At 60.5% G+C, this 56,188-nt stretch carries 52 protein-coding genes (2 of these 52 only partly in view); 19 read left to right on the plus strand and 33 right to left on the minus strand.

Annotated elements, in window-relative coordinates:
- The 11 genes from ACIOVD_RS04090 to ACIOVD_RS04140 form a co-directional block, all read right to left on the minus strand.
- A protein-coding gene (locus tag ACIOVD_RS04090; protein ID WP_401126388.1) for a GlpM family protein crosses the window boundary here: on the minus strand, positions 1-266 show its 5' portion. Its footprint begins 64 nt before the window's first position; only the first 266 of its 330 coding nucleotides appear in the window; the start codon lies at positions 264-266; its stop codon lies off the left edge, out of view.
- A gap of 25 nt (positions 267-291) precedes the next feature.
- On the minus strand, positions 292-1,620 hold the full coding sequence (locus ACIOVD_RS04095) for a sigma-54 dependent transcriptional regulator (protein WP_159997741.1): 1,329 nt from the start codon (positions 1,618-1,620) through the stop codon (positions 292-294).
- The gene (locus ACIOVD_RS04100; protein ID WP_159997739.1) at positions 1,617-3,518 is read right to left on the minus strand and encodes an ATP-binding protein; all 1,902 of its coding nucleotides are present in this window, start codon (positions 3,516-3,518) and stop codon (positions 1,617-1,619) included. The genes ACIOVD_RS04095 and ACIOVD_RS04100 overlap by 4 nt, the downstream gene beginning before the upstream one ends.
- 161 nt (positions 3,519-3,679) lie before the next feature.
- On the minus strand, positions 3,680-4,414 hold the full coding sequence (locus ACIOVD_RS04105) for an amino acid ABC transporter ATP-binding protein (protein WP_007943546.1): 735 nt from the start codon (positions 4,412-4,414) through the stop codon (positions 3,680-3,682).
- Entirely contained in the window at positions 4,411-5,082 is a 672-nt protein-coding gene (locus tag ACIOVD_RS04110; protein WP_159997737.1) for an amino acid ABC transporter permease, read from the minus strand. The genes ACIOVD_RS04105 and ACIOVD_RS04110 overlap by 4 nt, the downstream gene beginning before the upstream one ends.
- On the minus strand, positions 5,082-5,828 hold the full coding sequence (locus tag ACIOVD_RS04115; RefSeq protein WP_095165942.1) for an amino acid ABC transporter permease: 747 nt from the start codon (positions 5,826-5,828) through the stop codon (positions 5,082-5,084). The genes ACIOVD_RS04110 and ACIOVD_RS04115 overlap by 1 nt, the downstream gene beginning before the upstream one ends.
- A 193-nt stretch (positions 5,829-6,021) precedes the next feature.
- The gene (locus ACIOVD_RS04120) at positions 6,022-6,936 is read right to left on the minus strand and encodes a glutamate/aspartate ABC transporter substrate-binding protein (protein ID WP_095165940.1); all 915 of its coding nucleotides are present in this window, start codon (positions 6,934-6,936) and stop codon (positions 6,022-6,024) included.
- A 341-nt stretch (positions 6,937-7,277) separates the two neighbouring features.
- Positions 7,278-8,816 (minus strand): glycerol-3-phosphate dehydrogenase, encoded by a 1,539-nt coding sequence (gene glpD, locus ACIOVD_RS04125; RefSeq protein ID WP_401126289.1) that lies wholly within the window; start codon positions 8,814-8,816, stop codon positions 7,278-7,280.
- 242 nt (positions 8,817-9,058) lie between these two features.
- Positions 9,059-9,814 (minus strand): DeoR family transcriptional regulator, encoded by a 756-nt coding sequence (locus ACIOVD_RS04130; protein ID WP_401126291.1) that lies wholly within the window; start codon positions 9,812-9,814, stop codon positions 9,059-9,061.
- A gap of 95 nt (positions 9,815-9,909) precedes the next feature.
- Positions 9,910-11,415: a glycerol kinase GlpK gene (glpK, locus tag ACIOVD_RS04135; protein WP_095165935.1), complete on the minus strand. Its 1,506-nt coding sequence runs from the start codon at positions 11,413-11,415 to the stop codon at positions 9,910-9,912.
- A gap of 77 nt (positions 11,416-11,492) precedes the next feature.
- The gene (locus ACIOVD_RS04140) at positions 11,493-12,344 is read right to left on the minus strand and encodes an MIP/aquaporin family protein (RefSeq protein ID WP_401126390.1); all 852 of its coding nucleotides are present in this window, start codon (positions 12,342-12,344) and stop codon (positions 11,493-11,495) included.
- A gap of 370 nt (positions 12,345-12,714) precedes the next feature.
- Between ACIOVD_RS04140 and ybaK the strand changes: the two genes are divergently transcribed.
- Both ybaK and ACIOVD_RS04150 read left to right on the plus strand, forming a co-directional pair.
- Complete coding sequence (ybaK, locus tag ACIOVD_RS04145; RefSeq protein WP_095165932.1) at positions 12,715-13,185, plus strand: Cys-tRNA(Pro) deacylase; 471 nt, start codon at positions 12,715-12,717, stop codon at positions 13,183-13,185.
- A 98-nt stretch (positions 13,186-13,283) separates the two neighbouring features.
- Positions 13,284-14,066 (plus strand): PhzF family phenazine biosynthesis protein, encoded by a 783-nt coding sequence (locus tag ACIOVD_RS04150; protein WP_401126294.1) that lies wholly within the window; start codon positions 13,284-13,286, stop codon positions 14,064-14,066.
- Between the two features lie 40 nt (positions 14,067-14,106).
- Here ACIOVD_RS04150 and ACIOVD_RS04155 read toward each other — a convergent pair whose 3' ends face one another.
- Both ACIOVD_RS04155 and argF read right to left on the minus strand, forming a co-directional pair.
- The gene (locus ACIOVD_RS04155; RefSeq protein WP_095165928.1) at positions 14,107-15,216 is read right to left on the minus strand and encodes an ABC transporter ATP-binding protein; all 1,110 of its coding nucleotides are present in this window, start codon (positions 15,214-15,216) and stop codon (positions 14,107-14,109) included.
- Positions 15,213-16,133 (minus strand): ornithine carbamoyltransferase, encoded by a 921-nt coding sequence (gene argF, locus ACIOVD_RS04160; RefSeq protein ID WP_095165926.1) that lies wholly within the window; start codon positions 16,131-16,133, stop codon positions 15,213-15,215. Before argF ends, ACIOVD_RS04155 begins: the two co-directional genes overlap by 4 nt.
- Before the next feature lie 452 nt (positions 16,134-16,585).
- Here argF and ACIOVD_RS04165 point away from each other — a divergent pair, with 452 nt between their 5' ends.
- A complete protein-coding gene (locus ACIOVD_RS04165) occupies positions 16,586-18,694 on the plus strand; it encodes a molybdopterin oxidoreductase family protein (protein WP_401126296.1) in 2,109 nt (702 codons plus the stop codon).
- A gap of 98 nt (positions 18,695-18,792) precedes the next feature.
- The gene (gene grxD, locus ACIOVD_RS04170) at positions 18,793-19,134 is read left to right on the plus strand and encodes a Grx4 family monothiol glutaredoxin (RefSeq protein ID WP_095165923.1); all 342 of its coding nucleotides are present in this window, start codon (positions 18,793-18,795) and stop codon (positions 19,132-19,134) included.
- Between the two features lie 102 nt (positions 19,135-19,236).
- Here the strand turns inward: grxD and bfr are convergent, their stop codons facing one another.
- Positions 19,237-19,707 (minus strand): bacterioferritin, encoded by a 471-nt coding sequence (gene bfr, locus ACIOVD_RS04175; protein ID WP_095165921.1) that lies wholly within the window; start codon positions 19,705-19,707, stop codon positions 19,237-19,239.
- 199 nt (positions 19,708-19,906) lie between these two features.
- Entirely contained in the window at positions 19,907-20,125 is a 219-nt protein-coding gene (locus tag ACIOVD_RS04180; protein WP_095165919.1) for a bacterioferritin-associated ferredoxin, read from the minus strand.
- A gap of 254 nt (positions 20,126-20,379) precedes the next feature.
- Here ACIOVD_RS04180 and ACIOVD_RS04185 point away from each other — a divergent pair, with 254 nt between their 5' ends.
- Positions 20,380-20,982 carry a peroxiredoxin gene (locus ACIOVD_RS04185; RefSeq protein WP_007922432.1) on the plus strand — a complete coding sequence of 201 codons (603 nt, stop codon included), beginning with the start codon at positions 20,380-20,382 and terminating at the stop codon, positions 20,980-20,982.
- Between the two features lie 75 nt (positions 20,983-21,057).
- On the opposite strand, the gene rnt is transcribed toward ACIOVD_RS04185, so the two are convergent.
- Both rnt and pyrC read right to left on the minus strand, forming a co-directional pair.
- Positions 21,058-21,732 carry a ribonuclease T gene (rnt, locus tag ACIOVD_RS04190; protein WP_095165917.1) on the minus strand — a complete coding sequence of 225 codons (675 nt, stop codon included), beginning with the start codon at positions 21,730-21,732 and terminating at the stop codon, positions 21,058-21,060.
- A complete protein-coding gene (pyrC, locus tag ACIOVD_RS04195; RefSeq protein ID WP_095165915.1) occupies positions 21,729-22,775 on the minus strand; it encodes a dihydroorotase in 1,047 nt (348 codons plus the stop codon). The genes rnt and pyrC overlap by 4 nt, the downstream gene beginning before the upstream one ends.
- Positions 22,776-22,931: 156 nt before the next feature.
- On the opposite strand from pyrC, the gene ACIOVD_RS04200 reads away from it, so the two are divergent.
- Together ACIOVD_RS04200 and ACIOVD_RS04205 are read left to right on the plus strand one after the other, a co-directional pair.
- On the plus strand, positions 22,932-23,840 hold the full coding sequence (locus tag ACIOVD_RS04200; protein ID WP_401126299.1) for an OmpA family protein: 909 nt from the start codon (positions 22,932-22,934) through the stop codon (positions 23,838-23,840).
- Positions 23,841-23,969: 129 nt separating this feature from the next.
- Positions 23,970-25,187: an argininosuccinate synthase gene (locus tag ACIOVD_RS04205; protein WP_029295244.1), complete on the plus strand. Its 1,218-nt coding sequence runs from the start codon at positions 23,970-23,972 to the stop codon at positions 25,185-25,187.
- An 88-nt stretch (positions 25,188-25,275) separates the two neighbouring features.
- On the opposite strand, the gene ACIOVD_RS04210 is transcribed toward ACIOVD_RS04205, so the two are convergent.
- On the minus strand, positions 25,276-26,100 hold the full coding sequence (locus ACIOVD_RS04210) for a hypothetical protein (RefSeq protein ID WP_401126301.1): 825 nt from the start codon (positions 26,098-26,100) through the stop codon (positions 25,276-25,278).
- Between the two features lie 538 nt (positions 26,101-26,638).
- Here ACIOVD_RS04210 and ACIOVD_RS04215 point away from each other — a divergent pair.
- On the plus strand, positions 26,639-27,265 hold the full coding sequence (locus ACIOVD_RS04215) for a response regulator transcription factor (protein ID WP_095165911.1): 627 nt from the start codon (positions 26,639-26,641) through the stop codon (positions 27,263-27,265).
- A 106-nt stretch (positions 27,266-27,371) separates the two neighbouring features.
- Here the strand turns inward: ACIOVD_RS04215 and ACIOVD_RS04220 are convergent, their stop codons facing one another.
- The 8 genes from ACIOVD_RS04220 to metG all read right to left on the minus strand — a co-directional run bounded on the left by ACIOVD_RS04220 (position 27,372) and on the right by metG (position 34,414).
- On the minus strand, positions 27,372-27,551 hold the full coding sequence (locus ACIOVD_RS04220) for a PA3496 family putative envelope integrity protein (RefSeq protein ID WP_095165910.1): 180 nt from the start codon (positions 27,549-27,551) through the stop codon (positions 27,372-27,374).
- 107 nt (positions 27,552-27,658) lie between these two features.
- The gene (gene nth, locus ACIOVD_RS04225) at positions 27,659-28,297 is read right to left on the minus strand and encodes an endonuclease III (RefSeq protein ID WP_095165908.1); all 639 of its coding nucleotides are present in this window, start codon (positions 28,295-28,297) and stop codon (positions 27,659-27,661) included.
- Between the two features lie 25 nt (positions 28,298-28,322).
- Positions 28,323-28,874: an Rnf-Nqr domain containing protein gene (locus tag ACIOVD_RS04230; protein WP_401126304.1), complete on the minus strand. Its 552-nt coding sequence runs from the start codon at positions 28,872-28,874 to the stop codon at positions 28,323-28,325.
- Positions 28,871-29,476 carry an RnfABCDGE type electron transport complex subunit G gene (locus tag ACIOVD_RS04235; protein WP_401126306.1) on the minus strand — a complete coding sequence of 202 codons (606 nt, stop codon included), beginning with the start codon at positions 29,474-29,476 and terminating at the stop codon, positions 28,871-28,873. The genes ACIOVD_RS04230 and ACIOVD_RS04235 overlap by 4 nt, the downstream gene beginning before the upstream one ends.
- Positions 29,473-30,459 carry an RnfABCDGE type electron transport complex subunit D gene (locus ACIOVD_RS04240; protein ID WP_095165902.1) on the minus strand — a complete coding sequence of 329 codons (987 nt, stop codon included), beginning with the start codon at positions 30,457-30,459 and terminating at the stop codon, positions 29,473-29,475. The genes ACIOVD_RS04235 and ACIOVD_RS04240 overlap by 4 nt, the downstream gene beginning before the upstream one ends.
- Positions 30,446-31,660 carry an electron transport complex subunit RsxB gene (rsxB, locus tag ACIOVD_RS04245; protein WP_401126308.1) on the minus strand — a complete coding sequence of 405 codons (1,215 nt, stop codon included), beginning with the start codon at positions 31,658-31,660 and terminating at the stop codon, positions 30,446-30,448. Before rsxB ends, ACIOVD_RS04240 begins: the two co-directional genes overlap by 14 nt.
- Positions 31,657-32,244, minus strand: a complete 588-nt coding sequence (locus ACIOVD_RS04250) for an Rnf-Nqr domain containing protein (RefSeq protein ID WP_401126310.1) — start codon at positions 32,242-32,244, stop codon at positions 31,657-31,659. Before ACIOVD_RS04250 ends, rsxB begins: the two co-directional genes overlap by 4 nt.
- Positions 32,245-32,362: 118 nt before the next feature.
- Positions 32,363-34,414 carry a methionine--tRNA ligase gene (gene metG, locus ACIOVD_RS04255; RefSeq protein ID WP_095165897.1) on the minus strand — a complete coding sequence of 684 codons (2,052 nt, stop codon included), beginning with the start codon at positions 34,412-34,414 and terminating at the stop codon, positions 32,363-32,365.
- Between the two features lie 167 nt (positions 34,415-34,581).
- On the opposite strand from metG, the gene apbC reads away from it, so the two are divergent.
- Complete coding sequence (apbC, locus tag ACIOVD_RS04260; protein ID WP_095165895.1) at positions 34,582-35,676, plus strand: iron-sulfur cluster carrier protein ApbC; 1,095 nt, start codon at positions 34,582-34,584, stop codon at positions 35,674-35,676.
- 121 nt (positions 35,677-35,797) lie between these two features.
- Here the strand turns inward: apbC and ACIOVD_RS04265 are convergent, their stop codons facing one another.
- Complete coding sequence (locus tag ACIOVD_RS04265) at positions 35,798-36,556, minus strand: SDR family oxidoreductase (RefSeq protein WP_095165893.1); 759 nt, start codon at positions 36,554-36,556, stop codon at positions 35,798-35,800.
- A gap of 165 nt (positions 36,557-36,721) precedes the next feature.
- On the opposite strand from ACIOVD_RS04265, the gene ACIOVD_RS04270 reads away from it, so the two are divergent.
- The 4 genes from ACIOVD_RS04270 (at position 36,722) to groL (ending at position 40,232) form a co-directional block, all read left to right on the plus strand.
- A complete protein-coding gene (locus ACIOVD_RS04270) occupies positions 36,722-37,453 on the plus strand; it encodes a HugZ family protein (protein WP_095165891.1) in 732 nt (243 codons plus the stop codon).
- A gap of 66 nt (positions 37,454-37,519) precedes the next feature.
- Positions 37,520-37,996, plus strand: a complete 477-nt coding sequence (locus tag ACIOVD_RS04275; RefSeq protein WP_095165889.1) for an FxsA family protein — start codon at positions 37,520-37,522, stop codon at positions 37,994-37,996.
- A 246-nt stretch (positions 37,997-38,242) separates the two neighbouring features.
- Positions 38,243-38,536 (plus strand): co-chaperone GroES, encoded by a 294-nt coding sequence (locus ACIOVD_RS04280; protein WP_019827816.1) that lies wholly within the window; start codon positions 38,243-38,245, stop codon positions 38,534-38,536.
- A gap of 52 nt (positions 38,537-38,588) precedes the next feature.
- Positions 38,589-40,232, plus strand: a complete 1,644-nt coding sequence (gene groL, locus ACIOVD_RS04285) for a chaperonin GroEL (protein WP_095165887.1) — start codon at positions 38,589-38,591, stop codon at positions 40,230-40,232.
- Between the two features lie 80 nt (positions 40,233-40,312).
- Here the strand turns inward: groL and ACIOVD_RS04290 are convergent, their stop codons facing one another.
- Positions 40,313-41,056, minus strand: a complete 744-nt coding sequence (locus ACIOVD_RS04290; protein ID WP_401126314.1) for a phosphatase PAP2 family protein — start codon at positions 41,054-41,056, stop codon at positions 40,313-40,315.
- A gap of 209 nt (positions 41,057-41,265) precedes the next feature.
- On the opposite strand from ACIOVD_RS04290, the gene colR reads away from it, so the two are divergent.
- The 5 genes from colR to ACIOVD_RS04315 all read left to right on the plus strand — a co-directional run bounded on the left by colR (position 41,266) and on the right by ACIOVD_RS04315 (position 45,018).
- Positions 41,266-41,949: a two-component system response regulator ColR gene (gene colR / locus ACIOVD_RS04295; RefSeq protein WP_027619748.1), complete on the plus strand. Its 684-nt coding sequence runs from the start codon at positions 41,266-41,268 to the stop codon at positions 41,947-41,949.
- Positions 41,939-43,219: a HAMP domain-containing sensor histidine kinase gene (locus tag ACIOVD_RS04300; protein WP_320332924.1), complete on the plus strand. Its 1,281-nt coding sequence runs from the start codon at positions 41,939-41,941 to the stop codon at positions 43,217-43,219. Before colR ends, ACIOVD_RS04300 begins: the two co-directional genes overlap by 11 nt.
- Positions 43,220-43,401: 182 nt before the next feature.
- A complete protein-coding gene (locus ACIOVD_RS04305; protein ID WP_095166136.1) occupies positions 43,402-44,070 on the plus strand; it encodes a class I SAM-dependent methyltransferase in 669 nt (222 codons plus the stop codon).
- Between the two features lie 4 nt (positions 44,071-44,074).
- On the plus strand, positions 44,075-44,788 hold the full coding sequence (locus ACIOVD_RS04310; RefSeq protein ID WP_159997705.1) for a lipopolysaccharide kinase InaA family protein: 714 nt from the start codon (positions 44,075-44,077) through the stop codon (positions 44,786-44,788).
- A gap of 2 nt (positions 44,789-44,790) precedes the next feature.
- Complete coding sequence (locus ACIOVD_RS04315; protein ID WP_095165880.1) at positions 44,791-45,018, plus strand: hypothetical protein; 228 nt, start codon at positions 44,791-44,793, stop codon at positions 45,016-45,018.
- Positions 45,019-45,085: 67 nt separating this feature from the next.
- Here the strand turns inward: ACIOVD_RS04315 and ACIOVD_RS04320 are convergent, their stop codons facing one another.
- From ACIOVD_RS04320 to ACIOVD_RS04340, 5 genes are all read right to left on the minus strand, one after another.
- Positions 45,086-48,124, minus strand: a complete 3,039-nt coding sequence (locus ACIOVD_RS04320) for a multidrug efflux RND transporter permease subunit (protein ID WP_095165878.1) — start codon at positions 48,122-48,124, stop codon at positions 45,086-45,088.
- A 13-nt stretch (positions 48,125-48,137) separates the two neighbouring features.
- A complete protein-coding gene (locus ACIOVD_RS04325) occupies positions 48,138-49,289 on the minus strand; it encodes an efflux RND transporter periplasmic adaptor subunit (RefSeq protein WP_401126318.1) in 1,152 nt (383 codons plus the stop codon).
- A 102-nt stretch (positions 49,290-49,391) separates the two neighbouring features.
- Positions 49,392-50,489 carry a DUF1513 domain-containing protein gene (locus ACIOVD_RS04330; RefSeq protein WP_095165875.1) on the minus strand — a complete coding sequence of 366 codons (1,098 nt, stop codon included), beginning with the start codon at positions 50,487-50,489 and terminating at the stop codon, positions 49,392-49,394.
- Positions 50,490-50,503: 14 nt separating this feature from the next.
- Entirely contained in the window at positions 50,504-51,568 is a 1,065-nt protein-coding gene (locus ACIOVD_RS04335; RefSeq protein WP_095165873.1) for an imelysin family protein, read from the minus strand.
- Positions 51,569-51,613: 45 nt separating this feature from the next.
- Positions 51,614-53,041: a di-heme oxidoredictase family protein gene (locus ACIOVD_RS04340; protein ID WP_401126321.1), complete on the minus strand. Its 1,428-nt coding sequence runs from the start codon at positions 53,039-53,041 to the stop codon at positions 51,614-51,616.
- A 191-nt stretch (positions 53,042-53,232) separates the two neighbouring features.
- On the opposite strand from ACIOVD_RS04340, the gene ACIOVD_RS04345 reads away from it, so the two are divergent.
- Positions 53,233-56,188 carry the 5' portion of a dermonecrotic toxin domain-containing protein gene (locus ACIOVD_RS04345; protein WP_401126323.1) on the plus strand. It continues 1,355 nt past the right edge of the window, so the window shows 2,956 of its 4,311 coding nt (coding positions 1-2,956); its start codon is at positions 53,233-53,235; the stop codon falls past the right edge of the window.

The raw sequence follows: 56,188 nt of genomic DNA on the forward strand, positions 1-56,188 counted from the left end.
GCCACGGCCAGCGATGCCTCGAGGCGCATGCGATCGACCATCACATACAGGGTCGCCAGGTACACGAAGTACGGAATGATCGACCACATGCCAAACACGATGGTGGTCTTCAGGTCGTCCAGCGAGCGGCCCTTGCCGACGATGTAGTGGGCGATCAGGGCGAAGGTCGGAAACAGCGGCACCAGGCCGGCGATGTAGTAGTTTTTGGTCTTGGCCAGGGCGGCGATTATCACCACCACCGCCGCGCCAAGGGCCGCTTTCAACAATAGATCCACGACTGTTCTCGCTGGGTTAGTGGCTGAGGCCGTACTTCTTGACCTTGTCGAACAGCGTGGTCTTGGCCATGCCCAATTCCAGGCTGGCCTGGGTCAGGTTGCCGCCGCTGCGTTGCAAGGCATCGCTCAGCAGGTTGCGCTCGAAGGCTTCCACCGCCTCGGAAAACCCCAGGCCCTGGGCTGCGCCAGTGGCGCCGGACTTCTTGAACGCCGGCAGGCCGAGGGCAAAGCGTTCGGCGACGTTGCGCAGTTCGCGCACGTTGCCCGGCCAGTCGTGGCTCATCAGGTGCGACAGGGTCTGGTTGTCCAGGTCCGGGACAGCGCGGTCGAAGCGCAGCGATGATTGCTGCAGGAAGTGCTCGAACAGTTGCAGGATGTCCTCGCGGCGTTCGCGCAGCGGCGGCAGCTCCAGGGTCACCACGTTGAGGCGGTAATACAGGTCGCTGCGGAACTGGCCGGCGCGGCCCAGTTCGTCGAGGTCGGACTTGGTGGCGGCAATCACCCGGCAATCGACCGCCACGCTCTGGTTCGAACCCAGGCGCTCCAGGGTGCGTTCCTGCAATACCCGCAGCAGTTTGATCTGCAGGGGCAACGGCATGCTTTCCACTTCGTCGAGGAACAAGGTGCCGCCGTTGGCATGTTCGATCTTGCCGATCCGCCGTTTGCCGGCGCCGGTAAAGGCGTTCGCCTCATGCCCGAAGATTTCGCTTTCAAACAGGTTTTCCGGCAGGCCACCGCAGTTCAGTGCGACAAAAGGCTGGGCCTGGCGGCGACTGAAGTCGTGCAGGCAACGGGCAACCAACTCCTTGCCGGTGCCGGTCTCGCCTTCGATCAGCACGTTGGCCGACGTGTCGGCGACGTTGGCGATCAGTTCGCGCAGGTGCTGCATGGCGGGCGAGCGCCCAATGATCCGGCCTTCCAGTGAGTCGCGTTCAGCCAGTTGCCGGCGCAAGGAGCTGACTTCGCGGGCCAGGCTGCGTTGCTCCAGGGCACGTCGGGCAACGTCCACCAGGCGCTCGGGGGAGAAGGGTTTCTCCATGAAGTCGTAGGCGCCTTTTTGCATGGCGTCGACAGCCATCGAAATGTCGCCGTGCCCGGTGATCAGCACCACCGGCAAGCTGCGATCGCGAGCCTTGAGCCGACCCAGCAGCTCCATGCCATCGATGCCCGGCAGGCGGATGTCGCTGATGACGATCCCGGCAAAGTTGTCGCCCACCTGCGCCAGGGCTTCTTCAGCGCTGCCAACGCCAGTGCAGGGGATGTCTTCCAGGGCCAAGGCCTGCTGGCAACCGAGCAGGACATGGGGATCGTCTTCGACGATCAGCACACTAAGATCGTTGTTCATATCGGCTCGACGGGCAGGGGGCTTACCAAGGGTAAGCTGAGGACAAATGCGGTACCACCGCTGGCCGGGTGTTCGACACCCAGGCTGCCGCCGGTCGCGGCGGCCAGGCTTGCCGACAGGGTCAGGCCGAGGCCCAGGCCCTGTTCACCAGGCTTGGTGGTAAAGAAGGGTTCGAACAGATGCTTGCGCGCCTCGGCGTCAATGCCGTGGCCGTTGTCGCGTACGTGCAGCCGGTACTTGCCGTCCACTGCCTCACCCTCGAGCCACAATTGGGGCGCAGCTTGCGCCTGCATGGCATCCAGGGCATTGCCGATCAGGTTGACCAGGATCTGCTCCAGGCGGGTCTGGTCGATCGACACTTGTTCGTCAGTGAACGCGCGGTGCAACTGCAGGCCGCTGTGTTCCAGGCGCGCGCCCAGCAGTTGCAGGGCCGCATCGACCGCTTTGCCCAGGCTGGCCTGGCCCTTGTCGTCGCCGCGCCGGGCAAAGGAGCGCAGGCTGGCCGTGATGCGACCCATGCGATCGATCAGTTCATTGATGGTTTTCAGGTTGGCACTGGCGGTGTCCAGTTGGCCACGTTCGAGAAACCGTACGGTGTTGCCGGACAGGGTGCGCAACGCCGCCAGGGGCTGGTTCAGTTCATGGGCAATGCTGGTGGACATTTGGCCGATGGCCGCCAGTTTACCGGCCTGTACCAATTCATCCTGGGCATGGCGCAGGGTTTCCTCGGCCAGGCGTCGTTCGCGAATCTGGCCCTTGAGGCGTTCGTTGCTGGCTCGCAGGTCAGTGGTGCGTTCGGTTATCCGTCGCTCCAGTTGATTGTTGGCTTCCTGCAGGGCTTCCCGGGCCGCGAGGCGGGTGGCGATGACCTTGCGGCGCTCGTTCCAGGCGATCAGCAGGAACGCCACCAGGGCGAAGGCCACTGCGACCAGGATGCCCTGGTTGATCGCCTCGCGCCGCAGGTCCTGGAGCGGTGTCAGCAGGGTGAAATTCCACGGTGTGTCGCTCAGGGGGCGGGTCTGCGACAGGTAGCTGATGGCCTCGTCGTCGGAGACCACTTCGGCGTTGGCCGGGAAGGTCAGTTTCTCCACGCCTTCGGCCAGGCGTTCGCGGGCCAGCGGCTCCAGCTCATTGAGCGGGAACCAGTAGTATTGCAGGCTGCGGGCCAGGCGCTCCTTGGTGTCGTCGCTCAGTGGACGCACGGCCTTGAGCCGTCGCGCCGGGTCGCTGGAGAGAATGATGATGCCGTTCTCATCGCTGACGAAGGCTTCCAGGCGGGCGCGCTGCCAGCGTTCTTCCAGGGCTTCCAGGCGCACCTTGACCACCGCGACGCCGATGATCTTGCCTTGCTCTTCGAGGCCGTGGGCCAGGTAGTAGCCGGGTTCGCCGTTGGTGCTGCCGATCCCGTAGAAGCGCCCGGGCTGGCCGCGTACTGCGTTCTGGAAATAGGCACGGAAGGACAGGTCTTCGCCCAGGTAACTGTCGACGTCGCGCCAGTTGCTGGTGGCCAGGACTCGGCCGGTGGTGTCCATCACGTAGATGGCCCGACTGCGGCTGCGCCGGTTCAGGCCTTCAAGGTAATTATTGACCGCTTGCCGGTGTTCCGGCGACGGTTCGGCCAGCAACTGCGAAACACTCGATTCGAGTTCCAGCAGGCTAGGCAGGTAGGTGTATTTGCTGATCTCGCTTTCCACCGCACGGGCGTGCAGTTCCAGCTGGCGTTGGCCGTTTTCGCCGAGGCTGCGAATGCCGTAGTGCTCACTGATCCAGAAGCCGAGCAGCCCCAGTGCGAGCATCAGCAGGATGATCAGCGGCGGCAGGAACAGGTGGCGGATCAGACGAGGTTTCACGGCGAGTGATGGCGGTGCGGCGCGATAAAGAGTGGGGTCGCATTTCATCACAGATGCCTTGGGTCAACCACAACACAAATCTACAAATCCGCGCAGTCCCTGTGTAGGAGCGAGCCTGCTCGCGATGGAGTGTCAGTCAACAGTGATGTAGCTGACCCACCATCGCGAGCAAGCTCGCTCCTACACGGGGGCGAGGAGCGGTGTGCTGCTTAGTGCTGCAGGATCTTGTTCAGGAAGTGCTGTGTACGTTCGGCGCGAGCGCTGATGTCGCCGAAGAACTCTTCCTTAGGGCAGTCTTCGATGATCTTGCCGGCGTCCATGAAGATCACCCGGTCCGCTACTTTGCGGGCGAAGCCCATTTCGTGGGTCACGCACATCATGGTCATGCCTTCGTGGGCCAGTTGCACCATGACGTCCAGCACTTCGTTAACCATTTCCGGGTCCAGCGCCGAGGTCGGTTCGTCGAACAGCATGACGATCGGGTCCATGGCCAGTGCGCGGGCGATCGCCACACGCTGCTGCTGACCACCGGAGAGCTGGCCCGGATGCTTGTGGGCGTGGGCCGAGAGGCCGACGCGCTCGAGCAGTTGCAGGCCTTTCTTGGTGGCTTCTTCCTTGCTGCGGCCCAACACCTTGATCTGCGCGATGGTCAGGTTTTCGGTGATGGTCAGGTGCGGGAACAGTTCGAAGTGCTGGAACACCATGCCAACGCGCGAGCGCAGTTTCGGCAGGTTGGTCTTGGGGTCGGCAATCGAAGTGCCGTCGACCACGATGTCGCCTTTCTGGAACGGTTCCAGGGCATTGACGCACTTGATCAGGGTCGACTTGCCGGAGCCGGACGGCCCGCACACCACGATCACCTCACCTTTCTTGACGTCGGTGCTGCAATCAGTCAGCACCTGGAAGTCCCCATACCACTTGTTGATATTCTTGATAGAGATCATACGGCGAACCTTTTTTGCAGACGCTTGACCAGCTGCGAGGCGGCAAAGCTGATGATGAAGTACACGAGACCGGCGAATACCAGGAACTCATTGGAACGGCCAATGATGTCGCCACTGGCCCGCGAAGCGTTGAGGAAGTCCACCAGGCCGACGGCGTAGACCAGCGAGGTGTCCTGGAACAGGATGATGCTCTGTTGCAGCAACAGCGGTGTCATCTTGCGGAATGCCTGGGGCAGGATGATCAAACGCATCATCTGGCCATAGGTCATGCCCAGGGCCTGGGCGGCGCCCATCTGGCCCTTGGGAATCGACTGCACACCGGCACGGACGATTTCGCAGAAGTACGCCGCTTCGAACATCATGAAGGCCACGATGCAGGAGGCAAACGCGCCGATCGGGGTGTCTTCGCCGGTGATCCAGCGCAGCACGAACGGCACCGCCAGGTAGAACCAGGTGATCACCAGCAGCAGCGGGATCGAACGGAAGTAGTTGACGTAGGCACCGGCAAGGTTCGACAGCAACTTGTTGTGGGACAAGCGCATCAATGCCAGGATGGTACCGAGGATGATCCCGCCGACGACGCCCAGCGCCATCAATTGCAGGGTCATCACCATGCCGTTCCACAGGCCCGGCAGGGACGGGATGATGCCCGAGAAGTCGAATTCCATCATTTACCCCCTACGGAAATCAGGCCCGGCACTGCAACTTTCTTCTCGACCACGCGCATCAGCAACATCAGGCTCATGTTCAGGGTGAAGTAGATCAGGGTCGCCAGGGTGAAGGCTTCGAACAGGTTGGCGGAGAACTCGGCGGTCTGCTTGGTCTGCGCGAGCAGTTCCATCAGGCCGATCAGCGAGGCCACGGACGAGTTCTTGAAGACGTTGAGGAATTCCGAGGTGAGCGGTGGAATGATGATGCGATAGGCCTGGGGCAGCAGCACGTTCCAGTAGATCTGCGGCAGCTTGAAGCCCATGGCGCGAGCAGCCGATTCCTGGCCGCGGGGCAGCGCCTGGATACCGGTGCGCACTTGTTCGCAGACCCGGGCGGCGGTGAACAGGCCCAGGCACACGACAACGCTCAGGTAGGCCGAGGTGGTCGGGTTGAGGTCCTGTTTGTACCAGTCCTGCAGGTCTTGTGGCAGCAGGTCGGGCACCAGGAAGTACCAGATGAACAGCTGAACCAGCAGCGGCACGTTACGGAACAGTTCTACGTAGCAGGTCGCGATGCCTGACACGATGCGGTTCGGTACGGTGCGCATTACGCCCAGTACCGAGCCCAGCAGCAATGCAATGATCCAGGCCACGATGGCGATAGCGATGGTCCAGCCCAGCCCGGAAATGAACCAGTCGAGATAGGTCTCGCTGCCCACGCCGGTGGACTTGAAGAACACGCCCCAATCCCAGTTGTAATTCATTAGGGTCTCCCCTCGGATTCAATCGATGTTCAAGCACCTGCCTGGGGGAACTCCGTTCCCACCCGACGTTGACGGTCGGGCACACGCGGTCGGCTCGACAACCACCGGTTCGAGTGTTTCCAAAAATGCCAGCAGGTAGTGACAACCTCCCGAAAGGGCATTGGCCCTCTCAGGAGGTAAGACTAGTCAGAAATCAGGATTTCTTGTCGTCAGCCGCTTTGTCGGTCGGATTGGCGATCAGCGCCTTGAGCTCGTCGCTCATCGGGAAGTTCAGGTTCAGGCCTTTAGGCGGGATTGGCGCCTGGAACCAGGTGTCGTAGATCTTGTTGATCTTGCCCGAAGCGTAGGTGGCCTTGATGGCATCATCGACCGCTTTCTTGAACGGCTCGTCGCCTTTGCGCACCATGCAGCCATAGATTTCATAGGACTGTGGCGTGCCAGTCACTTCCCAGTCGGAAGCTTTCTTGGCCTTGGCCGCTTCACCGGCCAGCAGGGCGTCGTCCATCATGAAGGCAACGGCGCGGCCCGATTCCAGCATCTGGAAGGATTCGCCGTGGTCCTTGGCGGAGATCACGTTCATGCCCATCTGCTTGTCGGCGTTCATCGACTTGAGGATGCGCTCGGACGTGGTGCCAGCGGTGGTCACGACGTTCTTGCCTTTAAGATCGTCGAAATCCTTGTACTTGGAGTCCTTCTTGGACAGCAGGCGCGTACCGATTTCGAAGATGCCGACCGAGAAGTCAACTTGTTGCTGACGCTCGACGTTGTTGGTGGTGGAACCGCACTCGAGGTCAACGGTGCCGTTCTGCACCAGCGGAATACGGGTTTGCGAGGTGACCAGGTTGTATTTGACTTGCAGGTTCGGCAGGTCCAGGTCTTTTTTCAGGGCTTCGACGACTTGCATCTGGATGTCGTGGGAGTAGCCGACTGGTTTGCCAGAAGCGTCTGCAATGTAGGAAAACGGAATGGAAGCGTCGCGATGGCCCAGGGTGATGGTGCCGGACTCTTTGATCTTCTTCAGGGTGCCGGTGAGCTCGGCGGCGAAAACTGGCGTGCTGATCAGAGCGGCAGCGATGGCTGCGCCCAGGATATGGGGAACGATACGCATCAAATTTTCCTCGACATTGTTTTTTTTATGGAGCCAGTTCTTCGGCTCTCTAGTACTGCTGAACGCCTGGGGAGCTCCTGAAGTGTTGGCATCTCAGGCGTTCGTCCAAGAGTGTAGAGCATGAGTCGTGCCAGGCCAGGGTTAAATGCCTAAATTGTTGATTTATAAGGTTATTAAATATTTGTGGCGAAACTAATCCCTACGCCTGATCCGGTTAACCGAATTGACTGCCGGGTCGCGTTCGGAAAACCGAATGAATTTTTCGCGGCTTCAACGCAATGTAGAAAATAAAAAGCCCCTGGATCGCGGAATCCAGGGGCTTTTTATGTATTGGCTGTCGATCAGGCCGCTTCGATCTTGCTGCGGTTGACTTCGAGCTTGTGCAGGTACTGCTGCACGTTTGCCTGTTCGTCGGCCGTGGTGAACAGGCCCAGCTTGGTGCGCCGCCAGAGAATATCGTGGGCGGTGGTGGCCCATTCCTGCTGGCACAGGTAATCGACTTCACGGCTGTAGAGCCCGCCACCCAGGTGCTCGCCCATGTCGTTCAAGCCCTGTACGCCTTCGAGCATGCGCCAGGTGCGGCTGCCGTAAGTGGTGGCCCAGCGGCGGGCGATTTCCGTGGGGACCCAGTCGAACTTGTCGCGAATCAAGGCGCTCAGGGCCTGCGGGGTGCTCATGTCTTCGCCGCCAGGCAGGGTTGCCTGGGCGGTCCAGTTCGGTTTCATCTGCTTGAAGTAGGGCGCCAACTGGGCCATGGCCGACTCGGCGAGCTTGCGGTAGGTGGTCAGCTTGCCGCCGAACACCGACAGCAGGGGCGCCTCTTCACCGTTGCCGGACAGGGCCAGGGTGTAGTCGCGGGTCACGGCCGATGGGTTGTCGGATTCGTCGTTGCACAACGGGCGCACACCGGAATAGGTGTGCAGGATGTCGTCACGGCTGACCTGTTGCTTGAAGTGCGCATTGACTACCTGGATCAGGTAATCGGTTTCGCCCTCGGTGATCGCCACTTTGGCCGGGTCGCCGGTGTACTCGCGGTCCGTGGTGCCAATCAGGGTGAAGTGATTGAGGTACGGAATGGTGAACACGATGCGCTGATCTTCGTTTTGCAGGATGTGCGCGTGCTCACCTTCGTACAGCTTGGGCACGATCAGGTGGCTGCCCTGGATCAGGCGAATACCGTAGGGCGATTCCATCTTCAGGTCATCGCGAATGAACTTGGCAACCCAGGGGCCGGCAGCGTTCACCAGCGCCTTGGCGCGGATCGAGAACAGGCTGCCATCGGCGCGCTCCAGGTGCAGGTGCCACAGACCCTTGCTGCGTCGGGCGCTGACGCAGCGGGTCTGGGTGTGCACGTGGGCGCCGTTCTCACGGGCGGCCATGGCATTGAGTACCACCAGGCGGGCGTCGTCGACCCAGCAGTCGGAGTACTCGAAGCCCTTGCTGATTTCGCTTTTCAAGGCGCTGTCGGCACCGAACTTCAGGCTTCTGGAACCGGCGAGCTTTTCCCGTTTGCCCAGGTTGTCGTAGAGGAACAGGCCGGCGCGAATCATCCAGGCCGGGCGCAGGTGCGGGCGGTGCGGCAGGACAAAGCGCATCTGCTTGACGATATGCGGGGCCTTGGCCAGCAGCACTTCGCGTTCGGCCAGGGCTTCGCGCACCAGGCGGAACTCATAGTGTTCCAGATAGCGCAGGCCGCCGTGGATCAGCTTGCTGCTGGCGGACGAGGTGTGGCTGGCCAGGTCGTCCTTTTCGCAAAGGAACACCGAAAGCCCGCGGCCGGCAGCATCCGCCGCAATCCCGACGCCATTGATCCCGCCACCAATCACGGCGACGTCATAGATCTCGGCAAGTGGGGGTGTCGGCAAGGTGGAAGTGGGCATCGGCAGGCCTCGGGCATTTTTGGCTTTATGTATTGGAATACGAACATTAATGTTCATTTGCGAAAATGGTAGCCCATAAAGTCGCCCACAGCCAGTCCGCTTCGATTGAAAAAACTCATCGAAGTGGCAAAAAAGGAAGAATTTCGAACATTTATGCGGGTGGGGCATGAGCAGGGGCTATCGCGAGCAAGGGTTGCGCTGCTCGCGATGGCGTCTGGAGGGACGATGAAGAGGTGAGGCGACTAAACGACTTCCATGCGAATCTTGTTCTGGCTCAGCAGCTGGGCGAGGGCGGGCACGGGCTCCTGATCAGTCACCAGGCAATCGATCAGGGTGATCGGTCCCAGGCGAATCATGGCGTTGCGTCCGAACTTGCTGGAGTCAGCCGCCAAGATCACTTGTCGGGCATTGGCGATGATTGCCTGGGATACCCGCACTTCCTGGTAATCAAAGTCCAGCAGGCTGCCGTCTTCGTCGATGCCACTGATGCCCACGAGGGCATAGTCGACCTTGAACTGGTTGATGAAATCGACACTGGCCTGGCCGACAACCCCGCCGTCGCGGCGCACGGTGCCGCCGGTGAGCAGCACGTCGAAATCATCCTTGGCACTGAGCATCGAGGCCACGTGCAGGTTGTTGGTGATGATTTTCAGGTGGTTGTGGTTGAGCAGCGCCCGGGCGATGGACTCGGTGGTGGTACCGATATTGATGAACAACGAGGCGTGGTCGGGAATTTGCCGGGCGATGGCTTCACCGATGCGCTGCTTTTCGTCGCGCATCTGGTCGGCACGCATGGCGTACGCAGTGTTTTCCACGCTGGAATCATAGGCTGCGCCGCCATGGTAGCGGCGCAACAGGTTGTCTTCGGCCAGCTGATTGATATCGCGGCGAATGGTCTGCGGAGTAACAACGAACAACTGGGCCATTTCCTCGATGCTGACGTAGCCGCGTTCGCGGACCAGTTCGAGGATTTGCTGCTGACGGGGAGGCAGATTCATGGGGCGTCCTTTGGGCTGCCGTGCAAAATTTGCCCATGATGCCGCATCAATCCCCTCCCGACCAGTTAGATGCCGAACACTGTTCGGCCCTTGGCTTACTCCTCGCCTTCGTGCGGCTCCCAGTCACGGGTACGGCTGACGGCTTTTTTCCAGCCAGCGTAGAGTTTTTCCTTGGCGCTTTCTTCCAGTTGCGGGTCGAATTCGCGCTCGATCACTGCCTTGCCGCGCAGTTCGTCCAGACTGGCCCAGAAGCCGCAGGCCAGGCCTGCCAGATAGGCAGCGCCGAGTGCCGTGGTCTCGCGCATTTGCGGGCGCTCGACCTGGGTGCCGAGGATGTCGGCCTGGAACTGCATGAGGAAGTTGTTCGCCACCGCACCGCCGTCCACGCGCAAGGCCTTGAGGCGTTCGCCGGAGTCCTGTTGCATGGCGTCGAGCACGTCGCGGGTCTGGTAGGCAATCGACTCCAGGGCTGCGCGAATGATGTGGTCGACCCGTACGCCGCGAGTCAGGCCGAACAGGGCACCGCGGGCATAGGGGTCCCAGTACGGCGCGCCGAGGCCGGTGAAGGCGGGCACCAGGTACACACCGTTGCTGTCCTTGACCTTGTTGGCGAAGTACTCAGTGTCGTGGGCGTCGTTGATGATCTTCAGTTCGTCGCGCAGCCACTGCACGGTGGAGCCGCCGTTGAACACTGCGCCCTCGAGGGCATAGGCCACCTCACCGCGCGGACCGCAGGCGATGGTGGTGAGCATGCCGTGGCTGGATTTGACTGCCTTGCTGCCGGTATTCATCAGCAGGAAGCAGCCAGTGCCGTAGGTGTTTTTCGCCTGGCCGGGCTCCACGCACATCTGGCCGAACAAGGCCGCTTGCTGGTCGCCGGCGATACCGCCGATGGCAATGCCGCTCTTGGTGTGGCCATAAATTTCTGACGAGGACTTCACCTGCGGCAGCATCTCGCGTGGGATGTCCAGCAGCTCGAGCATCTTCGCGTCCCACTCCAGGGTGTGGATGTTGAAGAGCATGGTGCGCGAGGCGTTGGTGTAGTCGGTGACGTGGGTCTTGCCGCCGGTAAATTTCCAGATCAACCAGCTGTCGACTGTGCCGAACAGCAACTCGCCGTTGCGTGCACGCTCCCGGCTGCCTTCGACGTTGTCGAGGATCCACTTCAGCTTGGTGCCGGAAAAGTACGGGTCGGTGACCAGGCCGGTGGTGTCGCTGATGTATTGCTCGTGGCCGTCGCGCTTGAGCTGCTGGCAGATCTCGGTGCTGCGCCGGCACTGCCAGACAATGGCGTTATAGATCGGCCGGCCGCTGGTCTTGTCCCAGACCACGGTGGTTTCGCGCTGGTTGGTGATGCCGATGGCGGCCACCTGGTCGTGATGCAGGCCTGCTTGTGCCAGGGCCTCGACCATCACCGCGCTCTGGGTGGCGAAGATCTCCATCGGGTCATGTTCGACCCAACCGGCTTGTGGGTAATGCTGGGCGAATTCGCGTTGAGCGGTGCAGACCACGTTGGCGTCGCGGTCGAAAATGATCGCGCGCGAGCTGGTCGTACCCTGATCAAGGGCAATGATGTAGTTCTTATTCTGTGTGTCGGTCATGTCGATTGCCTTGGACGAAATAAGGGAGTGGATCGGGGCGCGTGATCAATGGTGGGCAGGATCACGCGCCGCCGCTATCAGGAAATTCGGGTTTTGCCATCCATCGCCGGTTCTGCCTTTGTTGTAGCAGGTACGGCGCCGGGCAGGTGACGGGCAATCAGCCCGCGATAGGCCGCAGCACCGAGGCAGGCACCGACAATCGGAGCAAAAATCGGAATCAGGAAATAGGGAATATCCCGGCCGCCAGTGAAGGAAATTTCACCCCAGCCAGCGAAGAAAGTCATCAGTTTAGGACCGAAATCCCGTGCCGGGTTCATCGCGAAGCCGGTCAGCGGCCCCATCGAGCTGCCGATCACGGCGATCAGCAGGCCAATCAGCAGCGGTGCCAGCGGGCCCTTGGGCAGGCCGTTGTTATCGTCGGTCAGGGACATGATCACGCCCATCAGGATCGCGGTGATGATCATCTCGACCAGGAACGCCTGGCCGGTAGACAGGGCCGGGTTGGGGAAGGTGGAGAATACCGACGCCAACTCCAGGCTGGCCTGGCTGCCGCGAAGCATATGCTGGGTTTGTTCGAAATCGAAGAACAGATTGCTGTAAAGCGTGTAAACCAACAACGCGCCACAGAAGGCGCCCGCCACCTGGGACAAGATGTAGAAGGGCAGTTTGCGCTTTTCAAAATCGGTGAAAATACTCAGGGCGATGCTGACGGCCGGGTTCAGGTGGGCACCGGAAACGCCCGCAGTCAGGTAGATCGCCATACTGACGCCGACGCCCCAGATGATGCTGATTTCCCACAGGCCAAAGCTGGCACCCGCGACTTTGAGAGCGGCGACGCAGCCAGTGCCAAAAAAGATCAGCAGTGCAGTCCCCAGGAACTCGGCCATGCATTGGCTCGAGAGCGGTGGTTGTTGTAAAGCAGTGGTCATGAAAACCTCGTTTTTTGTTGTTGTCGGGCGCTCGTCCCACAGGAGATCGGGCGCGATTTTCACCAAGGCAGGATCCCCATCCTGGTCTCGGCTTACTGCTGGGTGCTGCGTAGGATTATTCGCATGGTATTCGGAAACGAAAAAATATAGACAAGAAACGCTGATGTCAAAGGTCGAAAGTGAACCGTCAGTCACAAATCAACTATTGTTCGGCTGAATGATCGCGTCTTGAGGGGGGTGGCAACGTTGCAGATTTACCTGGCCGGCAGCGCCGACGACTGGATAGCGGGGCGGTCTTAGAGCCTTTTGCTGCGTGATGACCTAGAATCCGGCGCAGCATTTGTTGTTCTTTCGTTGGCTTGGAGCTGCCATGACCCCCGCATTGGATCTGCTGAAAAAAGTTCGTGCCGAACATCGTGTACACAGTTATGAACATGATCCCAAGGCCGCTTCATACGGGTTGGAGGCGGCGGAAAAGCTTGGGTTGCAGCCGGCCCAGGTGTTCAAGACCTTGCTTGCGGCTAGTGAGAAAGCCGAGTTGCTGGTCGCTGTGGTGCCGGTCGTCGGAAGTCTGGACTTGAAGGCGCTGGCCCATGCGGCAGGGGTCAAGAAAGTCGAGATGGCCGACCCCGCTGCCGCGCAGCGGGCAACCGGGTACTTATTGGGGGGAATTAGCCCGTTGGGGCAGAAGAAGCGGCTGCGTACCTTTATCGATAGCAGTGCCCAAGCTTTTGCGACTATTTATGTCAGTGCCGGTCGACGCGGCCTGGAAGTCGAATTGGCCGCTGCAGTGCTGGCCGAACATACCCAGGCCAGGTTCGCTGACATCGGCCGGGCTTGACCCGTTCGCTGTATGGTGAAAATCCACTGGCTCTGTCACTGGTGAGCCAGCCACCGCTGCTGCATGCTCGCGCTCGCCTACACAAAAGGAGAGCACTCATGGAGTTAGCGTTTCATCAGGTCGATGCCTTCAGCGACCGTCCGTTCAGTGGCAACCCGGCGATGGTCTACCGGCTCGAGGCTTGGCTCAGTGATGAACTGATGCAAAACATCGCCGCCGAGCACAACCTCGCCGAGACCGCGTTTGTGGTGCGTGAGGCCCAGGGTTGGCATATCCGTTGGTTCACCCCGACCACGGAAGTGCCGTTGTGCGGCCACGCGACCCTGGCCAGCGCCCATGTGTTGTTCGACCAGTATGAGGAACCGTCGCAAAGCCTGGACTTCATCAGTAAATCCGGGCCGTTGCGCGTGACCCGCGAAGGCGGGCAGCTATGGCTGGATTTCCCGAGGATCGCACCGCGTGCGGTGGCGGCCAATCCGCTGATAGCCGCAGCGCTGGGGGTGCAGCCCATCGAGGTGCTGGGTTCCAATGAGTTGTTTGTGGTGCTCGAATCGGAGCAGGCCGTGCGCGATTGCCAGCCCGACATGGCGGCCCTGGCGAAGTTGCCCTGGCTGGGGGCAATCGTCACCGCGCGCGGCACGCAGCATGATTTTGTCTCGCGCTATTTTGCCCCGGCCATCGGCATCAACGAAGACCCGGTCACCGGTTCGACCCATTGCCTGCTGATTCCTTACTGGGCGCGGCAACTGGATAAAACCAGTCTGACGGCCTATCAGTGTTCGGCGCGGGGCGGGGAGTTGTTCTGTCGCCTGGAAGGCGATCGAGTGAAGATTGGCGGGACTGCGACGTTGGTGGCCAGCGGGACGTTGCTGCTGGGCTGACACTGACGTCGCTGCCTGACTGGCTGTGTAGGAGCGTGGATCAACTGGCGGTGCTGTACCGGCGGACTCCGGATTCGACGGCCGGTATCTGTGCCGCGGTGCTGCCGGATGCCTGGAACAGCACCAGGTGTTCGGCGGCCACGCGAATGCCGACATCGGCACCCACCAGGTGGTCGGCGTGGCTCGGGAAGATCGATTCCAGCTGGCTGCCGGTGGGCAGTTGCAGGCGGTACAACGTCGAGGCGCCAAGGAAGGTCTTGCCGATGATCCGCGCTTTCAGCGGGCTATCCGGGGCGTAGACGATATCGTCGGGACGCAGCAGCACGTCCACGGCGCCGCCGGTCGGCCAGGTATAGGCGCGGTTGCCACGCAGCTCGCCAAGTTCGGTCTGCACCGACTCGGGGGTCTGCAACTGGCCACGAATGAAGTAACCCTGGCCGATGAAGCTCGCGACGAAAGGTGTCAGTGGCTCGTGGTACAGGTTGTAGGGCGTGTCCCACTGCTCCAGCCGACCTTCCTTGAACACCCCGACCTGATCGCTGACCGCGAAGGCTTCTTCCTGGTCGTGGGTCACCAGAATCGCACTGGTGCCACGGCTCTTGAGGATGTCGCGGACTTCGTGGCTGAGCTTGCGGCGCAATTCGCCATCGAGGTTGGAGAAGGGTTCATCGAGCAGCAGCAGTTGCGGCTCCGGGGCCAGTGCGCGAGCCAGGGCCACCCGTTGTTGCTGGCCGCCGGAAAGCTCGTGGGGGAAGCGCTTGCCGAGGTTCTTCAGGTTCACCAGTTCGAGCATCTCGGCGGTGACCCGGTCTTTGTGCGGGTGCTTGCGAATGCCGAAGGCGATGTTGTCAGCCACGCTCAGGTGCGGGAACAGTGCGTAGTCCTGGAACACCATGCCGATCCGGCGTTTCTCCGGGGCGAGGGTGAAACCGGCGCTGGAGATGGTTTCTCCCGCCAGCTGGATTTCCCCTTCGTGGACCGGTTCAAAACCGGCGATGGCCCGCAGGGTGGTGGTCTTGCCACAACCGGAGGAGCCAAGCAGGCAGCCGATGTCGCCAGCATTGAGGTGCAGGTTGAGGTTCTGGACAACGCGCTGGTCCTGGTAGCCGCAGGCCAGGTTGCGCAGGTTCAGCAGTAATGTATGACTCATGCGTGGTGGTACGCCGGGGGAACGAGGAATTCGAGCAAGGCCTTTTGCGCGTGCAGGCGGTTTTCTGCCTGGTCCCAGGCCACCGAGCGGCCGTCGTCGAGCAGGTCGAGGCTGATTTCTTCGCCGCGGTGGGCAGGCAGGCAGTGCATGAACAGGACATCTTCGGCCGCCAGGTCGAGCAGGGCGCGGTTGACCTGGTAGGGCGCAAACAGTTTGAGGCGCTTGGCGGTTTCTTCTTCCTGGCCCATGGAGGTCCAGACATCGGTGCTCACCAGGTGTGCACCACGCACGGCATCCTTGGGGTCGCGGACGATGGTCACGCGATCGCCGGCTGCCGCCACGAATTGCGGGTTGGGCTCGTAGCCCTCGGGGCAGGCGATGCGCAACTGGAAGTCGAACTGGATGGCCGCTTCTATATAGCTGTTGCACATGTTGTTGCCGTCGCCGATCCAGGCCACGGTCTTGCCCTGGATCGAACCGCGATGCTCAAGGAAGGTTTGCATGTCGGCCAGCAACTGGCACGGGTGCAGGTCATCGGACAGGCCGTTGATCACTGGCACGCGGGAGTTGGCGGCGAATTCGGTCAGGGTGCTGTGGGCAAAGGTGCGGATCATCACGGCGTCGAGCATGCGCGACATGACGATGGCGCAGTCGCCAATCGGTTCGCCACGGCCCAGTTGGGTGTCGCGCGGCGAGAGGAAGATGGCCTGGCCGCCGAGCTGGATCATGCCGGCTTCGAACGACAGGCGAGTGCGGGTCGAGGACTTCTCGAAGATCATCCCCAGGACGCGGTTTTTCAACGGCTCGAACAGTACGCCGCGGTTACGCAGGTCTTTGAGCTCAATGCCTCGACGGATCACGCTGACCAGCTCTTCGGGCGTGCAATCCATCAGGGAGAGAAAGTGCCTTGCGCTCATCATTGACTACCTTTTGCAACGGACCGCAGATACTCAAAGCCTTGTTTAATTAAAAAAACGGGCGAGACCTGCGGCGTAAGCCGCACGGGGCGACGAAATAGGGGAAGGCGCAATATTGACATTAAATGTCGCGCCTTACCAATAGGCTACGGTGTTTAGGGGATTTCAGAGGGGCTACGGGGTGACCGCAGTAGCGCTTTTGAAGCCTGTTTCCTGACAGCAGCAAGCCCTTTGTACACTGCCCCCGCGCGCCTTGGCAATCGAGCGCAGCGCACAGGCGGGCGTACCAGTCGGTTTTTGCCCTGCCGGTCGCCAACTGGCGGGGAGCTATCGGCAGGCCTGATGGCCGCCGATTCACAAGACGAACGTCGCTGGTGCAGTGGTCGGACTCGGCCCATAGTTTTACTCCCGCAACCGCGCCCTGGTTGCCCCGAATAAAACAGAGACTGGCCATGACCAAGACTCTTAACCACCGTGCGTGCCACCTGTGTGAAGCCATCTGCGGCTTGACCATCGAAACCACCGCCAGCGACAACGCGGGCCTGCAGATCACTTCGATCAAGGGGGACCCGCTGGATAGCTTCAGTCGCGGTCATATCTGCCCCAAGGCGGTGGCGTTGCAAGATATCCAGAACGATCCCGATCGCCTGCGCCAGCCCATGCAGCGCGTCGGCAACGAGTGGCAGGCGATTGGTTGGGACGAGGCCTTTGTGCTGGTCGCCGAGCGCCTGGCGACGATCCAGGAGCGTCATGGGCAGAACGCGGTGGCGGTGTATCAGGGCAACCCCAGCGTGCATAACTACGGGCTGATGACCCACAGCAATTATTTTCTTGGGTTACTGAAGAGCCGCAATCGCTTCTCCGCGACGTCCGTCGATCAGTTGCCCCATCACCTGACCAGCCACTTGATGTATGGCCATGGGTTGCTGCTGCCGATTCCAGATATCGATCACACCGATTTCATGCTGATCCTGGGCGCTAATCCACTGGCGTCCAATGGCAGCATCATGACCGTGCCGGATGTGGAGAAACGCTTGAAGGCGATCCAGGCGCGTGGCGGCAAAGTGGTGGTGGTCGACCCGCGGCGCAGCGAGACCGCAGCGATGGCCGACCAGCATGTATTTGTTCGGCCTGGGGGCGATGCGGCGTTGCTGTTTGGCGTGCTCAATACCTTGTTCAGCGAAGGCCTGGGTCGCGACAGTCATTTGCCGGTGGATGGGCTGGATCAGGTGTGCCAGGCGATTGCGCCATTCGATGCCGAGGCCATGAGCCCGTTGTGTGCCGTGCCGGCCGAGCAGATCCGCCAATTGGCGCGCGATTTTGCCGCCGCGCCGACGGCGGTCTGTTATGGGCGCATGGGGGTTTCGACCCAGGCCTTTGGCACCTTGTGTCATTGGCTGGTGCAGTTGATCAACCTGGTCACCGGCAACCTGGACCGGGTCGGCGGAGCACTGTGCACTGAACCGGCGGTTGACCTGGTGGCGTCGACCTCGGGCGGGCATTTCAATCTGTGGCAAAGTCGGGTCTCCGGGCGGCCGGAATACGCGGGTGAGTTGCCGGTGTCGGCCCTGGCCGAAGAAATGCTCACGGGCGGCGAGGGGCAGATTCGCGCACTGATCACGGTTGCAGGCAATCCGGTGTTGTCGACGCCCAATGGCCGGCAGCTGGAGCAGGCGCTGGACGGCCTGGAGTTCATGGTCAGCGTCGACCTGTACATCAACGAAACCACGCGTTACGCCGACCTGATCCTGCCTTCGACCTCGGCGTTGGAAAACGATCACTACGACACCACGTTCAATATGTTCGCGGTGCGCAATGTCAGCCGCTTCAACCGGGCGATCCTGCCCAAGCCCGAGGGTGCGCTGCATGATTGGGAGATCTTCGTCGGCCTGGCCAAGGCCTTTGCGGCCAGGACCGGCAAGGAACTCAAGCCTACGCTGCCACCGGCACAGATGATCGACTTTGCCTTGCGTGCCGGTCGCTACGGTGATGCCTCCGAGCACAAACTGTCGGTGACCAGCCTGTTCGATCATCCCCATGGCGTCGACCTGGGGGCGCTGAAGGCCAACCTGGGGCCGCGCCTGAAAACGCCCAACCAGCACGTGCAAGCGGCGCCCGCGGCGATACTCGCGGACCTGCAGCGCTTTGCCGCCCTGCAAGCGCCGGCGGCGGATGAGTTGTTGATGATTGGCCGACGCCATGTGCGCAGCAACAATTCGTGGATGCACAACTACCACCGCCTGGTGAAAGGCAAGCCGCGTCATCAGTTGTTGATGCACCCGGACGACCTCGCTCAGCGCGGGCTCAGCGACGGCCAGCGGGTGCGGGTCAGTTCGCGGGTCGGCGAGATCGAAGTCGAGGTGCTCGGCAGTCCCGAGATGATGCGGGGCGTGGTCAGCCTGCCCCACGGCTGGGGCCATGCCCGGCCTGGAGTGCAGATGGGCATCGCCACGGCGCAACCGGGGTCCAGCGCCAACGACCTGACAGATGAGCGTCAGCTTGATGAGTTGTCGGGAAACGCAGCGCTCAATGGTGTGCCGGTGACGGTGGCAGCGGCCTAGGTATGTCTGTCGGGGAGACCGAGCATCGCGTCGGTCTTTCCGTTACAATGCGCCACCGTGCCGACAACTGAGTCGGAAAAGTTCAGCCGAGGTGCTCCATGGATATCATCGAAACTATTAAAGAGCAGATTGCCAACAACACCATTCTGCTTTACATGAAAGGCTCGCCGAATGCCCCACAATGTGGCTTCTCCGCGAAAGCCGCGCAGGCCGTCATGGGCTGTGGTGAGAAGTTCGCTTACGTGGACATCCTGCAGAACCCGGAAATCCGCGCCAACCTGCCAAAGTACGCCAACTGGCCAACCTTCCCACAGCTGTGGGTCGGTGGTGAATTGGTTGGCGGTAGCGACATCATGACCGAAATGGCCGCTGACGGTTCGCTGCAGTCGACCATCAAGGCTGCTGTGGAAAAGGCTGCTGCTGGCAAGACCGAAGCCTAAGTGGTGTAGGCGCTGGTTTGCCAGCGAACCCTCGCAGCAGATCAAAAAAAGCCCCGCCTCTCTATAAGAGGGCGGGGCTTTTTAATGGGTGGTAACTTTGCGTTATTCACCCATCTGCGATTGCAGATAGTTCTCGATTCCAACTTTATCGATCAGGCCCAGTTGGGTTTCCAGCCAGTCGATATGTTCTTCCTCGGACTCGAGAATGTCTTCGAGCAGTTCACGGCTGCCGAAGTCGCCAACGGTCTCGCAGTGGGCGATGGCGGTTTTCAGGTCGGCGTGACCGGTACGCTCGATGCGCAGGTCGCACTCGAGCATTTCCTTGGTGTGCTCGCCGATGTGCAGCTTGCCCAGGTCCTGGACGTTCGGCAGGCCTTCGAGAAACAGGATGCGCTTGATCAGCTTGTCCGCGTGTTTCATCTCGTCGATGGATTCTTTGTACTCGTGCTTGCCCAGCTTGTTCAGGCCCCAATCTTCATACATGCGGGCATGCAGGAAGTACTGATTGATTGCGACCAGCTCATTGGCAAGGATCTTGTTGAGATGCTGGATGACTGTTACGTCGCCTTTCATGATGGGGGTCCTGTCCTTAAGTGCGGTATATAAGGCCGAGTTTGAGCCTGCAACTTCTTAGTGTCAAACCTAAGTTATTGAATAATATATGAAAATTAATCGGAATAAGAATGTTTGTGTTCCGCATCCTGACGCTAAGCGATTGAATTACAGACATAAAAAAACCGGACACTAAGTCCGGTTCTCTGAAATGGGTTACTTATGCGGCGGAAAATTCTACGGGAAAGGGAATCGCCGCCTGGCTCATCTGCAGGTCGGCAAGGGTTTCGCGAACCACCTGCTTGGCAAGGCAGGCGCATTTGCCGCATTGGCTGGCAACGCCGGTGGCTTCACGCACCTCACGGTAGCTACAGCAACCTTCGTAGATTGCATCGCGGATCTTGCCGTCGGTGACGCCAGTGCAGAGGCAGACATACATAGAGTGAGAACCCATCGCTGGTTATGGCTCAATTGCGATGGATCTTAATGTTAACGAGAATGATTGTCAAAGTGGTTTCCGTGCCTGTTGTGATCGTTCGTCACTTGCCTGACGAACGGCTACATGGCGACAGGTCAAAAACGCAGTGTATGATGGTCGGTCTTTGCGAACGGTAGCCGTTTCACGAAGCTGTCGTTTACCGGCGGCAGACTGGATCGCTACCTTTCTTCACGCACTACACCAGGAGATATCCAATGAGCGTACTCGTAGGCAAACAAGCCCCTGACTTCACCGTACCGGCCGTACTCGGCAATGGCGAAATCGTCGACAGCTTCACCCTGTCCTCGGCCATCAAAGGCAAATACGGCCTGGTGTTCTTTTACCCGTTGGACTTCACCTTCGTTTGCCCGTCCGAGCTGATCGCTCTGGACCACCGCATGGCTGACTTCAAGGCGCGTAACGTGGAAGTGATCGCGGTGTCGATCGACTCGCACTTCACCCACAACGCCTGGCGCAACACCCCGATCAATGCCGGCGGCATCGGTCAGGTCCAGTACATCATGGCTGCTGACATGAAGCACGACATCGCCAAGGCGTACGACGTTGAATCCGAAGGCGGCGTAGCTTTCCGTGGCGCGTTCCTGATCGACGACAAAGGTGTTGTCCGCTCGCAGATCGTCAACGACCTGCCACTGGGCCGTAACATGGAAGAGCTGATCCGTCTGGTCGACGCGCTGCAATTCCACGAAGAGCACGGCGAAGTTTGCCCGGCTAACTGGAAAAAAGGCGACAAAGGTATGACTGCTTCGCCAGAAGGCGTTGCTGCTTACCTGTCCGAGAACGCTGGCAAGCTGTAAGCCACGCGCCTCAGGCTCAAAAAAACCGGCCCAAGTGGCCGGTTTTTTTGTGGGTTGAGAAAAACCTGCGACCGATCAGTCGTTGAAGTCTTCCCAGCCGCCCATTTGTTTCCAGCGGTTGACGATGCCGCAGAACAGATCAGCGGTCTTCTCGGTGTCGTAGCGAGCCGAGTGGGCCTCGCGACCGTCGAAGTCGATGTCTGCTGCCTGGCAGGCCTTGGCCAGCACGGTTTGGCCGTAGGCCAGGCCCGCCAGTGTCGCGGTGTCGAAGCTGGAGAACGGGTGGAACGGGTTGCGCTTCATGTCCAGGCGCGCCACGGCGGCATTGAGGAAGCCCAGGTCGAAACTGCTGTTGTGGCCGACCAGGATTGCCCGTTTGCAGCCATTGGCTTTCAACGCCTTGCGCACGCCGCGGAAGATATCGGTCAGGGCCGTCTCTTCACTCACGGCCATGCGCAGCGGATGATCGAGCTTGATGCCGGTGAACTCCAGCGCCGCAGCTTCGATGTTGGCGCCTTCGAACGGCTCTACACGGAAGAAGTAGGTGTGGTCCGGGAACACAAAACCCTTTTCGTCCATGGCGATGGTCGTCGCGGCGATTTCCAGCAGGGCGTCAGTGGCACAGTTGAAACCACCGGTTTCAACGTCAACGACGACTGGCAGATATCCCCGAAACCTGGCTGCCATCGGGTGACGCGAGCCGCCACCACCTTGACCTTCCTGTTCGTCGTCGTAATGGTCTTCACTCACGCGTGTTCCTCCAGCAGGCGCCAGCGCAGTTTTTCACCGGCGCGCAGCGGGATGACAGTCAGCTCGCCGAAGGGCAGGCTGGTTGGGGCGGTCCATTCTTCGCGGACCAGGGTAATGCGATCGGTGTTCGCTGGCAGGCCGTAGAAACGCGGGCCGTTGAGGCTGGCGAAGGCTTCGAGCTTGTCCAGCGCGTTACGCTGTTCAAACGCCTCGGCGTACAGCTCGATCGCGGCATAGGCGGTGTAGCAGCCGGCACAGCCACAGGCGGCTTCCTTGGCGTGCTGGGCATGGGGAGCCGAGTCGGTACCGAGGAAGAACTTTTCACTGCCACTGGTAGCGGCATCCAGCAGGGCGACCTGGTGGGTGTTGCGCTTGAGGATCGGCAGGCAGTAGAAGTGCGGGCGAATCCCGCCAACCAGCATGTGATTGCGGTTGTACAGCAAGTGGTGCGCGGTGATGGTGGCGCCGACGTTGGCCGAGGCCTCGTTGACGAACTGCACGGCATCGCCGGTGGTGATGTGTTCGAACACCACCTTGAGCGTTGGAAAACGCTCGACGAGCCGACGCATGTGCTCGTCGATGAAGATTTTCTCGCGATCGAAGACGTCGACGTCGCCGCGGGTGATTTCACCGTGGATCAGCAAGGGCATCCCGACTTCGGCCATGGCCTCGATCGCAGGGAAGATCTTGTCGATACTGGTGACACCGGAGTCCGAGTTGGTCGTTGCACCGGCCGGATACAGCTTGGCGGCGTGCACGAAACCGCTGGCCTTGGCGGTGCGGATTTCGTCCGCGGTGGTGCGGTCGGTCAGGTAGAGCACCATCAGTGGCTCAAAGCGGCTGCCGGCCGGGCGCGCAGCGAGAATGCGCTGGCGGTAGGCGTCGGCTTCAGCGGCATTGCGCACCGGTGGTACCAGGTTGGGCATGATGATGGCGCGACCAAAGGTGCGCGCGACATCCGCGACAGTATTGGGCAACGCAGCACCATCGCGAAGATGAATATGCCAGTCGTCGGGACGCAGCAGGGTCAGGCGGTCGGACATTGGGGATTCCAGGCGGGTCAAACTCATGGGAATGCTACCGGAAAAGACTCTTGCAGGCACTCGCTATCAAGTTTTGTCGGACGTAACCGATATCACCAAGGTATGCCGTAAACATGTGTGTCGGTCTTTTTGTTGCAGAAGTCAGTGGAGCCTCCCGTGCGCCAGCGTTATCTAGCCTTGCTCAGTGTGTTCGCCAGCCTTCCTGCCATGGCACTCACTTTCCAGACGCGCCTGGAGAGCACTGAGTGGAAGGTCGAGGGCGACAAGTTCGAATGCCGCCTGAGCCAACCGATCACCGATTTTGGTGCGGGCGAGTTCGTGCGGCGGGCGGGCGAGCAGGCCACCTTTCGGTTGAAAGCCTATAACCCGATGCTCAGTGGTGGCTCGGCGACCTTGCTGGCGGCGGCGGCACCCTGGCAGCCAGGGCGCGCGGACATCAACCTGGGTTCGGTCAGGCTGGGCAGTGGCGAGGTGCTGTTCAACAGTTCGCAGGCGCAGGCCGGTCGCCTGATCGGTGGTTTGATGGAGGGCCGCAGTCCGTTGATCCGGCATTCCGCGCCTGACGGTCGAGTGTCGGAAGTGCGCCTGCTGCCGGTCAGTTTCAGCAAGGCCTATGCCGATTACCAGGGCTGCGTAGCCAAATTGCTACCAATGAACTACGAGCAGGTGAAGCAGGCGGCGGTAGGTTTTCCAGGGGGCGGAATCGAACTGGATGCACAGGCGAAAAGCCGCTTGCAGGCCATGCTGAGCTTCATGAAGGCCGATCCGACGGTCAATCATATTCAAATTGACGGCCATTCCGATAACAGCGGTAATCGCCTGACCAACCGTGACCTGTCGCGACGCAGGGCGCTGGCCGTGATGGAATACCTCAAGGCCAACGGCATCCAGGAATCACAGGTGACCCTGCGCTTTCACGGCGAGCGTTATCCAGTGGCACCCAACAGCAGTGCCGCCAACCGGGCGAAAAACCGTCGGGTCAGCGTGCAGCTCGAACGACTCGAACCTGCGGCCGATCCTGCCCCTCAAGTCAGCTCTGCGGGTGGCGCGGCAGCGACCTCCTGAACCCGTCGAAATCGTCGCCCGCTCGACATAATCTGTCGCTTCGTCGTCATAAGCTGTCGCGCCTCTGTAATTTATCCGCTCGCAGCGTTAGACTTATCGGCTTTCCGTAGAACCCCGTGGAGTGATGGCATGGCGGACGTAAACAAGGTCGTTCTGGCGTATTCCGGCGGCCTGGACACTTCGGTGATCCTCAAGTGGCTGCAGGATACTTATAACTGTGAAGTGGTGACATTCACCGCTGACCTGGGTCAAGGCGAAGAGGTCGAACCGGCTCGCGCCAAGGCACAAGCCATGGGCGTCAAAGAAATCTACATCGACGATCTGCGCGAAGAATTCGTGCGTGATTTCGTGTTCCCGATGTTCCGTGCCAACACCGTATACGAAGGCGAGTACCTGCTGGGTACTTCCATCGCACGTCCGTTGATCGCCAAACGCCTCATCGAAATCGCCAATGAAACCGGTGCTGACGCCATTTCCCACGGTGCCACCGGCAAAGGCAACGACCAGGTTCGTTTTGAACTGGGTGCCTATGCCCTCAAGCCAGGGGTAAAAGTCATTGCTCCATGGCGTGAGTGGGACCTGCTGTCCCGCGAGAAGCTGATGGACTACGCCGAGAAGCACGCGATCCCGATCGAGCGCCATGGCAAGAAGAAATCCCCGTACTCGATGGATGCCAACCTGCTGCACATCTCCTATGAAGGCGGCGTGCTGGAAGATACCTGGACCGAGCACGAAGAAGACATGTGGAAATGGACCGTCTCCCCGGAGAACGCTCCAGATAAACCGCAGTACCTGGAACTGACCTACCGTAACGGCGACATCGTTGCATTGGACGGCGTCGAAATGACCCCGGCCACCGTGCTGGCGACCCTCAACCGTATTGGTGGCGAACACGGTATCGGTCGTCTCGACATCGTCGAGAACCGTTACGTGGGCATGAAGTCCCGTGGCTGCTACGAAACCCCAGGCGGCACCATCATGCTGCGCGCCCACCGGGCGATCGAATCGATCACCCTGGACCGTGAAGTGGCTCACCTCAAAGACGAGCTGATGCCCAAGTATGCCAGCCTGATCTACACCGGCTACTGGTGGAGCCCTGAGCGTCTGATGCTGCAACAGATGATCGACGCTTCCCAGGTGCACGTGAACGGCGTGGTTCGCCTGAAGCTGTACAAGGGCAACGTGATCGTTACCGGTCGCAAGTCCGACGAGTCGTTGTTCGACGCCAACATCGCCACCTTCGAAGAAGATGGCGGCGCTTACAACCAGGCGGATGCTGCTGGCTTCATCAAGCTCAACGCCCTGCGTATGCGCATTGCAGCCAACAAGGGCCGCAAGTTGTTCTGATGCTGTTGCGCTGATCAACCGTTGTGCGCCTGCTCGAGGCGGGTGCACAACGGTCGCGACCTGTTCTGTGGGCCTCGATGGCCAAGCGTTAATCTGTCATCCGGGCAGTAGCGCCGTTATCCGCAATACCGCCAGCTTCCCCCTCCCTTTGTTCCTGCCTCGATGAAAAACCATCTTGCCGGTCTGTCACTGCATCAAGACGGGAATCAGTCTTGCGAACGACAGTCATTGCCTGCGTGCTCACGTTATAGAACAGGCACACGGAATCCTGAGCATTGAGTGCTTTTACATCAGACTTCTTCAACTTTTCATTGATCACTGGCTCCGACTCCTGACAAGTCAGCAGCATTGTCAGTCTGGGTTGGCTTGGCCGGGGTTGGTCGAGTTTCTCCATCAACTGACAGGTGTCCTTTTTCTTGCGGATCCACCGGGCATCGACGATACGTATGTATTGCACCGAAGCGGGCATGGGCAACTGCTGTTGAGGGCGCAGGTGGGTGTAGAAGGTGATGCCAGGGGGCGGGTCCTGCGTGCTGGGAAGCAAGTAGTCGGGCTTGGTTTTGACCGCCCCAGGGCTCTTGCGCGGGTCTGGGCGTGCGGGGTTGACCTTGCTTGCTTGGGCCGTGGCAGAAGCGGATTTTTTCTCACCTCGGGTGGCGTCATCGATCACCTTCAAAAACTGCTTGCTCTTCTGGAAGTCCGAAGGTGCATACAGGGATTTGTAGTTGAAGTTGAGGGTGATAAAAAATAGGAATAGCAGGTAGAAGGGGAAACTGATTAAAAACCATATATATACTTCCCGGTTCTCATCATCGAGGAAGGGCAATGACACCGCGGCGGAAGTTTCGGACAGTGCCGCGAAGATCGCAATGATTGTCATGGGGTTGGCGATTTTTTTCTGAAGTACGTTCATTTTGGCTACTCGCTTGATATTTGAATGACCTTTGATGGTAATGTTAAGGGGCAACCAGCCTGCGTGGTGCCATAATCTCTTTGAGGGGGCACTTGTTACGATAAAACTTAATTGGTTTCTCGGTTGTCAGGGTTGTTTCTAGATATTTTTTGGGTGTTGGTTAGTTTGAGTGTTACCTGGCTTTTATGTGGGGTGGCGGAGTTCCGTTCGAGATTAAAGGTTCTTCAAGTGCTGTTCGCTAGGCTCGACTCATTGTTGTTGGAGTGAAGTTTAGCGAAGGAAGACGCAGTTGCATCCTAAATGTTAGTTTGATCTTCACTCCTTGTCATGGGCGAAAATTCGTTATTGGTGCAGGGGGGATGCGGGGCTTAAACTTTAAGCGACATTGTTTTTTGTGATTTCCTGTGGGAATAATCCTTGATGTTTGTAGGGATTGTCTCTCGCAGGGGGGGCTTGCCTTGGGCGGGATCCCCAGGTCGAAACGACTAGGCTATTGTGCTGACTCTAAAAATTCGAACAGCGAAAATTGGACTTGCCCATGAATAAAGTGCTGATCGTGGATGATCACCCCGTCATTCGACTTGCTGTACGCATGCTAATGGAGCGTCATGGCTACGAAGTTATTGCTGAAACGGACAATGGCGTGGATGCGTTGCAACTTGCCCGTGAACACATGCCGGATATCGTCATACTGGATATAGGCATTCCCAAGCTGGATGGTCTGGAAGTCATTGCGCGTTTGAATTCGATGAGCTTTTCCGTGAAAGTACTGGTCCTGACTTCACAGACGCCCGGGCATTTTTCGATGCGCTGCATGCAGGCGGGGGCAATTGGATATGTCTGCAAACAGCAGGAGCTCACCGAGCTACTCAGCGCTATCAAGGCGGTATTGTCTGGGTACAGCTATTTTCCGAACCAGGCATTGCACTCGGTCCGCTCGTCGCTGGGTAATACCAGTGAGTCGGATATGGTAGAGCGCTTGTCCGGAAGAGAGATGATGGTGTTGCAACAATTGGCCCGGGGCAAGACCAACAAGGAAATAGCCGATGGCATGTTTCTCAGTAATAAAACCGTCAGTACTTACAAGACTCGGCTTCTGCTCAAGCTGAACGCTCGCTCGCTTGTCGATCTGATTGAACTGGCCCAGCGAAATGGGCTGGTCTGAGGTGCGAGGGTACAAGACGGCTAGCCCGGCACTTCGTCACCGAAGTACTTTTTGGGGCACGGATCGCTAAATGACAAAAGCCTCCACGGAGGGAGGCTTTCAGCGGTCAGAGGTCAAAGTCGTAATCGGCCAACTGCTTTTGCAGACGTCGCTCCTCCAGGAGATTATCGATGGTGCGGCGCTTGTTCAGGTTGGTCTTGGCGACCTCCACCATAGGTTCTGCATCATCGCTCTCAACAGGGGCGAAGTCGTCTTCTACGTCCAGTTGTTCTTTGCCAGTACTCATCAGGTTAACTCCAGGCTAAGAGAGCCATTGGCGCCCCTTATATCGACAATCTCCTGGCGGGTAAAAAAGATTTTTTCAATCGATAAATCAATAAAACCAATAGCGCCTCAATCGTCGGAGGTTTTTTGCTTGAATTCGCACAGGTCTTCGATCCTGCAACTGCCACACCGGGGCTTACGCGCCAGGCACACATAGCGGCCATGCAAGATCAGCCAGTGGTGGGAGTCGAGGAGAAATTGCTTGGGCACAAACTTCATCAGCTTGTGTTCGACTTCGACGACATTCTTCCCGGGGGCAATACCGGTTCGGTTACTGACCCGGAAAATATGGGTGTCGACGGCCATGGTCAACTGTCGGAACGCCGTGTTCAGCACCACATTTGCAGTCTTTCTGCCGACTCCTGGCAGTGCCTCAAGCTCTTCCCGGGTTTGAGGCACCTCACCGCCATGCAGCTCCACCAGCATGCGGCAGGTCTCGATGACATTCTTCGCCTTGCTGTTGTACAGCCCGATAGTCTTGATGTACTCGGACAAGCCCTCGACGCCGAGCGCATGAATCGCCGCCGGGGTGTTGGCTACCGGGAACAGCTTGGCCGTGGCTTTATTGACGCCGACATCGGTAGATTGCGCAGAGAGGATCACCGCGATCAACAGTTCGAAGGGCGATGAATAGGCCAGCTCGGTTTTCGGTTCTGGATTGTCTTCGTGGAACCTGCGGAAAATTTCCAGGCGTTTTGCGGCATTCATGGGCAGAGCAATTCCTTGCAGGCGTTCAGGGTGTCGGAGTGCGGCCGAGCCAGGCTTGCCTGGCTGCCAGCAGCAATCCCAACAGGATAAACCCACCGGGGGCGAGGATGGCCAGTCGTACGCTGCCGTCGGCAGCCAGCCATGGCAAATGCCAACTGATCGAGCCGTGCCCCAGCACTTCGCGCAGCAAGCCCAGGCCAATCATCAGGCTGACGAACAGGGCACACAAACGCAATCGGTCAAGCAGGCGGGTCTCGGTGAAAAAACCGTTGCACTCCAGCACCACGCATTGCAGGGCGATCAAGCCGATGTAGAAGCCCAGGTGCTGATGCAGCTCAAGCGCCCAGGCCTGAGTCGCCAGCGCTGCCAGGCTGGTCAAGGTGGCGGCGAGCAGCATCCCGGCCGGCAGATGCAAGGGCGCGCTGAGCCAGGCTCGCAACAGACGCATTTTCAGCCCATAGACAGCGATCACCAGCACACACAGCAGCGCCAGGCTCAAGGCCGTCAGCAACGTGTCACTGGCGCCGATCAGAGGCGCCAGCATCAAGGAGTTCTGAAGGGTCGAGGTCTTGTTCATGGCGCGCTGCCGAGCAGTTGTGGTTGGTGTTCATCGAAATAGCGCAAGGCATCGTGGGTCGCACTGATCACCGCACGGGAGGTGATGGTCGCACCGGCCAGTTGATCGAACTGGCCCTGGTCCTTTTTCAGCGCCCAGCCGCTGTCGCCCGGCTCACTCCGCGACTTGCCGATAAAACCCGCCAGCCAAGGGTTGGGGTGTGTGGCGATCCTGGCTCCCAGCCCCGGGGTTTCCCCTTGCTTGAGGGTTTTGACGCCCAGCAGCCTGCCCTGGCTATCGATTACCAGCAGCAGGTCGATGGGGCCTTCATAGCCGGTGACCCGACTCAGCAAAATGATCGCCGCAGGCTTGCCATTGAGGTTCGCCCGATAGCCACCCAGCAGTGTGCTGTTGGCCAGGACCACGCCCTTGATCGCCAGTGGCTGGTCCAGCGGCTGATTGTCGTAGCTACCCGCGGGCAGCATGTCCAGCAGGTTGCGGCTCTCGATCAACCGCTGTTGCGCGCCAATCCGCGGCGCCAAGAGCTGTTGCACCAGGTAAGTGGCGCCAGCACACAGGACGGCGATGATCACCAGGCTCAGGACGCTGAGGCTGCGTTTCATGATGCCGGCTCCGGTTGCGCTGCACAGAGGCGCTCTAGGGCCGGCACGCAGAGGTTCATCAGCAGCACTGCAAACGCCACTCCGTCGGGGTATCCGCCCCAGGTTCGGATAAGGTAGGTCAACAGGCCCACGCCGACACCGAACAGCAGGCGTGCCTTGGGACTCTTGGCCCCGGACACCGGTTCGGTGACGATAAAAAACGCGCCGAGCATGGTGGCACCGCTCAACAGGTGAAACAGTGGCGAACCGTGGGAGTCGGACCCCGAGCCGTTCCAGCACAACAGGCTGATGACGAACAGGCTGCCGAGCATCCCCACCGGGGCGTGCCAACTGAACACCCGTTGCTGCAAGAGAAAGGCGCCGCCGGCGAGAAATGCCAGGCTCACCCATTCAATCCCCTTGCCACCCAACTGCCCAAATGCCGGGTTGGCGGCGAACAGTTCGTCGATGGTCAGGCTTTTATTGATTCGCAGGCTGTCCAGCGCGGTGGCCTGGGCCCAGGCGTCCGGTTGCGCAGCTGCGCTGAAGCCGAAAATCTGCTGCAGGCCACCCTGCAGACTCAGTCCGTGGCTGGGCCAGTGGGTCATCTGTTGCGGGAAACACACCAGCACCAGGGCAAAGCCGAGCATGGCCGGGTTGAACGGGTTTCTACCCACGCCGCCATACAGGTGTTTGCCGAACAGCATCGCCCCGGCCGCCGCGCTCACCGTCAACCACCAGGGGCAGTAGGCGGGCAGTGCCAGAGCCAGCAAGGTGGCGCTGACCAGGGCGCTGCCGTCACTCAGGGCCGGCTTGAGCGGGTAACCGCGCAGGCGCAGCACCGCGGCTTCCACTGCCAGTGCACTGGTACACGCCAGCAGCAGATTGAACAGCACGCCCCAGCCGCTAAACCACAGCAACAGCAGGATGCCCGGCACGGTGGCCAACAGCACACGCTGCATCGCCTGTTGCAGGCGATCGTCGACGGGTTCAAGGGGCGACATAGTCGCTCACCTGGCGCTCGGCCTCCTCGAGCCTGGCGCGTGCCTGGCTCAAGAGCTCTGCCGGTGTCTGGGCCTGTCGCTGCAGTTTGCTCACCTCGGCACGGGCATAGGCCAGTTCAGTCTTGAGTTGTCGCAGCTGACTGTCGATCGGGCGTTTTTCCCGGCGCAGTAATTGCGGTGGCGGTTTGTCGCTGGCGTCCTCGGCGGCGTGCAAGGCGTGTTCGGCCTGTTCCAGCGCTGCGCTCAGGGCCGCCAGTTGCTCGGCAGGCGCAGCGTTGTCCTGGGCTTTCCTCAGTTCGGCGCGGCGCATCGCCAAGTGGATTTTCGCCCGCTTGAGTTCAGCGTCATTGGCTGGTGCGGGCGGTTGCGGAGGATTGGCCGGGGCGCTGCTTTCGAGCTGCGCCAAGGCGTGTTCGGCGGCTTCGAACTGCTGTTGCAGCACCACCAGTTGAGCTTGTTGCTCGCTGGTCGGCGGATGGCCGAAGGCTTTCAGGGATTTGTGCAGTTGCGCGCGGCTCATCGCCACATCGATCTTGGCTTTTTTCAGGGCCGCATCGGCCGCTGCGGCTTTTTGCGCTTGCACGCGGGCGATGGCGTCCTGCACCGGATTGGCACCAGTGGCTGCCGGCTGTGCGGCTTTGGCTGCGCGTGCCGCGCGCTCGGCCAGCCTCTGCTGTTCTTCGCGCTCCAGCCGGGCGTTGCGTTGCTCGAAGCGCCGGCGGGCATGCTCGCGTTTGATGCTGCGCGCTTGAAATTGCTCGGGAGTGAACGCCAGGCCGCCAACGATCGGCAGTACCTGGGCCGAGGGCAGGGGGTGCATTTCGATGCAGTCCACCGGACAGGGGGCTACACACAAGTCACAGCCGGTGCATTCGTCGATGATCACGGTGTGCATCAGCTTGGCTGCGCCGACAATCGCGTCGATCGGGCAGGCCTGGATGCACTTGGTGCAGCCGATGCATTCGGCTTCCCGGATATAGGCAACCTGTGGCGGCGCCGAGCCCCGGCTGTGGTCCAGTTGCATGACCGGCAGCTTCAGCAGTTCGGCGAGTGCGACGATGGTCTCGTCACCGCCTGGCGGGCACTTGTTGATCGCCTCGCCGCTGGCAATGCCTTGAGCATAGGGCTTGCACCCGGGGTGACCACACTTGCCGCATTGGGTCTGGGGCAGGAGGGCGTCGATGCGTTGAATCAGACTCATGTTTTGATCAGTCCACTGAATCCGAGAAATGCCACGGCGATCAATCCGGCGCTGATCAGGTCGATCGGCAAGCCACGAAAGGCCATCGGCACATCGTTATTGAGGGTGCGCTGGCGCAGGTCGCTGAACAGGCCCAAGACCAGCCAGAAGCCCAATCCGGCGCCCAGACTAAGGGCCAGGTGCCGGGTCAGGCCCTGGTCGCTATGCATGCTCATCAAGCTCAAGCCCAGCACGCCGGCATTGCCGAGCAGCAACGGCCAGAGTCCGGCAAATGGCAATTGCGGCAAGGCCCGCGTCAGCCCCCGCAGCAGCAGTGAAATGGGCAGCACACTCAAGGGCAACAACAGCAACAGGTACAGGGCCGTCAGGCCCAGCGGCACCAGCAGCCAATGATAAGCGGCATAACCCAGGACGCCGTTGAGCAACATCAGGCAGGTGGTGCTGATGCCCAGGGCGTGGACCTGGCGCCGTTCTGCCTGGGGGGCGCGAGCGGCTTGCAGCAAGGGATCGACGCCCAGCGGCCACTGCAACAGGAAGTTGTTGATCAGGGCAGTGCTGATGAGTGTAAGCAGAAGGTCGGTCATGGCGTGCCGGGTCGAGGGAAAGGCCTGTACATGAAGATTAGGCAGTATCCGGCGGGCAGATATGAAAATCCCACCGTCGCGGCATTGCGTGACGGTGGGATCGGTCCAGCCAGGCGGATTACTTGATGCGCTGCCCCGGCTTGGCGCCGCTGTCCGGGCTCAACAGGTAGATCTCTGCGCCGCCAGGACCGGCTGCCATGACCATGCCTTCGGAGATACCGAAGCGCATTTTACGTGGCTTGAGGTTGGCGATCATCATGGTCAGGCGACCTTCGAGCTTGGCCGGGTCCGGGTAGGCACTCTTGATGCCCGAGAACACGTTGCGTTGCTCATCACCGATGTCCAGGGTCAGGCGCAACAATTTGTCCGCACCTTCCACAGCTTCGGCCTTGAGGATCAGGGCGACGCGCAGGTCGACGGCGGCAAAGGCGTCGAACTCGATCTCGGCCGACAGTGGGTCCTTGGCCAGCTCACCGTTGCCTTGTGGGGCCGCGGTGCCGGTGTCGGTCTGGCTGGCCGCGAGGTCTTCTTTCGAAGCGTCGGTCATGGCCTGGACCTTGACCGGGTCGATCCGGGTCATCAGCGGCTTGAACTCGTTCAACTGATGGTTGGCGAGCAAGGTCGCGTGGTCGTTCCAGGTCAGCGGCGCGACGTTGAGGAACGCCTCGGCGTCGGCGGCCAGCAACGGCAGGACTGGCTTGAGGAAGATCACCAGTTGGCGGAACAGGTTGACGCCAGTGGCGCAGATCGCCTGGACTTCTTCCTGCTTGCCTTCCTGCTTGTTCAGCGACCACGGCGCCTTGTCGGCGATCCAGGCGTTGGCGCGGTCGGCCAAGCCCATGATTTCGCGCATGGCGCGGGCGAAGTCGCGGGCTTCATAGGCGTCGGCGATGCTCGGTGCAGCGGCCAGGAAGGCCTCGGTCAGCTCCGGCGCGGCGTTGGTGTCGACCAGCACGCCGGCATTGCCTTTGTGGATGAAACCGGCGCAGCGACTGGCAATGTTGACGACCTTGCCCACCAGGTCCGAATTGACCTTCTGCACGAAGTCTTCCAGGTTCAGGTCCAGGTCGTCGACACCACGGCCCAGCTTGGAGGCGTAGTAGTAACGCAGGTATTCCGGCGACAGGTGGTCCAGGTAGGTGCGGGCCTTGATGAAGGTGCCGCGCGATTTCGACATTTTCTGGCCGTTGACGGTCAGGTAGCCGTGCACGTTGATCCCGGTCGGCTTGCGGTAGCCCGCGCCCTCGAGCATGGCTGGCCAGAACAGGGCGTGGAAATTGACAATGTCCTTGCCGATGAAATGGTACAGCTCGGCGGTGGAGTCCTTGGCCCAGTACGCGTCGAAGTCCAGCTCGGGACGACGGGCACACAGGTTCTTGAAGCTCGCCATGTAGCCGATGGGGGCATCCAGCCAGACGTAGAAGTACTTGCCTGGCTCGTCTGGGATCTCGAAGCCGAAGTACGGCGCATCGCGGGAGATGTCCCACTGTTGCAGGCCGACATCCAGCCATTCGGCGATCTTGTTCGCTACAGCGTCCTGCAGGGTGCCGCTGCGGGTCCAGGTCTGGAGCATCTGCTGGAAGTCCGGCAGCTTGAAGAAGAAGTGCTGGGAGTCCTTGAGCACCGGGGTGGCGCCAGAGATCGCCGACTTCGGATCCTTCAGGTCGGTGGGCGCATAGGTGGCGCCGCATTTTTCGCAGTTGTCGCCGTACTGGTCTTCGGTGCCGCATTTCGGGCAGGTGCCCTTGATGAAGCGATCGGCCAGGAACATTTGCTTTTGCGGGTCGAAATACTGGGTGATCGAACGCGTGGCAATGTGCCCGGCGTCACGCAGCTTGAGGTAGATCTGGCTCGACAGCTCACGGTTTTCTTCGGCGTGAGTGGAGTGGAAATTGTCGAAGTCCACCAGGAACTCGGCAAAGTCGGCGCTGTGTTCGGCCTGGACGTTGGCGATCAGTTGTTCCGGGGTGATCCCCTCTTTTTCTGCCCGCAGCATGATGGCCGAACCGTGGGCGTCGTCCGCGCAGACGTAAGTGCATTGATTGCCGCGATGCTTCTGGAAGCGCACCCACATATCGGTCTGGATGTACTCAAGCATATGGCCAAGGTGGATTGAACCATTGGCATAGGGCAGGGCGCTGGTGACGAGGATCTTGCGTGGCTCGGACATGGGGCTCGGCTACTTGATGAAACGGAGGTCGGCCACTATAAAGCGCTGGCGCAGAATTTTCACCCCGTGTGGTTGTTTCCTCCGATGATTGAATAAGGGGGGCCGCGAAAAGATCAGAACAGGTAGGATAGTCGCCTGTTTTTCCAGACTTGTTATCGGAGTTGCCCATGAGCGCCGTCAATCGCGCAGCGGTGGAAGCCGTCCTTCGCCAGTACACCGACCCTTACCTGAACCAGGATCCGATCAGCGCCGGTTGCCTGCGCGGCATCGATATCCAGGGTGATCGCGTCAGCGTCCAGCTGGAACTGGGTTACGCCGCCGGCCTGTTCAAGAACGGCTGGGCACAGATGCTGCAGATGGCGATCGAAGGCCTGGACGGCGTGACGTCGGCCAAGGTCGAGATCACCACGCGGATTGCCGCGCACAAGGCCCAGGCACAGATCCCGGGCCTGGCCAACGTCAAGAACGTGGTGGCGGTGGCGTCCGGCAAGGGCGGGGTGGGCAAGTCCACCACGGCCGCGAACCTGGCCCTGGCCCTGGCCCGTGAAGGCGCCCGGGTGGGCATTCTCGATGCCGATATCTACGGCCCGAGCCAAGGCATCATGTTCGGTATCGCCGAGGGCACCCGGCCCAAGGTCAAGGACCAGAAATGGTTCGTGCCGATCGAGTCCCATGGGGTCGAGGTGATGTCCATGGCGTTCCTCACCGATGACAACACGCCGATGGTCTGGCGCGGGCCGATGGTCTCCGGTGCCCTGTTGCAATTGGTCACCCAGACCGCCTGGGGTGACCTGGACTACCTGGTGATCGACATGCCGCCAGGCACCGGTGACATTCAACTGACCCTGGCGCAGAAAGTCCCGGTGGCGGGCGCGGTGATTGTCACCACCCCCCAGGACCTGGCCCTGCTGGATGCGCGCAAAGGTGTCGAGATGTTCCGCAAGGTCAACATCCCGGTGCTGGGCGTGGTGGAAAACATGGCCGTGCACATCTGCTCCAACTGCGGTCATGCCGAGCATCTGTTCGGTGAGGGCGGTGGCGAGAAGCTCGCCAGCCAGTACGGCGTCGAACTGTTGGCGTCGTTGCCATTGTCGATGGTGATTCGCGAGCAGGCTGACGGTGGCAAACCAACCGTGATCGCCGAGCCGGACAGCCAGATCGCCATGGTCTACCAGGAGCTGGCACGTCACGTTGGCGCACGGATTGTATTGCAGGAAGCTTTGACGCCGGCGATGCCGAATATCAGCGTCAGCGACGACTAATAAGCTGAAATACGAATCCCTGTAGGAGCGAGCCTGCTCGCGATGGTGTATCAGTCGACACCGCGGTGCCTGACACACCTTCGCGAGCAGGCTCGCTCCTACAGTTGTTCTTTGTCGCGTCTTAGATCCGCAACCCGCCATCCATTTCCAGGATACGCCCGGTGTAGTAGTCATTTTCGAAGATATAGGCCGCCGAATGGGCGATCTCTTCGGGCTTGCCCATGCGCTTGAGTGGAATCCCTGCGGTCATTTTTTCCAGGGCTTCGGGCTTCATGCCCAGGGTCATTTCGGTTTCGATGAACCCCGGGGCGATGCCCGCGACACGGATGCCGTAGCGCGCCAACTCCCGCGCCCAGGTCACGGTGGCCGCGGCGACACCGGCCTTGGCGGCGGAGTAGTTGGTCTGGCCAACGTTGCCGGCGCGGGAAATCGACGAAATGTTGATGATCGCGCCGGATGATTTGAGCTCGATCATCTTCGCTGCCACCTCGCGGGTGCACAGGAACACGCCCGTCAGGTTGACGTCGATCACTGCCTGCCACTGGGCCAGGCTCATTTTGCTCATCTCGCCGTCCTTGACCTTGACCAGCAGGCCGTCACGCAGGATCCCGGCATTGTTGATCAGGCCATGGATCGCGCCGAAGTCTTCGGCCACCTGGCTCACCATGTGGCACACCTGCTCTTCATTGGCGACGTTGCACAGGTAGGCGCGGGCTTGGACACCGGCCGCCTGGCACGCGGCGACTGCCTGGTCGAGCTTGTCCTGGTTGAGATCGACCAGAGCCAGTTTCGCGCCCTTGGCGGCGAAATACTCGGCCATGGAACGGCCTAAACCCTGGCAACCGCCAGTGATAATGATTACTTTGTCAGTGAGTTGCATTCGCATGCCCCAGTTGCAGGTCGAAGTGGTTTCCTCGTCGAGGGCCTCCCGATCTGCGCCTGACGTGGCTAGGCTGCACATGAGAATTGCCCCCGATGGCATCGCTGGAACTTTCTCCAGGAGCCTGTCCGTTTTTTCGACGGATTCTATATAAGGAGTCATAAATTGAGCGTTGAAGCTGCCAAGCATGCCCGAGAATTGCTGCTCAAGGAATACCGTGGAGTGCTCTCGACCCTCTCCAAGGCGATGCCCGGTTTCCCGTTCGGCTCAGTGGTTCCTTACTGCCTGGACGAGCAGGGCCGGCCGCTGATCCTGATCAGCCGGATCGCCCAGCACACCCACAACCTGCAAAAAGACCCGAAATGCTCGCTGCTGGTGGGGGAGCGTGAGGCCGAGGACGTCCAGGCCGTTGGTCGCCTGACCTACCTGGCCGAGGCGCAAAAGCTCGAAGACCCGGCAGCGATCGAAGCAGCGGCGGGACGCTACTATCGTTATTTCCCGGACTCGGCCAATTACCACCAGGCCCATGACTTCGACTTCTGGGTGCTCAACCCGGTACGTCATCGCTACATCGGCGGTTTTGGCGCGATTCACTGGGTCGACCAGTTGACCCTGGCCAACCCCTTCGCCGGCAAGGCTGAAGTGAGCATGGTCGAGCACATGAACGCCGATCACGCCAAGGCCATCGCCCATTACGTGGAACTAGCCGGTTTGCCGAAGACCGCACCGGCAGAACTGGCGGGCATCGATACCGAAGGCATGCACCTGCGCATTGGCCAGGCGCTGTACTGGCTGCCGTTCCCGCAGGTCTGCAATACGCCGACACAAGTACGCGAAGCCTTGGTTTTACTGGCTCACGCCGAGCATTGGCCAACAAATGCAGTCAGCGAGGCTTGAAATCACGAAACGGCGACGTCATCTAAGGCTTACTTGCAAGGCATTCTTGCGTTGAGGAACCATTTGATGCGCCCTTTCTTATTGCTCTTTCTGCTGTTTCCGGTGCTGGAGCTGTTCGTATTCGTCAAGGTCAGCGCTGCTATCGGGTTTTTCCCGGCACTGCTGTTGATTATTCTCGGCTCGATGCTCGGCGTGTTCGTGCTGCGTATCGCCGGCCTGGCGACCGCATTGCGGGCCCGTGAAAGCCTGAACCGGGGCGAGTTGCCCGCGCAGACCATGATCGAAGGCCTGATGCTGGCCCTGGGTGGCGGTCTGTTGATCGTGCCGGGTTTTGTCAGCAGCGTGCTGGGCCTGATCATGATGCTGCCGCTGACCCGTCGCCTGCTGGCCAATAAAATGCGCCAGCGCGCCGAAGAGCAGGCGATTCGCCAGCGTGCCTTCGCCGACGACCTGCAACCGCGTGGCGGCCCGGTTCCGCGTGAGCCTTTGGGCCGCGAGCCGAACGTGATCGAAGGCGAGTTCGAACACCGCGACTCCAAGTAACTGCAACATCGACACGGCACCTGCGGGTGCCGTGTGCGTTTCGGCGGCCACTGAAGTAAAAAATTTCGCTGTGCTGCCCTTGTAATAAGCTTGCGCGCCCTTATGTAACGGTCACCGCAAGGTTTCTGGTGATGCTCACCAGACAGACTTCCGCGACTCACTCGATGAGTCGCAACCGGCACCGCCGGAAATTAACCCCGCCGGGACTACACCGGCCGCTGAAACTACAATTAGGAGAGATCGACAATGAAGCTTCGTCCTCTGCATGACCGCGTCGTCATCCGTCGCAGCGAAGAAGAAAAGAAAACCGCCGGCGGTATCGTTCTGCCAGGTTCGGCTGCTGAAAAAGCCAACAGCGGCGAGATCCTCGCTGTGGGTACCGGCCGCGTGCTGGACAACGGTGAAGTGCGTGCGCTGGCCGTGAAAGTGGGTGACAAGGTTGTGTTCGGCCCGTACTCGGGCAGCAACACCGTGAAAGTCGACGGCGAAGACCTGTTGGTAATGGCTGAGAACGAGATTCTCGCTGTTATCGAAGGCTAAGACCCCTCGTTCATTTTCCCGCGACTACTCAAGTATTTAAGGAATATCGATCATGGCTGCTAAAGAAGTTAAATTCGGCGATTCCGCCCGTAAGAAAATGCTCGCCGGTGTTAACGTCCTGGCTGACGCAGTAAAAGCGACCCTGGGCCCTAAAGGCCGTAACGTGATCATCGAGAAGAGCTTCGGCGCTCCGACCATCACCAAGGACGGCGTTTCCGTTGCCAAAGAAATCGAGCTGAAAGATCGCTTCGAAAACATGGGCGCGCAGCTGGTCAAAGACGTTGCCTCCCGTGCCAACGATGACGCAGGCGACGGCACCACTACCGCTACCGTTCTGGCTCAATCGATCGTCAACGAAGGCCTGAAAGCCGTCGCTGCCGGCATGAACCCGATGGACCTCAAGCGCGGTATCGACAAAGCGACCATCGCGATCGTCAAAGAGCTGAAGTCCCTGTCCAAGCCTTGCGCTGACACCAAGGCCATCGCTCAGGTCGGCACCATCTCGGCCAACTCCGACAGCTCCATCGGCGACATCATTGCCGAAGCCATGGAAAAAGTCGGTAAAGAAGGCGTGATCACCGTTGAAGAAGGCTCGGGCCTGGAAAACGAACTGTCGGTTGTTGAAGGCATGCAGTTCGACCGTGGCTACCTGTCCCCGTACTTCGTCAACAAGCCAGAGACCATGACTGCCGAGCTGGACGGTCCGCTGATCCTGCTGGTCGACAAAAAGATCTCGAACATCCGCGAAATGCTGCCAGTCCTGGAAGCCGTTGCCAAAGCCGGCCGTCCACTGCTGATCGTGGCCGAAGACGTTGAAGGCGAAGCCCTGGCGACTCTGGTTGTGAACAACATGCGTGGCATCGTTAAAGTCGCAGCCGTCAAGGCTCCAGGCTTCGGCGACCGTCGCAAGGCCATGCTGCAGGACATCGCCGTCCTGACCGGCGGTACCGTTATCTCCGAAGAGATCGGTCTGAGCCTGGAAAGCACTACCCTGGAACACCTGGGTAATGCCAAGCGCGTGATCCTGTCCAAAGAAAACACCACCGTGATCGACGGCGCTGGCGTTGAGGCTGACATCCAGGCTCGCGTTCTGCAGATCCGCCAGCAAGTGGCTGACACTTCGTCCGACTACGACCGTGAAAAACTGCAAGAGCGCCTGGCCAAGCTGTCCGGCGGCGTTGCAGTGATCAAGGTTGGCGCTGGCTCCGAAGTTGAAATGAAAGAGAAGAAAGCCCGCGTTGAAGACGCCCTGCACGCTACCCGTGCAGCCGTTGAAGAAGGCGTGGTACCTGGCGGTGGCGTGGCACTGGTTCGCGCCCTGCAAGCCATCAGCGAACTGAAAGGCGACAACGCCGATCAGGACGTCGGTATCGCTCTGCTGCGTCGCGCCGTTGAAGCACCACTGCGCCAGATCGTTGCCAACTCCGGCGACGAGCCAAGCGTAGTAGTCGACAAGGTCAAGCAAGGCTCGGGTAACTTCGGTTACAACGCAGCGACCGGCGAATACGGCGACATGATCGAAATGGGTATCCTGGACCCGGCCAAAGTGACTCGTTCGGCTCTGCAAGCGGCTTCGTCGATTGCCAGCCTGATGATCACCACCGAAGCCATGATCGCTGAGATCAAGGAAGACGCACCAGCTGGCGGCGGTATGCCAGACATGGGCGGTATGGGCGGCATGGGCGGCATGATGTAAGCCAGCCTTACCCCGTACGAGCTACACCTGTAAAAAACCCCGCCTGCGCAAGCCGGCGGGGTTTTTTATTGCCCCTCTTATCAGGCGTTGACGGCCTGGGCCTTGCCGGCCGGCTCGACCTTGCTCGCCGGTCGATACAGCACGTAGTAATACGCGCCCAGGCAAATCAGCCAGCAAAACACCGCCGTCCATACGTTGTGCGAGAAAAAGTGTGCGCCCTGCATCATGCGGCTGACGGAAAATACCGTGCCCAGCCCAAACGCAAAGAGAAAGGCCGCGCGGGCCAGTTTCGGGCGCCGGTCGCGCAACACGAAAAACAGCGCAAACAAGGCAAACCCGGTGGCTGCATGACCGCCGGGCCAGCAACGTCCCGGTTTGTCAGTGGCTGGGCGTGGGCTGAGCAGTTCGCTGTAGGTTTCCTTGCCACCGAACTCCTTCAGGCTCCACGGGCACTGTACGGCGGTCACGGCCTTGACCGGCGTGACAAACGCCGTGGCCAGGCCCAGCGACAGCACCAGGCAGCCCAGTTCGCGCTTGAACGGCTTGAGCCGAGCGACGAAGAACGAACCGGCAAACCCGATCACCGCCAGCACCGAGAAGGCGATGACCACTTGCTTGGCCCGGTCATGCAGGATGTTTTCCAGGAAGTAGCTGTGGCGACCGATAAACCCTCCAGCGTCGGGGTCGTAGAACAGTTGGGCCAGGCTCATGTCCAGGGACGTCAGCTCAAGCAGCAGCAGAGCGGTCGCCACGACGGCGGGGATCCCCAGGCAGAGCCATGCATTCAAGGGGCGGGAGGCGGGGCGCGAAAGGGTCAGTGACATCGGGCGATCCTGAGGGTGTGGATTGGTCCAGCAGCAAGCAGCGCAGCAGTCTGGGCCCGCTCGCGTAGGCCTGGTGTGAATAGCGGGTGAAAAATTCGTGAGTGGTTTTTGCCCGAGTTTGCCCCGGCAGACAACTCTGGCCCTGAACCCCGCTTGGCCTTAAGCTGCGCGAGCCAAGACGGCCGTTACTGTGTACGGAGCAAATACCCATGCGAATTCTATTGGTTGAAGACAACCGCGATATCCTTGCCAACCTGGCGGATTACCTGGGGCTCAAAGGCTATACCGTGGATTGCGCGCAGGACGGCTTGTCGGGTCTGCACCTGGCGGCCACCGAGCATTACGACCTGATCGTGCTCGACATCATGCTGCCCGGCATCGACGGCTACACCCTGTGCAAGCGCCTGCGCGAAGATGCCCGGCGTGATACTCCGGTGATCATGCTCACCGCCCGTGACCAATTGGATGACCGGCTGCAGGGCTTCAAGTCCGGCGCCGACGACTACCTGATCAAACCCTTTGCCCTGTCCGAACTGGCCGCGCGCATCGAAGCAGTGATGCGCCGCACCCAGGGCGGGGGGCGGCGTGCCTTGCAGGTCGGCGACCTCAGTTATGACCTGGACACGCTCGAAGTTACCCGCGAAGGGCGCCTGCTGAAACTCAACCCGGTCGGCCTCAAGCTGCTGGCGGTGCTGATGCAGAAGAGCCCCCATGTGCTGCGCCGCGAAATTCTCGAAGAAGCCTTGTGGGGCGATGATTGCCCGGACAGCGACAGCCTGCGCAGTCATGTCCACCAGTTGCGCCAGGTGATCGACAAACCGTTTGCCAAGCCGTTGCTGCAGACCGTGCATGGTGTCGGTTATCGCTTGGCCGAGGGACGTGATGGAGTTTAGACAGAGCCTTGCCCAGCGGATCATCATCGCCTTTGCGCTGATGAGTGCGCTGGTGGCGGGGGCATTTGCCATGGGCATCGTGGCCACCGTGCACCTGGTCGAAGAAAAACTGATTTCCGCCGGCCTCGGAGGCGACCTCCAGCGTTTGCTGTTGATGGACAACATGTCCGAGTGGAGCCACCGGCCGGAGCCCGACCAGTTGTTCTATTTCAGTGGCGGCCCGGGTGACTTCGAATTACCCAAGGACTTGCGCCACTTGGATGCGGGTTTCCACGAAGTGTTTCGCGAGCATTTGTCGTACCACGCGATGGTGGAAATCGTCGACGGCCGGCATTACGTGCTGCTGCAGGACCAGAGCGATTTCGAGGAACGCGAGCGCGTGCTGTTTGCCGTGGTGCTGGTCGGCTTCGTATTGAGCCTGGCGCTGGCGGTGTTCCTCGGCTGGGTCCTGGCGCGCAAGGTGATGGCGCCGGTGGTGCGCCTGGCCCGTCAGGTCCGGCACCGCGATCAACTGCTTGGCCTGGCCCCACCCCTGGCCCCGGACTATGCCGCCGATGAAGTCGGCGAGTTGGCAGTGGCCTTCGATGCCACCTTGGGCCGGCTGCGTAAGGCATTGAACCGCGAGCGATTGTTTACCAGCGACGTCAGCCATGAGCTGCGCACACCTTTGATGGTCCTCGCCAGTTCCTGCGAACTGCTGCTGGAAAACCCCGGTATCGACCAGCGCGGTCGCGCCCAGGTCGAGCGCATTGCACGTGCCTGCGAGGAGATGCGCGAGCTGGTCCAGACCTTCCTGATGCTCGCCCGGGCCCAGCATGAAGCAGCAGGCATGTCGCCGCAGGTGACCTTGCAGCAGGTGGCCGAGGATCTGCTCGGCTTGTGGCGCGAGCCTATTGAAGCCAAGGGCCTGCAATTGATCCATGAACCCGGCCAGCCGCTGCCGATGCGCTACAACGCGACTTTGCTGCACGCAGTCATGGGTAACCTGTTGCGTAATGCGCTGCACTACACCGACAGCGGTTTTATCCGCCTGACCCTGCTGCCCAACGGGTTCCTGGTGGAGGACAGCGGGGTGGGCATTCCCGAGGAAAAACGCGAGGCGATGTTCGAGCCCTTTGTCCGTGGCACGGAAAATCGCGGCGAAGGCCTGGGACTGGGCCTGTCGCTGGTACAGCGAATTTGTGAAAACCAGGGCTGGAGCGTCAGCCTCACTACCCGAGAGCCGAGCGGTTGCCGGTTCCAGGTCGAACTGTGCCGGATGAGCGACTGAGGCCCTGCGGCGGCGGGGTCTGTAGGCTTTTTCTTACGTTGGCGTGGGTGCATACTGAAATCGAAGGTGTAAAATTCTGTAATACTTAAGGGCTTTTCCTAACGAAATTTTCACAACTGGATGACCTGAAACTCACACCCTGCTCCCTAAGGTGGCTGTCATCAGTTCTGGAGACATTGATGATGGACGACCCGATCAAACTCGAATTTTCCGAGAAGTACGACGACGAACACGCCCAGCGTTATCTGCGCAAGCACAAGGACGGTCTTGGCCGTCAACTGTCGCACAAGCGTGATTTGCAACTGGCGCGCACCGCACTCAAGCGTGTCGGTGAGCCGGGCCTGGTCCTTGACCTGCCCTGTGGTGCCGGTCGTTTCTGGCCGATGCTGGCGGAAAAATCCAACCGGGTGATCATTGGTGCCGACAACTCTGCCTCGATGGTCAAGATCGCCACCCAGGCCCAACCGGCCAATGTGGTGGAACGGGTACGACCTTTGCAGACCTCTGCATTCGACATCGCGCTGCCCGACAATTCCGTAGACAGCATTTTCTGCATGCGTTTGCTTCACCACATCGGCGAGGCCGAGCATCGCCTGGCTATCTTGCGCGAATTCCAGCGGGTCACCCGTGACAGCGTCATCCTGTCGTTGTGGGTCGACGGCAATTTCAAGGCCTGGAAACGTAAGCGTGCTGAAAAAGAACGTGCGCAGGAGGGTTACCAGAACCGCTTTGTGTTACCGGCCGCTACGGTAGAAGCCGAATTTGAGCAAGCCGGTTTCCGTGTTCAGGAACATTTGGACTTCATTCCGCTCTACGCCATGTGGCGCGTTTATATTTTGCGAAAGAGGTAACAGCATGGCAGTTCAACAGGTTTCGGATGCGCAGGACGCGCCTGAAGATCGCTTTGATTACTTCTGGAGCCAGCGTGGCGAATGGGTAGAAGAACCCAACGTCCGGCGTGGTGGGGAAAGTGGCGTCCAACGTATCCATGCACCTAATGGCCAACTGCTGTATGCCAAGCGCCAGACCGGGCATATCTACCGTAGCTGGTTGCACCCTTTCGGGCGCCCTACTGTGCTGCGCGAGCTGGATGCGCTGACGGGGCTGCACAAACTCAACGTGCGGGTACCGCAGATCGTCTTCTGTGGTGCGCAGCGCGATCCGGTGCATCAGTGGCGAGCGCTGCTGGTGACTCAGTCACTGGACGGCTTTGTCGAGATCGAAGACTGGTACGCCAGTGGCGGTCGCGAACGTCACGGCGAGGCCTTCCATGAGCAGGTTCTGCAGGACCTCGCGCAGAACCTGGCGCGCATGCACAAGGGGCGTTGGCAACACAGCTGCTTGTACATCAAGCACATTTTTGTCCGGGTGACCGGTGAGGGGCCAACGGCCAAGGCCGAGATCGCACTGCTGGATCTGGAGAAGTGCCGACAGCGTCTGTTGAGCACCCAGGCGGCGGCTCACGACATGAAGCAGTTGCGTCGCCACTCGTCGTGGAACGCGGCAGATTGGGACAAACTCGTCTATTTTTATAAGACGGCGTTTGGCAGCGCTATCAAAGGTTTATAGCGATGAAACTAGAAATTGCTCGAGGTTTGTTTCTAATAGGAGCCTTGGCAGTTGCTTCATTGGCGGTGGCGGCTTGGGAGCAGCCCCGCACGCAGGTCCTCAGTGCTGCGCATGGTGACGCGCATTGCCCATTGCCACGGGTGGCGAAAGCCACCGCGGCAGTCCATCCCGATAATGATCTGCTGTTGTTCATGTTCGGCATGGCCCAGGGAATGAGACCGCAAAGTTGAAAACGATGAAGCCCAAATAAAAGGCCTCGCAATTGCGAGGCCTTTTTTATGTGTGTCTGATTCCCGCTCACGTGGGTTCGGGGGCCTTGTCCGGTTTGGCCAGCAGGGTGTAGACGCAGGGCAGCACAAACAGGGTGAACAGGGTGCCGATGGACATCCCGGTGGCAATCACCATACCGATATCAAACCGGCTGACGGCCCCGGCACCTGTGGCAATGATCAACGGCAGCATGCCGAACACCATGGCCGCGGTGGTCATCAGTACCGGACGCAGGCGGATAGCGGCGGCTTCCTCGACCGCCTCGCGTGGTGACAGGCCCTTGTCCTTGCGCAACTGGTTGGCAAATTCGACGATCAGGATCCCGTGCTTGCTGATCAGCCCGATCAGGGTCACCAGCCCCACCTGGGTATAGATGTTCATGCTCGACCAGCCCAGGAACAGCGGGATCAACGCACCGCAGATCGACAGCGGCACGGTCACCAGGATCACCAGCGGATCGCGGAAGCTCTCGAACTGCGCAGCCAGCACCAGGAAAATGATCGCCAGCGCCAGGGCAAAGGTCACCCACAACGCACTGCCTTCCTGCACGAACTGGCGGGAGGCGCCGGCGTAATCGAACGCATAGCCCGGCGGCGCTTCTTCCAGGGCGATCTGGTGCACGGTTTCAATCGCCTCGCCCATGCTGACCACCGGGAAGCCCGAGAGGATCGCCGAGTTCAGTTGCTGGAACTGGTTCAGTTGCCGCGGACGGGCCCGGTCCTTGACCGTGATCAGGGTCGACAGGGCAAGCAGTTCGCCCTGGGCATTCTTCACGTAATAGTTGTTCAGCCAGTCCGGGTTATCGCGATAGGCCCGCTCCACTTGGGCGATCACCTTGTAGCTGCGACCTTCGATGGTGAACCGGTTGATTTCAGCCTCGGCCAGCAAGGTCGCCAAGGTCGTGCCCAGGTCGAGCATGGACACGCCCATCTGGGCGGCCTTGGCGCGGTCGATGTCGACCACCACTTCCGGCTTGTCGAAGGCCAGGTCGATATCGACGAAGGCGAACTTGCCGGACTCCAGCGCGCGTTTTTTCACCCGGTCGACCACCGCCAGCAGCGACTCGTAGTCATTGGCGGTGTTGATCACGAACTGGAAGGGCAAGCCTTCCCCGGTGCCGGGCAGCGAGGGCAGGTTAAAACCGAAGATCTGCAGCCCGGGGATGCGTGACAGCTTGCTCTGGACCTCCGGCAGGATCTCCATCTGGGTCCGGCTGCGCTCGTTCCATGGCTTGAGCAGGAAGCCGCCGATCCCCGATTGCACGCCGTTGAAGCCGTTGATCTGGAAGGAGGAGTAGTACTCGGGGAACTCTTTGAAAATGGTGATGAATTCGTCGGTATAGGAATTCAGGTACTCGAGGTTGGTCGGCTGCGGGGCATTGGCCATCATGAAAATGATGCCCTGGTCTTCGTCCGGCGCCAGTTCCGACTTGCTGAACTTGAGCAACACCGGAATCAGGCACAGCACGATCACCGCGAACACCAGCACCACCGGCCGGGTGTTGAGGGTGCCGTGCAACATGCTCTGGTAACGCCGCTTGAGCCTGTCGAACAACTGGTCGAGGCGGTGGGCCAGCCCGGACGGGTTCGGATCGTGGCGCAGGAGCAGGGCGCACATCATGGGCGACAGGGTCAGGGCGACGATGCCGGAGATCACCACGGCGCCCGCCAGGGTCAGGGCGAACTCCTTGAACAGCGCCCCGGTCAGACCCGTCAGGAAACCGATCGGCGCATACACGGCGGCCAGGGTGATGGTCATCGAGACCACCGGCATGGCGATTTCCCGCGCGCCTTCGAGCGCAGCGTCCAGCGGGGTCTTGCCTTCCTCGATATGGCGATGGATGTTCTCCACCACGACGATGGCGTCATCCACCACCAGGCCGATGGCCAGCACCATGGCCAGCAGGGTCAGCAGGTTGATCGAGTAGCCCATCAGTTGCATGAAGAACATCACGCCGATCATCGACAGCGGAATGGTCACCACCGGGATCACCACCGAACGCAAGGCACCGAGGAACAGGAACACCACGACAATCACGATCAGTACGGCTTCGAACAGGGTTTTCACCACCTCGTCGATCGAAGCCTGGATAAACAGCGTGGCGTCGTAGGCGATTTCCGCCTTGAGGTTGGGCGGTAGCTGGGACTCCAGCTCCGGCATCAGCTTGCGCACCTCCTTGATCACGTCCAGCGGGTTGGCCCCGGGTGTTGGCTTGATCCCGATGTACACCGAGGGCGTGCCGCCGAACGAACTGATGGTGTCGTAGTTCTCCGCGCCCATTTCCACGCGGGCCACGTCGCTGAGCAGCACCCGGCTGTCGCCATCGACTTTCAGCGGGATCTGGCCGAAGGCTTCGGCGGTTTTCAGTTCGGTGTTGGCGTTGACGCTGGTGACCACGTACTCGCCCTTGACCTCACCGGCGGCCGACAGAAAGTTGTACTGGCGCACCGCGCTGGTCACGTCGCTGGCGCTCAGGCCAAAACCGGCAAGCTTGACCGGGTCTAGCCACAGGCGCATGGCAAAGACCTGGTTGCCGAGGATTTCGGCTTCAGCCATGCCGGGCAGGGTCGCGAGCTTGGGCTGGATCACACGCGACAGATAGTCGGTGATCTGCGGGTTATTCAATTCCTTGCTGAAGAAGCTGATGTACATCAGTACCGAGGCGTCCGCCGCCTCCTTGCTCAGCACCGGGTCTTCGGCGTCTTGTGGCAGCTTGTTCTTGACCTCGTTGGCCTTGGCCAGCAACTCGGTGAACAACCGGTCGCTGTTGGAGCCGATGCGCGCGTAGATCGAGATCACCGAGAAGTTCTGGCGGCTGACCGAGGTCATGTAGTCGATGCCTTCGGCACTGGCCAGGCTCTGTTGCAGGGGCTGGGTGATGTAGCCCTGGATGGTCTCGGCGTTGGCCCCGGGGTACGCGGTGGTGACCGTGATCAGCGCGTTCTCCATCTGTGGATACTGGCGCAGCGGCAGCTTGCTCCAGGCCTGGAAGCCCAGCAGCACGATCAACAGGCTGACCACGGTAGCGAGCACCGGGCGACGGATGAACGGGTCGGTAAAAGCCATGGGGATTCCTTGATCAGTCAGCGCGTGGCTGGCTGTTCTGTTCGGCCGGCAGGTTTTTGTCCGGGCTGATGACGATGTGCATGCCGTTTTCGAGTTTGATCTGCCCGGCGCTGATGACCTGCTCGCCGTCCTTCACGCCTTTGTTGATCAGAACCAGGCCATCCCGGCGTTCGCCGGTTTCGATGAACCGCCGTTCGGCGACCAGCACTGGCTTGTCCTCGTGGTCTTTTTCGAGATTGCCCTCGGCGTCCTTTTTCTGCGCGACGACGTACAGCGAGTTGCCATACAGGGTGTAGGTCACTGCACTTTCCGGGACCACGATTTTTGCCTCCGGGTCCGGCATCAGCACCTGCAGGCTGGCGAACATGCCCGGCAGCAATTTGCCATCGGGGTTGGCCAGGGTGGCGCGCACCAGCACGTTACGGGTGCTGTTCTCGACCTTGGGGTTGATGGCGCTGATGGTGCCGGGGAAGGTCTGTCCGGTGTAGGCGGAGACGCCAACGTTGACTGGCTGGCCCTTGGCGATCTTCGGCAGCACCTGTTCCGGTACGTAGAAGTCCACATACAGGCTGCTGAGGTCTTGCAGGGTGGCGATCACCGTGCCGCTGGCGAGATAGTCGCCGACGTCGACCTGGCGAATGCCGATGGTGCCGCTGAAGGGCGCGACAATGTGCTTTTTCGCCAGCGAGGCCTTGAGTTGATTGACCGTGGCCTTGTTCTTGGCCAGTTGCGCGCTGAGGCGGTCGAACTCACCCTTGGAAATAGCGCTGCTGCCCACCAGTTGGCTGCCGCGGCCGTAGTCCAGTTGCGCCAGGCCGAGGTCGGCCTTGGCGGTCTCCAGCAGGGCGCTTTCGACGGCGCTGTCGAGCTGGATGAGCGGCTGCCCGACCTTGACCTGTTGCCCGGATTGGAACTGCACGTCGGTAACGGTACCGGCGACCTCCAGGCTCAGGTCGACCCCCTGCAGCGCCTTGAGGGTGCCCACGGTGGGCAGGCGAACCTGCCACGGACGTTCGCTGGCGCTGGCCACGGCGACGCTCTCCGGCGGCTTTGGCGCAGCGAAGGTCTGGATCATCTGATAGATGGAGAAGGCCTTGTAGCCCCCCAGCATCAGCACGATCAACAGCACAACCCCCAACATGATCAGCATGCGGCGACGCAGCATATTCCACTTCCTTGGAAAAAAATCAGGCGAGACAGGCGGCACATTACTCCCTGTGTGCCTGTGATTCCATATGTGTCGGGTCAGCCCTGACCGCTGTAGGCATCAGACCAAATGCAAATGGTTGTCCCAGAGCCCTGCCGGCAATTCCAGGGGCTGGGCCATCAGCGGTGCCTTGCGGCAATCATAAAAACGGCAACGACCCTGGCCCGAGGTCACGACAAAACCATCGGCTACCGCGCCGACCCCGGCGCAATCGGGCAGCGGGGCATCAAGCTGCACTTCGCCGCTGTCCAGGTCCCAGATGAAAAACCGGTTGCCCCGTGGCGCGGTCAACGCCACCAGGCGCAGTTCACTGTGGACCGCGACACTGGCGGTGTAGTGCCCCATGGCTTGCAACTGGTGCTCATCGACCGGGAAGGCGACGAAGGGCTGGCCGGGACGCTTGATGGCCAGCAGTTCGGACGACTCGTGGGCGGCGCCCATGAATTGCTGGCCAGTGACGATGGTGCCATCGCTGGCGATGCCCATATGCCGCACGCTGTTCATCTGCTGGGCCAGGGTTTCCTTGCTCAGCAGGGTGCCGTCGCGCTGCATCAGCACCAGGCTGGGTGCCATGGCGTCGAGGTTCATTTCGACCCGGCTTTCGGCCTCGGTGCGAATCCCGCCGTTGGCCACCACCAGGGTTTCACCGTCGGGCATCCAGGAGACCTGGTGCGGGCCGATGCCATGGGTGGAAATCTCGCCGCTGTGCACCAGGCGCTCGCCCTCGAAACGGTACACTCCGAGCAGGCCGCGGCCCGGGTCGGTGGTGTCGTTTTCGGTGGCGTACAGCCACTCGCCATCCTTGTGGATTACCGCGTGGCCGTAGAAGTGCCGGTTCGCTTGCGAAACCACGGTTTGCAGCAACCTGCCGTCGCGCAGGTCCACCAGGTAGCTTTCGGTCCCCGGTCGCCGGGCGACGAACAGGGCGATCGGCAGCTCGGGGTGATTGATGATGTCGTGGCAGCGCTGGCCGACTTCGGTGGCGAACACTCGAGTGCCGTCCAGCCGATAGCCGACGGCGTAGTGCTTGCCGTCACTGTCATCGCGGGCTGAAAGCAGCAAAGGGCCGTGGTCCTTTTGCTTGAACAGCTTCCAGCCGCCCAGCGTCACCGCGCCCAGCAACAAACTGCCGAAAGTCAGAGCCTGGCGTCGCAGCATGGAGCTAACCCTCATCAGTCACCGTCGTTGGCGTTGAAGCCCAGTTGGATGCCCAGCGCCTTGGCCAGTTCGCCTTCGTGCAGGCGATGGACGACGTTGAGGCTGTCGTAGAGATCGTTGAGTTGCTGGCGGCCGGCATCGTCACCGAGCATTTCGGTCAGCGAGCTCTGGTTGCTGTCGAACAGCTTCAGCGACGCGGCATAGGCGGCGTCGATCTTGTCTGCCAACGGCTTTTGCTCGGCGGGCAGCAGGCCACGCAGGCCTTTGTTGTCGACACCAACCCAGACGGTTTGTGCGGCGCTGAGGCTGGCCCGCAGGCTAGGCAGCGACGACTGGCTACGCCAGGCATCAGCCTGGAACGGTTGGGGAATGCCCTTGGTCTGGCGGCCCATTGGCGTGCCGAGTTTTTTCTTCAGGGTATCCAGCGCAGTCACTTGGGCGCGCAGCAGGTCGGCGATGGCTTCGTGGGAGTCCGCGTACCGCTGGTTGGGGAACTTGGTCATCTGCGCCAGCATGCCGTCGGTGCTGTTCCAGCTGGCGAGGATTTCTTCGGCCAGCAGTTTCTGCCGTTCGCCAATGGCGGTCAGCAGCGGGCAGTAGCGGGCTTTCTGCGCGGCGTCGGCAACGTTGCTCTTGGCGTCGAACAGAATGTACTCATAGGCCGACAGGCCCTGGACCACCACGCTGGATTTAGCCAGTGCCGCGGCATCGATCTGCGGCTGGGCGCTAAGCAATTGCTCGACCTGGCGTCCGACCAGGTTCTTCTTGTCCGGCCAGAACTGGATCTGCCAGGAGCGGTTGCCCTCGGCCAGCGGACCGACCAGCAACGGCTGCAGTTCGGCCCAGGCTTTTTGTGCGTGGAGGAAGTCGGCGCGGGCGGTGGCCAGGTCAGACTTGCCTTCGCAGTAGGACAGGGCGCTGACCGCCAATTGGCGATCGGCGTCGACCCAACGGCTGTAGGTCGGCAGGATCACTTGCTTGGCGATGGCCGCCGAGGTGACCGCTTGTGGGTCCTGGGGCGCGCAGGCGCCGAGGGCGAGGGCGGCAAGGCTGGTGAACAACAACTTGGGACGAAACATGTCGGGCTCCCTATGTGTATGGGGCAAAGCAAATGGGATAGGCGTTCAAAGCGAATTCAAAAAGGCCAGCAGCGACGCGCGCTGCTCGGCACTGAAAGCTAAAACCTGTTGCTGCGCCGCTGAAGCTTCCCCACCGTGCCAGAGCACGGCTTCGAGCAGGTTGCGGGCGCGGCCGTCATGCAGGAACTGGGTGTGGCCGCTGACCGTCTGCGTCAGGCCAACGCCCCACAGTGGCGGGGTGCGCCAGTCGCGACCGGAGGCCTGGAACTCGGTACGGTTATCCGCCAGGCCTTCACCCATGTCATGCAGCAGCAGATCGCTGTAGGGGCGAATCACTTGATTGGCCAACTCGGGTTCGGCGGCAGTGGCGGCGGTGGTGAATTTGGGTGTGTGGCACGACTGGCAGCCGGCCTGGAAAAACAGGTTCTTGCCGGCCAGCACCTGGGCATCGTTGACGTCGCGGCGGGCCGGTACGCCGAGGTTGCGGCTGTAGAACAGCACCAGGCGCAGGATGTTGTCGCTGACTTCCGGCTCGCCATCGGGGCCATTGCCGTTGGGCGCGTGCAAGCAGTCGGTCTGGGTTGCGGTGCAGTCATCGAAAGGCCTGAGGCTGGTGGTCAGGCCCATATCACCAGAAAACGCGTGAATATTTTGTTGATTGAGATTCGGTTGCCCGGCTTTCCAGCCAAAACGCCCCAGCACGGTTTTTTGCTGCGCGTCGTCCCAGACCAGGTTCGGCCGGCCCTTGATGCCGTCACGGTTGTTGTCCTGCGGATCGGCATTGGCCAGGATCGCCGCATCGGGGATGGCTTCCAGCAGACCGAGGCCGATCATCGGCGGGGCCACCCGCGCGGAAAACCGTGTGTCCGGGTGCATCGGGCCATAGCCCAGTTGGCTGATCTGCAGGCTGGGCTTGCGCAGTTCGACGGTGCTGCCGTCCTTGAATTGCACCACCACCGGGGTGTATTCGACCCGGACCTTGCCTTCCGGTGTGACACCGGGGACCGCCATGTCCTGGAACTGCCCACCGTAGACCGGCTCGGGGACTACTCCGACCTGCTCGATCAGCTTGGCGTAGGCCGGCGCATCGGGAATCGACAGGCGCACCAGCATCGAGACCGAGTTCTCGGCATCCGGCGCCGGAGGGTGGCCACGACCGTCCTTGATGTGGCAATTCTGGCAGCCGTTGGTATTGAACAGCGGGCCCAGGCCGTCACGGGCGGTGGTCGTCGAGGGGGCGGTGACCCACGGGCTGCGGAAAAAGCTGTTGCCGACACTGAAATCCAGCCGCCTTGTCGGCGAGAGATTGGCCGATGGCAGGGAAAACGCGTTCTGGTCGCTCTTGCGCACGGTTGCTGCGCCCCCGGAGCGGGCTTCACCGGGTTCTGCCTCGGTAAACCGCGGGGCGTCATCGCAGGCACTCAGGCCCAGGGCCAGTAGCAGTGCAGACAAGCGAAGAGGCAGCGAGGGCATCGGTTATCCAGAAAGGCGAGCAAAACAGGGCGCAAAGTCTAACAGGGCAGGGGAATTTGAATAAGAGGAATTATCGTTTGGTTGCTTGGGGGAGTGCCCGACCTCGTCGGACAACGCCGTACATATGCACCCCCCAAGGGATTTATCGAAGGGGCAGGATGCAGAACACTCCGTCACCGTAGAGTTTCCCCATGCTGAATGAATACGTACCGCCTTCCCTCCTCAACGAGCAGTTGAACTCCCGAGACAGCGCTGGGCAGTCCAGTTTGCGCCAGCAACTATCGGATCTGGACGTCCAGGTCACTGAGCGCTTTCAGACACAGCCGGTTTTCCATGGGTTCGTGCAGCACCACTTCGATCAGGACTTTGCCGAACTGGCGTCCCCTCTGGATCTTCGGCACAGCTATGTCCAGTCCCGAGAAAAAACGCCCACGACATCCTCGGCTACTGATGACGCGCAGCCGCTGTCACTGATGCCCAGTCTGATGGATGCTGCCGTGCAGCGCATCGTCAGTGGTGAGGCGGCGAGTTATGCCAGTCGGCAGACCGACTTCTACCATGTGCCCAAGGCCGGTGGCGCCACTGAACGCTTTTCGGCGCTCAAGGCCCAGGCATTCGATGGGTTTCTCGATCGATTGGCCGACGGGTTGCTGGTGCAATACCCCTTGTATCTGCAGCGCTACTGGGACACGCCTTTGAGCCCCACAGACAACCGAACCCACAAACAGTGGCTGGAGGAGGTCAGGCTCACGCATCTGAAAACCGAGTTTGAGCTGCTCAGGTGCGATGAGCTCCTCAGCCCCAACGCGCAAACGCTGTTCGACAAACTGCTGCGTTATCCGGATGCCGCGGCCCGCCAGGCGCTGCCGGGCTATCGTCCGTGTGTCTATGGTTTGGCACTCAAACAGGGCGAGGCACCTGCGATCCAGATGCAGGGCGCCTTTATCCTCACTTCGCGTAACCCGCAGGACTCGCAGACCGGTTGGGAGATCGATGCCCGCGCGCCTGCGGTTCGACCCATCGAACCGACTGCAAACGTCGGGTGGGTGCTGTTGTTCTCCCAAATGCAGGGCTTTGAAGAGTTCGACTCGCTGGCCAGCCTTGATCGTGAGTTGCACCGTCGCCTGGGGCACGGCGTCGAGTTCGCCAGCTTGCTGGAGATGATTGCCGACAACGATCACGAGCGCGTACTGGCCCTGCATCGTGTTGCGCCGGTTGGCGACCAGATGCTTTATCTGGAGCGACTGGACTCGCCTTTCACATTCGGCATCGAGTCGCAGTGCCGGTTGATCCAGCAAAATGTTGCCTCGACCATCGCCCGCTACCAGGCGATGGGTATCCACGCCGAGATGGCCAACTTGCCTCGTGCGCTGGACCGAGTGACCGATTTGCGGCGCGCGTTCACGATCGATGCGGTACTGCAGGCCAGGAACAAAAAGCGTACGCAGGCACGACTGCGGGCTTTTCTCGCGGGAGCCTCGGTCGTCGACAAAGAGGCCTGGGCATCGGCGTTCACCCTCTATGGCCAGACGCTGGCCAATTTGTCGGACAGCGAAGGACTGCCTTCCTTCAGTCAGTTCAGCGACCGGCGCTCGCTGTTGGCGTACAGCAATCGACAACTGCGCGTGGCGCTTGAGTCTGAACACGGATTGACGGTGAACCCGGATGACATCCTCGTCACCACTCGGGAGCCCGATGTGCCGCCAGTGACGTATGCGCCGGGTGCACCTGCGTCCACCATCCGCGAGCCTGGGGGGGCGCAACGCAGATACCGTTCGCGGACCCTGACAGAGCTGGCCCTGGAGAATGTCGGGGGCCTGGACTTCAATTTCAGCAATTACTCTACGCTGAACGTGAAAGCCTCGAGCGGTGCGACGCCCAGCCGCATTACGCCGTCACCGAATATCAATCCCGCCGCGGGATTGCCCACCTATGACGGTTTGACGGTCGAACAAGTCAAAGACTTGGTGCGCAACCTGAATGTCGGCCAATCCTATCAAGATTTTTTGCAAGCCAACCTGATCACTTCCACGCAGGCTGCACTGCACAAACAGACTTTTGCCCGACTCATGGCCCAGCAACTGCGCCTGGATGCCATCGAAGCCAAGATCAACGGTGATTTTTTACCGGATCGACTGGCGCGTGGATTCAATTGGGTGACCGTGGTGCTGGATCACCCTGTCGACAACGATCAGCGTGCTCCGGTCGAAGACCACCGGATTATCGTGCAGCACTTGAAGCTGCGTGGTCAGTTGGTTCGCGGCGTGTTGCTGTTTTGCACGTCGACCGCCGGCAGCGGCACCATTGTCGTGTATACGCCCCAGGCACCAGACGGGCGGGTGTTTCGGGAGTACCCCCGGGAGCACCTGATGAGAGACTTCATTCATAACAGCCAGTGGCGCGAATACCTGGTCGGGCGAGTGGAGTTGGCGTTCCAGCCCCAGGTCCGGGCTTCAGTGCAAGGGCGGGGGGATGTCTCCACGGTCAGCCTTGCGCGGATCGCGGATAACTTCTTCGAGGTGGGGTATGAAATTGAAGTCAGTTTCGCGATCAATGACGCGGCAGCCCAGACCACCACCACCGGGCAAACTGATATCGAGACCGGTCTGACGGTTGCTGGTATCGCGCTTGATGTGGTGACCATGGTTTTGCCGATCCGCGTAACACTGCCTATCGGCCTGGCCAGGAGTCTGTTTTCGCTTTTTAACGCCGTTGATGCGGCGAAAATCGCAGATCGGGAAGGTGTCGCCCATCACGTTGTCCGGGCATTGGGAGAGTTCGCCGGCGCTCTGGTGGATGGCGCAGTCGGGAAGGGGCTTGCAGGTGCCACACCCAAAGCGGTCCCAAGGCTGGCTTCAGGGGCGCGAAGATTGAATCCGCAAATGGCCCTGGGTAAAAAACCGCAGGCCCTCAGCCCGCTCCCCGGATGGGAGGGAAAAGGCATTTATTACAAGCTCTCGCCAGTCGATGGAGTCAAGCAGTACTTCCTCAATGACGGCCAACATTGGTACTCGATCCTGGATGAGGGATTTGAGCAAGCATGGCGTGTCAGGGATGCCCGCAAGCCGGTTCAGTACCACTATTCTCCGATCCGCCGGGATCGGGCTGGACAGTGGGAAATCGGCACGCACCCGGATGCGCCCGCCT

Source organism: Pseudomonas sp. NPDC087626 (assembly GCF_044743405.1).
Taxonomy (GTDB): Bacteria; Pseudomonadota; Gammaproteobacteria; order Pseudomonadales; family Pseudomonadaceae; genus Aquipseudomonas.

What these genes read in the sequence shown, in the direction of transcription:
- ACIOVD_RS04095 (WP_159997741.1), bottom strand. Translation starts at nt 1,620, where the DNA reads ATGAACAACGATCTTAGTGTGCTGATCGTCGAAGACGATCCCCATGTC.
- ACIOVD_RS04100 (WP_159997739.1), bottom strand. Translation starts at nt 3,518, where the DNA reads ATGAAATGCGACCCCACTCTTTATCGCGCCGCACCGCCATCACTCGCC.
- ACIOVD_RS04105 (WP_007943546.1), bottom strand. Translation starts at nt 4,414, where the DNA reads ATGATCTCTATCAAGAATATCAACAAGTGGTATGGGGACTTCCAGGTG.
- ACIOVD_RS04110 (WP_159997737.1), bottom strand. Translation starts at nt 5,082, where the DNA reads ATGGAATTCGACTTCTCGGGCATCATCCCGTCCCTGCCGGGCCTGTGG.
- ACIOVD_RS04115 (WP_095165942.1), bottom strand. Translation starts at nt 5,828, where the DNA reads ATGAATTACAACTGGGATTGGGGCGTGTTCTTCAAGTCCACCGGCGTG.
- ACIOVD_RS04120 (WP_095165940.1), bottom strand. Translation starts at nt 6,936, where the DNA reads ATGCGTATCGTTCCCCATATCCTGGGCGCAGCCATCGCTGCCGCTCTG.
- glpD (WP_401126289.1), bottom strand. Translation starts at nt 8,816, where the DNA reads ATGCCCACTTCCACCTTGCCGACACCCCCACTTGCCGAGATCTATGAC.
- ACIOVD_RS04130 (WP_401126291.1), bottom strand. Translation starts at nt 9,814, where the DNA reads ATGAATCTGCCTCCCCGTCAGCAGCAAATCCTCGAACTGGTCCGCGAA.
- glpK (WP_095165935.1), bottom strand. Translation starts at nt 11,415, where the DNA reads ATGACCGACACACAGAATAAGAACTACATCATTGCCCTTGATCAGGGT.
- ACIOVD_RS04140 (WP_401126390.1), bottom strand. Translation starts at nt 12,344, where the DNA reads ATGACCACTGCTTTACAACAACCACCGCTCTCGAGCCAATGCATGGCC.
- ybaK (WP_095165932.1), top strand. Translation starts at nt 12,715, where the DNA reads ATGACCCCCGCATTGGATCTGCTGAAAAAAGTTCGTGCCGAACATCGT.
- ACIOVD_RS04150 (WP_401126294.1), top strand. Translation starts at nt 13,284, where the DNA reads ATGGAGTTAGCGTTTCATCAGGTCGATGCCTTCAGCGACCGTCCGTTC.
- ACIOVD_RS04155 (WP_095165928.1), bottom strand. Translation starts at nt 15,216, where the DNA reads ATGAGTCATACATTACTGCTGAACCTGCGCAACCTGGCCTGCGGCTAC.
- argF (WP_095165926.1), bottom strand. Translation starts at nt 16,133, where the DNA reads ATGAGCGCAAGGCACTTTCTCTCCCTGATGGATTGCACGCCCGAAGAG.
- ACIOVD_RS04165 (WP_401126296.1), top strand. Translation starts at nt 16,586, where the DNA reads ATGACCAAGACTCTTAACCACCGTGCGTGCCACCTGTGTGAAGCCATC.
- grxD (WP_095165923.1), top strand. Translation starts at nt 18,793, where the DNA reads ATGGATATCATCGAAACTATTAAAGAGCAGATTGCCAACAACACCATT.
- bfr (WP_095165921.1), bottom strand. Translation starts at nt 19,707, where the DNA reads ATGAAAGGCGACGTAACAGTCATCCAGCATCTCAACAAGATCCTTGCC.
- ACIOVD_RS04180 (WP_095165919.1), bottom strand. Translation starts at nt 20,125, where the DNA reads ATGTATGTCTGCCTCTGCACTGGCGTCACCGACGGCAAGATCCGCGAT.
- ACIOVD_RS04185 (WP_007922432.1), top strand. Translation starts at nt 20,380, where the DNA reads ATGAGCGTACTCGTAGGCAAACAAGCCCCTGACTTCACCGTACCGGCC.
- pyrC (WP_095165915.1), bottom strand. Translation starts at nt 22,775, where the DNA reads ATGTCCGACCGCCTGACCCTGCTGCGTCCCGACGACTGGCATATTCAT.
- ACIOVD_RS04205 (WP_029295244.1), top strand. Translation starts at nt 23,970, where the DNA reads ATGGCGGACGTAAACAAGGTCGTTCTGGCGTATTCCGGCGGCCTGGAC.
- ACIOVD_RS04210 (WP_401126301.1), bottom strand. Translation starts at nt 26,100, where the DNA reads ATGAACGTACTTCAGAAAAAAATCGCCAACCCCATGACAATCATTGCG.
- ACIOVD_RS04215 (WP_095165911.1), top strand. Translation starts at nt 26,639, where the DNA reads ATGAATAAAGTGCTGATCGTGGATGATCACCCCGTCATTCGACTTGCT.
- ACIOVD_RS04220 (WP_095165910.1), bottom strand. Translation starts at nt 27,551, where the DNA reads ATGAGTACTGGCAAAGAACAACTGGACGTAGAAGACGACTTCGCCCCT.
- nth (WP_095165908.1), bottom strand. Translation starts at nt 28,297, where the DNA reads ATGAATGCCGCAAAACGCCTGGAAATTTTCCGCAGGTTCCACGAAGAC.
- ACIOVD_RS04230 (WP_401126304.1), bottom strand. Translation starts at nt 28,874, where the DNA reads ATGAACAAGACCTCGACCCTTCAGAACTCCTTGATGCTGGCGCCTCTG.
- ACIOVD_RS04235 (WP_401126306.1), bottom strand. Translation starts at nt 29,476, where the DNA reads ATGAAACGCAGCCTCAGCGTCCTGAGCCTGGTGATCATCGCCGTCCTG.
- ACIOVD_RS04240 (WP_095165902.1), bottom strand. Translation starts at nt 30,459, where the DNA reads ATGTCGCCCCTTGAACCCGTCGACGATCGCCTGCAACAGGCGATGCAG.
- rsxB (WP_401126308.1), bottom strand. Translation starts at nt 31,660, where the DNA reads ATGAGTCTGATTCAACGCATCGACGCCCTCCTGCCCCAGACCCAATGC.
- ACIOVD_RS04250 (WP_401126310.1), bottom strand. Translation starts at nt 32,244, where the DNA reads ATGACCGACCTTCTGCTTACACTCATCAGCACTGCCCTGATCAACAAC.
- metG (WP_095165897.1), bottom strand. Translation starts at nt 34,414, where the DNA reads ATGTCCGAGCCACGCAAGATCCTCGTCACCAGCGCCCTGCCCTATGCC.
- apbC (WP_095165895.1), top strand. Translation starts at nt 34,582, where the DNA reads ATGAGCGCCGTCAATCGCGCAGCGGTGGAAGCCGTCCTTCGCCAGTAC.
- ACIOVD_RS04265 (WP_095165893.1), bottom strand. Translation starts at nt 36,556, where the DNA reads ATGCAACTCACTGACAAAGTAATCATTATCACTGGCGGTTGCCAGGGT.
- ACIOVD_RS04275 (WP_095165889.1), top strand. Translation starts at nt 37,520, where the DNA reads ATGCGCCCTTTCTTATTGCTCTTTCTGCTGTTTCCGGTGCTGGAGCTG.
- ACIOVD_RS04280 (WP_019827816.1), top strand. Translation starts at nt 38,243, where the DNA reads ATGAAGCTTCGTCCTCTGCATGACCGCGTCGTCATCCGTCGCAGCGAA.
- groL (WP_095165887.1), top strand. Translation starts at nt 38,589, where the DNA reads ATGGCTGCTAAAGAAGTTAAATTCGGCGATTCCGCCCGTAAGAAAATG.
- ACIOVD_RS04290 (WP_401126314.1), bottom strand. Translation starts at nt 41,056, where the DNA reads ATGTCACTGACCCTTTCGCGCCCCGCCTCCCGCCCCTTGAATGCATGG.
- colR (WP_027619748.1), top strand. Translation starts at nt 41,266, where the DNA reads ATGCGAATTCTATTGGTTGAAGACAACCGCGATATCCTTGCCAACCTG.
- ACIOVD_RS04300 (WP_320332924.1), top strand. Translation starts at nt 41,939, where the DNA reads ATGGAGTTTAGACAGAGCCTTGCCCAGCGGATCATCATCGCCTTTGCG.
- ACIOVD_RS04305 (WP_095166136.1), top strand. Translation starts at nt 43,402, where the DNA reads ATGGACGACCCGATCAAACTCGAATTTTCCGAGAAGTACGACGACGAA.
- ACIOVD_RS04310 (WP_159997705.1), top strand. Translation starts at nt 44,075, where the DNA reads ATGGCAGTTCAACAGGTTTCGGATGCGCAGGACGCGCCTGAAGATCGC.
- ACIOVD_RS04315 (WP_095165880.1), top strand. Translation starts at nt 44,791, where the DNA reads ATGAAACTAGAAATTGCTCGAGGTTTGTTTCTAATAGGAGCCTTGGCA.
- ACIOVD_RS04320 (WP_095165878.1), bottom strand. Translation starts at nt 48,124, where the DNA reads ATGGCTTTTACCGACCCGTTCATCCGTCGCCCGGTGCTCGCTACCGTG.
- ACIOVD_RS04325 (WP_401126318.1), bottom strand. Translation starts at nt 49,289, where the DNA reads ATGCTGCGTCGCCGCATGCTGATCATGTTGGGGGTTGTGCTGTTGATC.
- ACIOVD_RS04330 (WP_095165875.1), bottom strand. Translation starts at nt 50,489, where the DNA reads ATGCTGCGACGCCAGGCTCTGACTTTCGGCAGTTTGTTGCTGGGCGCG.
- ACIOVD_RS04335 (WP_095165873.1), bottom strand. Translation starts at nt 51,568, where the DNA reads ATGTTTCGTCCCAAGTTGTTGTTCACCAGCCTTGCCGCCCTCGCCCTC.
- ACIOVD_RS04340 (WP_401126321.1), bottom strand. Translation starts at nt 53,041, where the DNA reads ATGCCCTCGCTGCCTCTTCGCTTGTCTGCACTGCTACTGGCCCTGGGC.